Source organism: Pantoea sp. EABMAA-21 (assembly GCF_030053335.1).
GTDB classification, from domain to species: Bacteria; Pseudomonadota; Gammaproteobacteria; order Enterobacterales; family Enterobacteriaceae; genus Pantoea; species Pantoea communis.
Genome location: NZ_JASGBX010000011.1, coordinates 56,270 through 113,940, shown reverse-complemented (window position 1 = coordinate 113,940; position 57,671 = coordinate 56,270). Strand labels below are relative to the sequence as shown.

The window sequence follows — 57,671 nt, the reverse complement described above, 5'->3', positions numbered from 1 at the left end:
CTGCGTAAAAATTGCTGACGTTTCGGCGCTCGCGCTTTTTTCTTTACGGGTCCATTCTCAGTAGCATTGATTTTCACGTTAACTGACCGCATGTTAGAAAGATTGCGTCGCGCCATTGCGCGCCACCCCCACTCCATGAAGAAAGGACTGCGCTTATGACCAATCCGTTACTCACCCCTTACACGCTACCGCCGTTTTCCGCGATTAAACCTGAGCACGTGGTTCCCGCTGTGACTGAAGCGCTGAACAACTGCCGCGCTGAAGTTGAACGCGTTGTAGCACAGGGTGCACCTTACACTTGGGACAATTTAGTGCAGCCACTGGCAGAAGTGGATGACCGTCTGAGCCGTATTTTCTCGCCGGTGAGCCACCTGAATTCGGTGAAGAACAGCCCGGAACTGCGTGAAGCTTATGAGCAGACGCTGCCGCTGCTGTCAGAATACAGCACCTGGGTGGGACAGAACGAAGGCCTGTATCAGGCTTATCGCGATCTGAAACAGGGCGACAGCTATGCCGCGCTGGATATCGCGCAGAAGAAAGCGGTGGATAACGCACTGCGTGATTTCGAACTCTCCGGTATCGGTCTCGATAAAGAGAAGCAGAAGCGCTACGGCGAAATTGCCGCGCGCCTGTCTGAGCTGGGTTCGACCTACAGCAACAACGTGCTCGACGCCACCATGGGCTGGAGCAAGTTGATCACCGATGAAGCCGATCTGGCGGGCATGCCAGAAAGCGCGCTGGCTGCGGCCAAAGCGCAGGCCGAAGCTAAAGAACAAGAAGGCTGGCTGCTGACGCTGGATATCCCAAGCTATCTGCCAGTCATGACCTATTGCGATAACGCCGCGCTGCGTGAAGAGATGTACCGCGCCTATTCAACGCGTGCTTCTGAGCAGGGTCCCAACGCCGGTAAATGGGATAACGGCCCGATCATGGCCGAAGAGCTGGCGCTGCGTCACGAGCTGGCACAGCTGCTGGGCTTTGACTCCTTCGCGCACAAATCACTGGCGACCAAGATGGCTGAGAACCCGGCTCAGGTGATCGACTTCCTGACCGACCTCGCCAAACGTGCGCGTCCGCAGGGTGAGAAAGAGTTAGCTCAGCTGCGCGCCTTCGCCAAAAAAGAGTATGGCGTTGACGAGATGAATCCGTGGGATCTCACCTATTACGGCGAGAAGCAGAAACAGCATCTCTACACCATCAGCGATGAGCAACTGCGTCCGTACTTCCCGGAAGAGCGTGCGGTGAGCGGCCTGTTTGAAGTGGTGAAACGCATTTACGGCATCACCGCCAAAGAGCGTAAAGACGTGGATGTGTACCATCCAGATGTGCGCTTCTTCGACCTGTTTGATGAAAGCGGCGAGCTGCGCGGCAGTTTCTATCTTGACCTGTATGCGCGTGAACACAAGCGTGGCGGGGCGTGGATGGACGATTGCGTCGGCCAGATGCGTAAAGCCGATGGCAGCCTGCAGAAGCCGGTGGCGTACCTCACCTGTAACTTCAACCGTCCGGTACAGGGCAAGCCCGCGCTGTTTACCCACGATGAAGTCACCACCTTGTTTCACGAGTTTGGTCACGGCCTGCACCACATGCTGACGCGCATCGAAGCGCCGGGCGTGTCGGGTATCAGCGGTGTGCCGTGGGATGCGGTCGAGCTGCCAAGCCAGTTTATGGAAAACTGGTGCTGGGAGCCGGACGCGCTGGCGTTTATCTCCGGCCACTACGAGACCGGCGAACCGCTGCCGAAAGACCTGCTGGATAAGATGCTGGCAGCGAAGAACTATCAGGCGGCGCTGTTTATCCTGCGTCAGCTGGAGTTCGGCCTGTTCGATTTCCGTATGCATACCGAGTTCAATCCGGAAAAAGGTGCGCAAATCCTCGAAACCCTGCGTGAAGTGAAGAAACAGGTTGCCGTGGTGCCAAGCCCGGAGTGGGGCCGCTTCCCGCATGCGTTTAGCCACGTCTTCGCCGGCGGTTATGCCGCAGGTTACTACAGCTATCTGTGGGCCGACGTGCTGGCGGCGGATGCCTATTCGCGCTTCGAAGAAGAGGGCATCTTCAACCGTGAAACCGGCCAGTCGTTCCTCGATAACATCCTGACGCGCGGCGGTTCCGAAGAGCCAATGGAGCTGTTCAAACGCTTCCGTGGCCGTGAACCACAGCTGGACGCGATGCTGGAACACTACGGAATTCAGGGATAAGCCTGCTTGTGAAAATCGGTTTAATCGATGAATCAGGCGCCGGAGACGGCGCCTTATTACATCTGGCGCAGCGCTGGGGCTTACAGCATGACGATCAGGCTGTAATGGCCCTGGTGCTGACGCCGGAGCGCCTTGAGCTGCGCAAACAGGATGAGCCTAAACTGGGTGGCATCTTTGTGGATTTTGTCACCGGAGCTATGGCGCATCGCCGCAAGTTTGGCGGTGGGCGCGGCGAGGCGGTGGCGAAAGCGGTGGGCATCAAAGGTGGCTATTTGCCGGACGTGATCGACGCCACGGCAGGATTGGGGCGCGATGCCTTTGTGCTGGCGGCGCTGGGTTGCCGGGTGCGCATGCTGGAACGCCATCCGGTGGTTGCGGCTCTGCTCGATGATGGCTTACGTCGTGGCTATGAAGATGCGGAGATTGGCGGCTGGCTGCGTGAACGTCTGACGCTGCTGCATGTGGTGAGTCAGCAGGCGTTGAGTGATATCACGCCCGCGCCAGATGTGGTGTATCTCGATCCGATGTATCCCCATCGTCAAAAGAGCGCGATGGTGAAGAAGGAGATGCGGGTGTTTCAGTCGCTGGTGGGACCCGATGAGGATGCCGATGCGCTGCTGGAACCCGCTCGTCGTCTGGCGAAGAAGCGCATTGTGGTGAAACGCCCGGATTACGCGCCGCCGTTAGCGGGCGTTGCAACCCAATCGGCCGTGGTCACCAAAAGCCATCGCTTTGATATTTATCCGCCATTGGTATGATTCTGCATAATGGCGTTACGGCGTGATTTATCGCGCGGGCTTTAAAGACGCGCGATGTATTACGCCGCTACCAAAAAAACAGGGCCATTACTGGCCCTGTTTTTATTCGTCTTCTTCGTCACGCAGCGGCACAATCAGCATATCGATATGCACGGTGTTGATCAGCTGGCGCGCTGATGACATCAGCTTGCTCCAGAAATCCTGATGGTGGCCACAGACCACTAAATCCACATCGTATTTCTTAATCGCATCCACCAGCACCTGGCCGAGATCGCCGCTGCCGCTCAGGGTTTCACTGATCGGGTAACCGGCATTGGTGGAAAGCTCTTTCAACGCAGTGTGCGTCTCTTCAGAAATGCGTTTCTGCATGTCGCCCAGATTGACATCAATCAGCCCGGTGTAGAGGTCTGAGTAATTCACATCAACGTGGATCAGCGAGATTTTTGCATCGTAAGGACGGGCCAGCGAAACGGCTTTATCAACCAGTAACTGGCTTTCCGGGGAAAGGTCTACTGCAATCAGGATGTGTTTATAAGCCATGATAAAACTCCTTCTCAAGATTCTGGGGCTACCTGAATTCCCGCCGCTCGGCGAGCGAAATCCTTTGCGCGAAACAGCGATGAAGCGCCACCAACCACAATTTATGCCCTGCAGGCGTTCTGTTGTTATGTCCTGAGTATAGCCAGAGTTGTTAACAAATGCTGCAATCCACGGCTCGCTTGTGAGGAAGATCAAGCGCTATCGCGATTTTCACTCGCGGTGAACGAAAATCATCGCTGGAAAAAAATTGAACAGATCTCCTACACTGAAAATGAGTGCCACTGCCGTCTGGGTAACGCGCTCGGGTTCGCATAACAACAATGCAATTCGATTCATCTGTGGCTGGTTAATTTCCCGTGGGGCGTCTACAGCATTTCCCCGCTGCCTTCGACGTCATTGCGGCTCCAGCTGGGAGGGGAACATGATCAGCACTATCGCGCTTTTTTGGGCTCTGTGTGTGGTTTGTCTGGTGAATATGGCGCGCTACTTCTCTTCTTTGCGCTCGCTATTGGCTGTGCTGCGCGGTTGCGATCCGCTGCTGTATCAATATGTGGATGGGGCGGGTTTCTTCACGTCTCATGGTCAGCCGAGCAAGCAGGTGCGGCTGGTGCGTTATATCTGGGATAAACGCTATCGCGATCATCACGACGACGAATTTATTCGCCGCTGCGAACGCGTGCGCAGGCAGTTTGTCCTGACCAGCGGGCTCTGTTTTTTGGTGGTGGTGAGTCTGGTTGGCCTGGCGATCTGGCATTAAATAGCGGCAATAAAAAAGGGCGACCTGTGTTGAACAGTCGCCCTCTTGTTTGCCGCTAGCGGCTTAGATAATTTTCAGCGCTATCCAGTAGAGCGAACCTGAAAGCACAATACACACCGGCAGGGTGAACACCCACGCCATGGCGATGTTTTTGATCGTACGGCTCTGTAATCCACCGCCATCCACCAGCATGGTACCGGCAACGGATGATGACAGAATATGCGTGGTGGAAACCGGCATTCCGGTATAGCTCGCGATACCAATCGACACAGCCGCAGTGACCTGCGCTGACATGCCTTGCGCATAAGTCATGCCTTTCTTACCGATTTTCTCACCGATGGTGGTCGCCACGCGACGCCAGCCAATCATGGTGCCAATGCCCAGCGCTAACGCCACCGCCATGATGATCCAGATCGGCGCGTACTCGACGGTGCCCAGCAAATCGCCCTTCAACTTGTTAAGGAAGCGCTTATCGTCCGGGGTGGTCTCTGGCAGTTTCGCGGCTTTATCGGCCGTGTCCGAGACGCACATCAACAGGCGACGCATCTGGCTGCGCTGATCCACCGTCAGTTGGTCATAGCTGTTCAGATTGGTCAGCAACACTTGTGCACGATTGATAGCCTGCAGCGCACGACTGCTGTCGCAATGGAACTCATGCGGCCCGCCCACAGACTCTTCCGGCGTTGGCACCGCAGGCGGCGCCATCTGGACGATATGGGTGAGTGAATCGCTGTGCTGCTGATAATACTGTTCCAGATGATTCACCGCATCGCGAGTACGGGTGATGTCATAACCTGAGGCATTCATGTTGACCACGAAACCCGCAGGCGCAACACCGATTAGCACTAACATAATCAGGCCAATGCCTTTCTGACCATCGTTCGCACCGTGGGAGTAGCTCACGCCAATCGCCGAAACGATCAAGGCAATACGCGTCCAGAACGGTGGCTTCTTCTTGCCATCGATCTTTTCACGGTCAGCCGGTGTCATGTGGATGCGCGAACGTTTAGGGGTTCCGCTCCAGTAACGACGCAGGATGAAAATCAGCGAGCCCGCAATCACCAGGCCGACAATCGGCGACAGGATCAGTGACAGGAAGATATTAATGACTTTCGGCAGGTTGAGGGCATCAACCACCGAGGTGCCGGTCATCAGCGCATTGGTGAGACCAATACCGATAATGGCGCCAATCAGGGTGTGAGAACTGGACGCAGGCAAACCCAGATACCAGGTACCTAAGTTCCAGATAATCGCCGCCAGCAGCATGGAGAACACCATGGCCAGGCCGTGCGCGGAACCCACATTCAGCAGTAAATCAGTTGGCAGCATATGCACGATGGCATAAGCCACGCTCAAGCCGCCCAGCAAAACGCCTAAGAAGTTGAAAACACCCGCCATCACAACCGCCAATTGCGCCCGCATCGCGCGGGTATAGATGACGGTAGCGACTGCGTTAGCAGTGTCGTGGAAACCGTTGATTGCCTCATAGAACAATACAAACAGCAGAGCGATAACCAAAAACAGGCCGGTACTGAGGTCAAGACCAGCGAACAGATGTAGCATAAACGTTACGCCATTTTTTGGAGGACATGAACGCGGCGCATTATCGGCGACAACCCGCATGATGTGAAAGGAAAATATAGTCCTTTTTTGTCTTTAAATTGCCACAAACCCCATCAGACAAGGTAAAAAGACTGAAAAATAAGCGAGTTACAATATGACACATTTACGGCATTTTTTTGACGCTGGCGCGAAATGCCGCAGATCTCTACAATCACCGCCTTTCAATTATGTGGATTAGACGCTGTGGACAAGTTTGACGTTATCGTAATAGGTGCAGGCGCTGCCGGCATGTTCTGTGCGGCGCAGGCAGGGCAGTTGGGTCGTCGGGTGCTGTTGCTGGATAACGGCAAAAAGGCGGGACGTAAAATCCTGATGTCCGGTGGTGGCCGCTGTAACTTCACCAATATGTACACCGAACCGGCCGCCTATCTCTCGCACAACCCGCATTTCAGTAAGTCGGCATTGGCGCGTTACACCCAGTGGGACTTCATCGATCTGGTGAATCGCCACAAGATTGCGTATCACGAGAAAACCCTCGGCCAGTTGTTCTGCGATGAGTCGGCGCAGCAGATCGTGGATTTGCTGTTAAAAGAGTGCGAAGACGGGCAGGTTACGTTGCGCTTGCGCAGTGAAGTGCTGAGCGTGACGCGTGATGAAAATGGCTACAGGCTGCAACTGAATGGCTCCGAGGTGCAGGCTGAGAAATTGGTGATCGCCAGCGGTGGCTTATCGATGCCGGGTCTGGGCGCGACACCATTCGGGTATAAAGTGGCCGAGCAGTTTGGTTTGAAAGTGTTCCCGACGCGCGCAGCCCTGGTGCCGTTTACGCTGCATAAGCCACTGCTTGAGCAGCTGAATTCCTTATCGGGTGTGTCATTGCCCACCACCATCACCGCGCAGGATGGCACGCTGTTTAAAGAAGCGATGCTGTTTACCCATCGCGGTTTGTCGGGTCCGGCGGTATTGCAAATCTCCAGCTACTGGCAGCCGGGTGAGTTTGTCACCATTAACCTGTCGCCGGAAACCTCGCTGGAAGAATTCATCAACGTGCAGCGCGAGGCGCATCCGAATCTCAGCCTGAAAAACAGCCTGGCGAAAATCCTGCCGAAGCGTCTGGTGGAAGTGTTGCAGGAGCTGAAGCAGATCCCGGATGTGACGCTGAAGCAGCTCAATAGCAAGCAGCAGGCCGAGTTGGTCATCACGTTGCATCAGTGGCGCGTGCAGCCGAATGGCACCGAAGGTTATCGCACTGCCGAAGTGACGATGGGCGGCGTCGATACCACGCAACTCTCCTCCAAAACCATGGAAGCGCGCGATGTGCCCGGTTTGTACTTTATTGGTGAAGTGATGGACGTCACCGGCTGGCTCGGCGGATACAACTTCCAGTGGGCGTGGAGTTCAGCCTGGGCATGTGCGCAGGCGCTGTGAGTTATCACGTCGCCATCAAAGGCGACGCCAGTGTACGAGGTTCAGCTTTATGCTGAGGTTGCAGCGCTAATGCCTGGCTCTGCGTAACGGCGTCACTGCAGGTGTCAGGTTTTTCGGCTGGTCGTGCAGCAATACTTGCCCCAGCAGGCTATCGCTGTTGACCACGCCATACTTCAGATGCGTTGCGATATATTTGCGGTCAAAGCTGGTGAGCTTATACACCGGTGGCAACACCTCCGGTAAAGCGTCCACCATCAGCATGCGGCTCAGCTTCACCGGACGCCAGCCGCTCAGCGTTTGATACAATAACGCACCGGCTTCCGCTTTGCGTAAGTAGAAGTTGTAGTGATTCTCTTCCCGCAGCGCCTGCTGCTGAGCGATATACACCACCAGATAATCCGGCGTCTTGATGCCCTGCAGAATTGTGTCGTAGTTCGGCAGCGCCAATAATTGCTGGAAGAAGGCTTCAGAGCCTAACTCCACAATCGGACGGAAGCAGTGCAGCCAGCGGCCGATAAAGGCATTGTTTTTCGGCGCGGCGAGAAACCAGGATTCCATAACTGGATAAGCGCGATCGCGGGTGGATTCCTCGCGATAAAAAGCCACCAGGTCATAACGCTCATCCGCATTCACCGCTAACAGCTCATCGAGGCTGCGATTGAGGATAATGGTGGCATCCATCCAGATTCCGCCATAACGATGCAGCAGCTCCAGGCGAATCACATCGCTTTTGTGCGAAGCCCGCATCCCCGCGTGGACAAACTTCAGGCCTGGTAAATAGTCATGCAGATTGAGATTGTTGATTACCGTCAACGCATAGCCAGGGTTTTCACGGGCAATCTTATCGACAAAAATCTGGACTTCAGCCGGGAGCTTTTCACTTTCCCAGTACATCCAAACCTGACGCGGAATGGGCGCAGGCGGATTAGCACGACCCTGCAGGTTAATATCCTGTTCGGCTGCGGCGTGATAGGCGGGAAGGCGTTTGCGTGTGGTCAGCTTTTTTTCCGCCAGCAACGCCAGCGAAATCAAATGCATTTTAAGTTTATGGTTGGACATGATCATTCCTGTAACCCTGTCGGCCGCTATCCCAGCTTCTGCCGCTTTAGGGCGAAAAACTGGCCCTGTGACAGCGGGCACGATGAAGCGCAATGGCGCGAAAAGTGGCTCAAAATTAACAAACAGCGCCGAGCTGCTCAATAAATAAACTCTGAAAACGTTACTTTCAGAGAATACGCAGGCGCATTCACTTGCCGTACCGTTGCCGTGGGTGTTTAAGGGCTGTTAACCGATGAATCTGTTAAGATCGCCGCGTTTTTTCCAACAGGCCCATGATTCCATGTTCAAACTTAAATTCCTTCTGCCCGTGCTTATCGTCATCAGCGCGGCTGTTTGGTGGCTGATGCCGCACTATAGCGATGAAGATAAAGGCTATTACATCGCCATGTTCTGCACCTTGACCCATGACGGGCGCGACAACTCACCCCTGGCGATGCAACAGATTATTGAAGGCAGCAACTCGGACTATGCGCTGCAGAAAATTCATTTCCAGTCAGGTCTGGCAGAACATCTGCAAAGCGTGTGGCAGGATTTGTCAGCGGAGCAGCAACAGCAGGCGCGGCAGGAGAGTCTGTCCTGCCGCAAGGTGATGTCTGAAAAGTTATTACCGGGTAGAGCAGTGCAGTGATTAATGCACGGGCAGCGCTAATACCGCGTCGGTGGTTTTGATCTCGGCAAACACATCAGCAACGCCTGTCAATGCGCTCTGCTGCAGCACCTTGTGATCGACTACCTTGTTATCCCAGGTCGCCAGATCGCGCGTGGCGGTGGCATCTTCCGGGATAATGACCGAGTAGCCAAGCGGTACGGCATCACGTGCGGTGGACGACACGCACATATGGGTCATTAGACCGGTGACAATTAACTGCTTGATGCCCAGACTGTCGAGTTGTTGTTTCAAATCGGTTCCCACGAAAGAACTCGGTGTGGCTTTGGTAATGACACGATCATTTTTGCCCGGCTGCAAATCCTTGTGGAATTCAGCGAAGCGGCTGCCTTTGGCGAACAGCGGGCCATCTGCCGCGCCTTCATGGCGCACGAAGAACACCGGCATGCCATGCTTGTGTGCAAATTCAACCAGGCGCTTGCTGTTTTGCAGTGCTTTCATACCGTCTGGAATGGGCATTTTGCCGCCAGCGAAGTATTCGTTCTGAATATCAATCACGATGACCGCGGTTTGATTGGCCGTCAGCTGGGGGGTGGCGGTGGCACCGCTCATGGTACGAATGGTCGGTGCATTTTCAGCTTTGTGTTCTTCGGCAATAGCGCTGCCTGAAATTGCCATCGCTAATGCTAAGGTGCCTGGAGCAAAAAGGTTTTTCATCACTAATCATCTCTTTGATTGAGAAGTCAGGGTGACTTCCGATGCACAGCAGTATGGCGATTGTGCCGAAAGTGAAGGAGTACTGCGCATGACAAATAACGTTCACTTTGCGCCAAAAATGGCGCACCTGGATGCGCCCATTAAGGTCGGTATTGTGGTGTTTGACGACATCATCCCGTTTCATCTTTCCGTTCCCTGTGCGGTGTTTGAGAAGGCGGAACGCGAAGATGGCCGAGCTTGCTACCAATTAATGATCTGTGCCACCCACGCCGGTCCGCTTCGCACCAACAGCGGTTTTTCGATTGTCGCGGAGCATGAACTGGCTATGCTGGCCGAAGCGGATATGGTGGTGGTGCCCAGCTGGAGCGATCCTGCCGTTGCGCCACCGCCCGCGTTGTTGCAGGCGTTACAGCAGGCTGCCCAGCGTGGGGCTCAGATTGTTGGCTTGTGTCTTGGCGCCTTTGTGCTCGGAGCCGCTGGCTTGCTGCATCAGCAGCGCGCCACGACACACTGGCGTTGGATGAGTGATTTTGAACGGCTTTACCCCGATGTGACGATTGACCGTGACGTGTTGTATATCGACGAAGGGCAGATTGTGACCTCGGCGGGCACTGCAGCGAGTATCGATCGCTGCCTGCATCTGGTGCGTGAACAGTGTGGAGTGGATGTGGCCAACAGTGTGGCGCGCATGCTGGTGGTACCGCCGCATCGGCAGGGCGGCCAGGCACAATATATTGAGCAGCCGGTCTATCACTCGGCGGGCAACGATCGATTTATGTCGGCGCTCAGTTGGGCCACCGAAAATTTGCAGCAGGCCCTCACGCTGGATCAGTTGGCGGAGAGAGCGTTGATGAGTCGTCGCAGTTTTACGCGCCGTTTTAACCAAACCACCGGCAGCTGTTTCAGTGATTGGTTAGTGAATCAGCGTCTGGCATTGGCGCAGCGATTTTTGGAAAAAACCGACCAGCCGATTGAGCTGATCGCAGAAAAAGCCGGATTCTCTTCGCCATTAATGTTAAGGCGACATTTTAAAAAGAATTTGAATACGTCTCCGTTACAATACCGGAAAACATTTCGTGGTCGGGTGTGAATTAATGGTTTGTAAATCAACCTATTGATAAGAATGCATTGAAAATAGGAGGGGTAAAATTATTCCCGGATCATTTTGACAGGCTATCTGATGAGAAGAATATTTCAGCGTGGCCAATGAGGGCTATTCTTAACAACGGATGGCGAACCATCCGTTGTTATGCAAATCCTGCAAAGAAAAATAGTGACGCGAATTATTAACGCATCACACAATCAATACGTGAGGGAAATTGACCTGAGCGCAGCGCTGGCGTTCTCACTTCTTTCATTTTCTCACTGCTGTTAAATCCATGCTTACGGCAAATCACGCATGGATCAGTGCTCTCTTTCGATTGCTGCTCGGCTTCGCTCCCCAGCTGACGCTTACGGCAGTAGAGTGGGGTGCAACCCATCACTTGCTTAAAGGAGCGAGTGAACGATTGCTGGCTTTCAAAATGGTATTTTACGGCCAGACTGATGATCGGTGCGTTGCTGTATTTCAGCTCGCTGACACAGCATGCCAGTTTCTTTTTACGGATATACCGTGCCAGCGTTTCATTATGATAGCGGGCAAATAATTTCTGCAAATACCATTTAGAATAACCCGATTTCACTGCGATATCATCAATGCTTAAGCGCTGATCCAGATTGTCCATAATCCATTTGGTCACCGAATCAATAACCCCTTCGTTGTATTTTTGCGGCATCTTTTTGATCCTCCATTAACTGGACATAGTGTAAAATAATTAATCTTTCCATACATCCGATTAACGTAAAGTTTTATAAGGAATTGGCTGTTTTATTATTTGTCATCAAGGCTGGTCTTGCTTTTAGTGAAATTAAGGCCGCTTTTGTTGAATCGATGTTGAATATTTAGCGTAATCACGCCCGTTATTTTTAACTCAAATTTTCCATCACTTTGCCGAGCTTAACAGTATGAGAAAACGTGGCGCTGGCACACCTCATCAATACGCACTGGCGATTAACGTGCCAGACTGATGGTTTTTTCATAGCTCAGGAGCAGTGCGCATGGCTTTTCGTTTCCCTCTAAAACAGTCACTTGCCGTGATTTTGACGGCGATGGCTGCGCTACCCACCACCTCCGCGTTAGCGGCCAATGTGTATGGCGAGCAGTTGGAAGGTTTTCAGTATCCCTATCCACTTGAACACTTTAATTTCTCCTCACAGCAGCAACCGCTGAGCATGGGGTACATGGATGTCAAACCCGCGCAGCAGGCTAATGGTCAAACGGTGGTATTACTGCACGGTAAGAATTTTTGTGGTGCAACCTGGGAAGACACCATCAAAGCGCTTAGCCAGGAGGGATATCGGGTGATTGCGCCGGACCAGATTGGCTTTTGCAGCTCGACGAAACCCGCCAATTACCAATACAGCTTCCAGCAACTGGCGCTGAATACCCATCAACTGTTAGCGCATCTTGGCGTTGCTAAGGCGGTGATTATCGGGCATTCAACCGGTGGCATGCTGGCGACGCGCTATGCGCTGATGTATCCACAGCAGACACAGAAGCTGGTGCTGGTGAACCCGATTGGACTGGAGGATTGGAAAGCCAAAGGCGCACCGTGGCGCTCGGTGGATCAGTGGTATCAGCGCGAACTGAAGCTCAGTGCGGCGGGTATTAAAAAGTATGAGCAGACGACTTACTACAGCGGTCAGTGGAAGCCGGAGTACGACAAGTGGGTGGATATGCTGGCAGGTCTCAACAGCGGGCCAGGCCACAAGAAGGTGGCGTGGAACTCTGCGCTCATTTACGACATGATTTTCACCCAGCCGGTCTATTACGAATTCAAAGACCTGAAAGTGCCGACAACGCTAATGATCGGAACCGCCGATACCACCGCGATTGGCAGCGATATTGCTCCCGCTGCGATCAACGCGCAGTTAGGTCATTACAATGTGTTGGGCAAACAGGTGACAAAGATGATTCCGGAGGCACATTTAATTGAGTTCCCAGGTATGGGACATGCGCCGCAGATGGAAGAGCCGCAGAAGTTTAATCAGACGCTGATTAGCGATCTGGCGCGTCCATTGTAAGATGCGGTGGCAAATGGGCGTGCTTATGCACGCCCTGGCATTACTGTGCCTGCTTTTTTTTGCCGTTTTTGGCTTCGTACATACGCGCATCGCTGCCTTCCAGCAGCTGTTCCAGCGACAGCGGATGGTCGGGATCAAACTCCACAATGCCTGATGAGAAGTGCAGTGCGTAGCGGCGGTCGAGATCCTGAGTTTGCTTTTGCAGGAAACGATCAAAGCGCGCCAAAACGCCCTCGGCATCGGCCTGCTGTAAGCCGTTAAACAGCACCACAAACTCATCACCGCCCAGGCGGGCAAAGATATCAGCGTGGCGGAAACTCACTTTCATCGCATCCGCAAAATCCATCAATGCACGATCCCCCTCGCGGTGGCCGAGCGTATCATTGATAGCTTTGAAACGGTCGAGGTCGAGGAAGGTCAAACTGGCCGGGAGTTGCCTGACTTCGCACTCATTCAGCGCGAGCTGTCCCAGCGTCATAAATCCGCGACGGTTGGTGATTTGTGTCAGTTCATCCGAGGTCGCTGTCTGGAACGCCACCAACTCTGCTTCGGCCATCGCGGCCAAATCGCGCAGCGTATTCATGTCATCCGCATTAAATTCGCGCGCATGGTGGTCGACGATACAGAGCGTGCCCACTTTGGCACCCGCTGGCGTACGCAGCGGACAACCCGCGTAAAAGCGCACGGGATTCTCTGAGGTTTTCACTAACGGATTATCGTGGAAACGCTCATCTTCAAGGGCGTTTTCGACCACCATCACATCGTCTTGCAGGACCGCGTGGCCACAGAACGACGTATTACGGGGTGCGGTCGCCGCGCTTTGGCCAGCGATAGATTTGAACCACTGGTGGTCCTCCTCCAGCAGGCTAACCAGCGCAACCGGCACGCCGAACAAACGACGAGCAAGGCGGGTTAAACGATCAAAACGCTCTTCTGCAGGCGTGTGCAGAATGTTGAGCGCACGTAACTGGGCCAGACGACGTGACTCGTCCGCAGGCAGTGCAGGTGCTTTCATCGCGTTACTCTTTCTTTTAAATTATTCGGGTACAACTTGACTGGTGCTTTGCTGCCATAACGGCATAAAGCGCTTAGCAACGGTTGCGATATCCATTGCTAAGCGTAACGATTTTCAGAGCACTTTTTGCTCGGCAAGATCAAGGGCAAAATAGCTGAAAATCAGGTCAGCACCGGCACGTTTAATCGCACCGAGGCTTTCCAGAACCACATTACGTTCGTCGATGGCACCCGCCTGCGCGGCGAATTTGATCATCGCGTATTCACCACTCACCTGGTACGCAGCCAGCGGCAGAGTAGTGCGTTCGCGGATATCACGCAGAATATCGAGGTAAGCACCCGCCGGTTTTACCATCAGTGAATCAGCCCCTTCGGCTTCATCAATCAGGGACTCGCGAATCGCTTCACGGCGGTTCATCGGATTCATCTGATAAGTTTTACGATCGCCTTTTAATGCCGTTCCTGCTGCTTCCCGGAACGGACCGTAGAATGAAGAAGCGAACTTGGTGGAGTAAGACATGATGGCCGTATCGGTGAAGCCTGCGGCATCCAGCGCCTGACGAATGGCTTTCACCTGGCCATCCATTGCCGCTGAAGGGGCGATAAAATCCGCACCGGCTTGCGCGGCGACCACGGCTTGTTTGCCGAGGTTAATTAATGTCTGGTCGTTATCCACGCCGTGATCGCACAGCACGCCACAGTGGCCGTGGCTGGTGTATTCACAGAAGCAGGTATCGGACATCACGATCATTTCTGGCACGGTGTCTTTGCAGATACGCGACATACGCGCCACCAGGCCATTCTCATTCCATGCATCGCTGCCGGTTGCGTCCGTGTGATGCGAGATACCGAAGGTCATCACAGAGCGAATACCGGCTTTGGCGATACGCTCAATCTCATAGGCGAGACGTTTCTCAGGAATACGCATCACACCCGGCATGGCGTTAATCGGCACGTAATCGTCCACGCCTTCTTCAACGAAGATTGGCAGGGCCAGATCGCTCAGACGAAGGTGGGATTCCTGGAACATTTCACGCATTGATGCGCTTTTGCGCAGTCTTCTTGGACGTTGGAGAAGATTGAATTCAGACATGTTCGTACAACTTTTGCTGGTGAAAAAAGTGACAATAGTTTACCCCTTTTCGCCAGCGGGGATGAAGGATTGTGTGCGGAAACGAAAACTCCCGCCGGGCGGCGGGAGTGGGGAAGATTACTCGTTGATGTCCGGGTGCTGCTGCACCAGGTTTTTACGTTTCGCCTCGAGCTTAGCGATCTCTTCATCAATATCTTCGATTTTCTGCTCAATGTTGTCGTGATGCTCCTGCAGGATTTCACGCGCTTCTTCAATATCCGACGCCGCCGGTGTGGCACCGCGCAGCGGCTTGTTGGCGGTCTCTTTCATATAGATACCCGTGATCAAACCAATCACCGCGACCACCATCAGATAATAAGCCGGCATATACAGATTGTTGGTTGTTTCAACCAACCACGCGGCGAAGGTCGGGGTTAAACCGGCAATCAGTACCGAGATATTGAAGGCACTGGCCAGCGCACTGTAACGAATGTGCGTTGGGAACATCGCCGGCAGCGACGAAGCCATCACGCCGGTAAAGGCGTTAAGGATCACCGCCAGCAGCAGCAGACCCGCAAAAATCAGCCCCAGCACGCCGCTGTTAATCAACATAAAGGCCGGAATCGAGAAGGCGAACAGCGCGATACTGCCGATGATGATAAACGGGCGACGGCCAAAGCGGTCACTCAGCATGCCCATCACCGGCTGCACAAACAGCATACCCATCATGATGGCGATAATGATCAGCACGCCGTGATCTTCCGAGTAGTGCAGGTTATGCGACAGGTAGCTCGGCATGTAGGTCAGCAACATGTAGTAGGTCACGTTGGTGGCAATCACCAGACCGATACAGGCCAGCAGACTTTTCCAGTGCTTGGTGGCAATCTCTTTGAAGGATACTTTCGGGCCGTCACGCAGACCTTCACGATCGCCTTGTTCCAGCTTATCAACGTGCTGCTGGAACGCCGGTGTCTCTTCCAGCGCGTGACGCAGATACAGACCGATGATCCCTAACGGTAGCGCGAGGAAGAACGGCAGACGCCAGCCCCACTCCAGGAATTTCGCTTCACCGATGACGGTGGAAATCAGCACCACGACGCCCGCACCCAGCACGAAGCCGGCTATGGAGCCGAAGTCGAGCCAGCTGCCCATAAAGCCACGCTTACGGTCCGGCGAATATTCCGCGACAAAGATCGAGGCACCGGTATATTCACCGCCCACCGAGAAGCCCTGCGCCATTTTCGCCAGCAGCAGCAGAATCGGTGCCCAGATGCCGATGGTGGCATAAGAGGGGATCAGGCCGATACAGAAGGTACTGATCGACATGATGACAATGGTGATTGAGAGGATTTTCTGACGACCGTATTTGTCGCCGAGCATACCGAAGAATAGTCCACCCAGTGGGCGAATCAGGAAGGGAACCGAGAAGGTACCCAGTGCAGCAATCATCTGCACGCTTGGCGACGCATCCGGGAAGAACACCTTACCCAGCGCATACGCCACAAAGCCATAAACACCGAAATCAAACCACTCCATCGCGTTGCCCAGAGACGCAGCGGTAATGGCTTTACGTAAACGGGCGTCATCGATAATCGTGACGTCATCCAGCCCGATAGGTTTTACACGCTTCCTACGTAGTTTCATGTTGTAACCCTGTATTGGAATTCGAAAAATCCTCAACGCTGCAGACTACATTTTGTGGCCAGTCCACGGCGTTGAGAAGATTTAAGCATAGCCGTGAAAGAGGACTTTATCCGGCGTAGCAACGGTAATAATTAGGGGCGAAATGATTACGTCCCGCGACAGAGTATACCGATTTTGTGTGATATTTGTCATGTTTCAGCCAGCAACTGGCTATTTTTTGGCTAAAACTCTGGCGGAATGAGGGGGGAAACGCAGCTTATAAAATCCTGGTTATCGCGCGTCAGGCCGCGTAATGCGTGCGTTTCAGCCAGGAATGCATCAAAAAGGTGGCAAAGGGTGTCATTTATTTTTTTTCTGAAAAAAACGCGGAGAAAATTTTGATGATTATCAGCGATATCAACTGCGCATCGCTGATTGATTAATCCATTGTTCTGACAAGTGGCGGCTTGATTGCTATACCTGATTGTTGCGCAAATAAATAAGAAATTCTTATCATTAAGCGAAGCGGTAAGCTTTGCTTGCCAGCCTGTCATCATTCGGTAATACTCTGCCGCCTGGCTCAGGTGGAGTGTTCATGTCGAGAAAAAACGCCCGATTGTTTGAGAATCCCTGGCTGTCGCAAATTGACAGTGTAGAAAGGAATCTTATCAATTATGCGCCTGATGCACGGCGAACGTTCACCGATCCTGTGGCACCGATTGGCTGGATTGACTGCGGTGAACGTGCCGATGCCCAATTGGCATTACTGGCCCAACAACCTGATGAACTGCTGAAACGCCTGAAAACCTGGCGGCAGGCGGGATTGCTCACCAGCCAGGCGGCCGAGAGTTTGCGGCAACTGCAACGCCTGACGCAAACCAGCATCGCGCGTAATCAACCCATTACCCAGCTTGATGAGTATCAGCAGTTGGTAGGACAGCTGACGCCGACCTTAGAACGTATTAACCAGCGCCTGAATGGCCAGCGCCCGCCAGTCACGCTGGCGGATGACACACTGGAAGTGGCGCTGCGTATCGCCGAAAAACGCCGTCGCTCAGAGTAGCGATCGCAGTGGTGCGCCGCTTATCCATCCCTGAATATCTTCCACTGCCTGCGTGAAGTAGGTGCGGTAATTGCTGTCGGCGACATAGCCAAGGTGCGGCGTGGCCAGCACATTGGGCAGATGGCGCAACGGGTGGTCAGCAGGTAGCGGTTCCTGTTCGAACACATCGATTCCGGCCCCAGCCAATTGACCGGATTGCAGCGCGGCAATCATCGCTTGCTGGTCGACAAGTGCGGCGCGTGAGGTGTTGATCAACAGCGCGCCTGGCTTCATCTGCGCCAGTGCAGCGTGGTCGATCACGTGTCGCGAGCGCTCGCTGAGCACCAGGTGCACCGAGACAAAATCGCTCGCTTGCATCAAGGCGTGCAGCGAAGGCATCCGTTCTGCGCCACATTCGGTCGCGCGTGAGTCGGTGAGATTTTGACTCCATGCGCAAACGCGCATCCCAAAGGCCTGCGCCACTTTGGCCATCTCGCCACCGATTTTACCCAGCCCCACTAAGCCCAACGTTTTGCCCTGCAAACCGAGCCCCAGCGTTTGCTGCCACGGCCCGTTATTGCGCATTGCCTGATTTTCTAACCTGATGTGGCGTGCCAGCCCAATCAGCAAACCCCAGGTGAGCTCCATCGGTGCAGCGCTGCTGCTGGCGGTGCCGCACACGGCGATATAGCGCTCGGCACAGGCGTGCAGATCAATCGAGGCATTACGCATGCCGGAGGTGACCACCAGTTTCAGGTTAGGCAAGCGACCAATCAGTTCGGCCGTGAGCGGTGTGCGCTCGCGCATAACAACGAGGATATCGGCGTGTTCGATATGGCGCACCCGCTCATCTTCATTGTCAAAATGCTGGGTTAGTGCGGTGGTGTGTACGGTTGGTTGCAGCGATGCCCAATCGGCCAGCGACAGGGCAACGTTTTGGTAATCATTAAGAATGACGCAATTCAGGCTCATGGGATTCCTCAACGAGAAGTGGCTGACGCCCTTGCTCATTGAGCCAGGCGCGAAGCCGGTCATTATCCATCGGACGGGCATAATAGTAGCCCTGAATGTAGACAACGCCACGTTGCTTCAGGTAGTCGAACTGCAACGAGGTCTCCACACCTTCACCGAGCACATCCAGCTTGAGTTTGTGGCACAGATTTATGATGGCATCCAGCACCGGCGTTTCTACCTCAAGACCTTCAATGGCGTTAATAAAGCCGCGATCGATTTTCAGGTAATCCAGCGGGAAGGTCAGCAGATAAGAGAGTGAGCAGTGGCCGGTACCAAAGTCATCAATCGCCACTTTCATGCCGTGTGACTGCAGGTAGCGGAGTTTACGCGCCACCAGTTCGCCGTCATCAATCAGGCTGCGCTCAGTGAGCTCCAGCGTCACCACCATCTGCTTGTCTTTAATGCGGCGGGCAAAGCGCTGAATGTCCTGCACGAAATCGGCATGTTGCAAGTGTTCTGCTGCCACGTTCAGGCCAATATGGAAACCGGGCTCAACCTGCCAGCCCTGAATATCTTCCGCCATCAGATCCAGCAAATGCTGGGTCAGCTGCACAATGATCCCTTCAGATTCGGCGTGGCTGATAAAGATATCCGGACGGATCATCTCACCATTCGGCAATTGCCAGCGCAACAGGGCTTCCGCGCCTTTGCAGCGCTCGATTTCCGTGCTGTAAACCGGCTGGTAATGGACCGAGAATTGACGGCTTCGCATCGCGCGGCGGATTTCATCGGCCCACGAAATGCGGCGGCGCAGCCAGTTGGCGGTCAATACCATCAGCAGGATAGAAAAAATCGCCGCCATCGGCAGGAAGATAAACAGCGCCTGACGCCAGGCTTTCAGCAACTCGGAGGCAGGCACGGTGACATTCACGCTAATGGGGTAGCGGCCGGATTCGGCCTGATAAGGCTCACTTTTCAGATACAGTTCGGGTTCGATATCGGCCGGGCCGCTGGTAATGGGTGCACCGCCGCTAAAGCGCATGCTCATCTGATAGCCACGCGATTCGCCAATCGCGTGCATAAAGTCCATCAGATACTGACCATCAATCACCGCCCAGAAGCCGGTGCTATCTGGCAGTTGACGCACAAACACCACGGCGGGCCGATTGGGCACGCCGTAAGTGCCACGAATGGAGAGGCTCCACCAGGCTTTACCCGTGATCGGCGGTGGTTGCATCATCATCTGGGTCAGGGTGCCATGCACCAAACCAAACGCTGATGAGCAGCTGATGTTCTCGCCACTCAGCAGACCGACGGAACGGAAATAGGCGTTGAGGGTGCCAGCGCGCTGCAGTTGATCCTCGATCTTCGCACAAGGCTGATAATGGTACTGACGCAGCTGGGTGATCATATCCCAGGCGTTATCACTCATTTTTTCGGCTTGAGTGAGTAAGGAGTCAGCGGTGGAGATCTGCTGCTGGCTCACCGTGTGCCGCGCTTCAATGGCCGTACAAAGGATGCCCAGTACCAGTGGTAATAACCCGGCACAGACAATTAACAGCCAGCCAAAATCGCGATTTTTTCTTTGCGGTGGCACCTGACTTTCCTCGGTCATTTTAAGCAGCAGATGAGGGCTAAGCTGCGGCGTCAGCAGCATAACACTTCCAGGGGCCGTGCATATTAGCGTTTTGATTTTGCTCTGGGCTGACTCAGGTCAAATATCGGCGTCGCTTTGCGTTAATTGACAATGTTTTGCCGTTATTGGCATTTCCCAGCGGGAAAAGCGCTGTGCCACGATGATGGGAAAGCATATTGACCTGAAATGAGGAGCGAAAATGAGCACTGAAACCCTGGATGTGGCTTCCCTGCGCCAACGCATCAGCGAAGGCGAATGGCAGGCGCGTGTGAAGCTGGCGCAGGCCTATCACCTGGCGGCCAGGCTGCGCTGGACCGACCATATCTACACCCACTTTTCTCTGCGTGTGCCGGGCGATCAGCCCCTTTTTCTGATTAACGCTTTCGGTCAAACCTTCGATGAAATCTCGGCGGAGACGCTGGTGAAAATTGATATTGACGGAAACATCATTGATGACCCGACGGGGCTGGGGATTAACCACGCGGGATTTGTGATTCACAGCGCAATTCACCGTGCACGTCCGGATGCGCATGCCGTGCTGCATACGCATACGGCGGCGGGCATTGGTGTCTCTGCGCAGCGCAACGGGTTGCTGATGATTTCGCAGCACAGCACGCGCTTCCACCATCGTCTTGGCTATCACGATTACGAAGGCATTGCGCTGGATCTTGATGAGCAGCAACGCATTGTGGCCGATCTCGGCGATCTTAATGCGCTAATCCTGCGCAATCACGGCCTGCTGACCTGCGGCGGCAGTATTGAAGAAGCGTTCTATAACCTTTACTACCTGGAGCGTGCTTGCCAGGCGCAACTAGCGGCTCAGTCGGGCGGTGCGGATTTGATCATCCTGCCTGATGAGGTATCCGAGAAAGCGGCGCAAGCCTTCGACAACAGCATCCGTAACCACAAATATCAGCTGCACTGGGATGCCTACATCCGCCAGCTCAACCGCAACGCACTCTGAGAATCCCTTATGAAATGGCTGAAACCGGTAGTGTCGACGCTGTTGCTGTGCGCGGCGTTTAGTAGTCAGGCGGCACCTGATTTGAGCAAAGTCACTCTGGTGCTGGGCGATCAGGCGCGCAATTTGCGTTCGCTGATTGAGGCCGCCGATGTCATGAAAGATGCGCCCTATCAATATCGCTGGGCGAATTTCCAGGGGGCGGCACCGCTGTTTGAAGCACAGCGTGCGGGGGCGGTCGATACCTCCTACGCCGGAGATTTGCCGGTATTGATGGCGGCGTCCGGTGGCGTACCGTTGAAGATCATCGCCACCAACGTCGGCGATGCCGGTTCGAACGGATTGATCGTTCCGGCGGATTCGCCAATCCACAGCGTAAAAGATCTGGCCGGAAAAGAAGTGGTGGTTTCATCGGCGCGCGGCAGCATTTCGCAGCATCTGTTGTATGAAGCGCTGGAAGAAGCGCAGGTCAAACGCGATACGGTGCCGGTGCGGTTTGTTTTGCCAACCGATGCCAGTGCAGCGTTTAATTCCGGGCAGATTGCCGCCTGGGCCACGTTTGATCCCTATCTGGGGATTGCTGAACAGCACGGTGCACGCCTGCTGCGCGATGGCAAAGGGTTAACCACGGCACTGTCGTTTGTCACTGCCACGCAGAGTTCGCTGGACGATCCCGCTAAGCGGGCGGCGATTGTCGATTTCACCCATCGTTTAGCCAAAGCCCGCGAATGGGCACTGGAGCACCCGCAGCAGTACAACGCAGTCTATGCCCAGTTAACACGTCTCTCGCCGGAAGATGCGCAGAAGATTACGCCGCGCATTTCACACGGCGTTCGGGGTGTAACGGCAGAAGATGTGGCGAAAGTGCAGAAGGTGTCAAATCTGTTTAGCGAGCTGAAGATTTTGCCGAACAAAGTCGATGTGCAGGCGATTACCGATAACAGCGTGTTTACAGAATAATCGCCAATCCGGCGCGATAATCGCGCCGTTACACTTATGTGCACATCAACCTGCGCGAAGCCTCTCGCCGCGACGCTGATGTGCACATGCTGTAGCGGCGCAAACCCCTGGCTATTAACGCGGACGCGATCCCGGCCGCCCATTGCCTAACATTATCGCCAGTCGGCTGCCACCCGGCGTGGTCTCCATCAATATCTTAGTGACGCTGGTCAGTGGTACTGACAGCAGCATGCCCACCGGCCCCAACAGCCAGCCCCAGAATATCAGCGACAGAAACACCACCAGCGTCGAGAGCCCCAATCCGCGCCCCATCAGCTTTGGCTCCAGCATATTGCCAAACACCATATGAATCGCACTGAACAGCGCGACCACGAACAGCGCATCGTAGACGCCATTTAACACCAGAGCCTGAATAAACGGCGGGATGCCGGCGATGATGGGGCCGATATTGGGCACGAAGTTGAGGATAAACGCCACCACGCCCCAGAACAGCGCGAATTTCACGCCGATCAATTCCAGCACCAGCCATACCGCGAGCCCGGTGATGACGCTGACCAGGGTCTTTAGCGCCAGGTAGTGGGTCACGCCTTTGAATGCGCGGTGTAACCCCGCAATGCGGATTTGCGGATTGATCATCGCGTTGCGCATTTTGTAGGGCAGATGGCGCACTTCGAACAGCATAAACACCACGGTGAGGATCAGCAGCAGCACGTTGGTCATGGCACCGGAAAACTGTTTCAGCAGCGTGGTGGCCAGATCCATCATCACATTCGGGTCGAGCCGGGCAGCTAAGGCTTCCGTTGAGACATTGATATGAAAGCGAGCGGCAAAGTGCTGCACCACGCCGAGCTTTTGTTCCAGCATGCTGCGGATTTGCGGATAGGTGTCGCTGAAGTCACTGGCCGAACTGGCCATCACGCCAACCAACAACAGGATGACGATAAATATCACGCTGATCACCGCAGTGATGGCCAGACCACGTGGCACGCCTCGACGCATCAGCAGGGTGACCAGTGGATTCAGCACAATCGCCAGAAAGCTGGCGAGCAGGAAGGGCACCAGAATTTCTGACGCAGCACGGATGCCCGCCAGAATAATCACCAGCATCGCCATTTTGACCAGCATGTTCTGGCCAATTTTTTCCTGGGGCAGGTTGTTCATTTACTCTCCTGAGTCATCAATGGCTCAGGAGAGTGTAGTTGAACGAAAGTAAGTGATTGTTTATTTAGGAATAAGCGAAACGTCAGTGTGTTATTTCCCCTGACGTTGCATTAGCGCTGTGGCGCCCAGCATCAGGGTGAGGCTGGCAAGCAGTGTCACGGTGGCCATCGCCATCCCTTGCCCCACGGAACCTTGCTCGAACTGACGCCAGATAAAAATCGCCACGGTTTGCGTCCCGGCGGGTGCCAGCAGCAGCGAGGTCACCAGTTCGCGTGATGCCACGGCAAACACCATCATCATCGCGGCCAGCAGACTCGGTGCGACCAGCGGCAGGACGATCAGGCGCAGCGCCTGTAAGCGTGACGCGCCGTGCACGCGCGCCGCCGGTTCCAGCGTGGGGGCCAGTTGGCGTAGCGCACTGCTGACATAGCGTACCGGCCACGGCAGGAGCAGGCAGCTGTAGGAAAGCAGCAGAATAAACATTGTGTTGTAAGGGGAAACCGGCCAGAAGCCGCGGTTCCACAGCAGAATCAACCCGACGCCGACCACCACGCCGGGCATGGCGGCAGGCAGCAGCGCCAGGCCATCCATCATCGCCAGCAGGCGCGTTTTTCCTTCTGACATGCACCAGGCAATCAGGAAACCGAGCAGCCCAGTAAGCAGTGCTGCGCCCAGCGCCAGCCCAATGCTGGTGGAGAAGGCCGCTAACGCATCCCCTTGCTGACTAAATAGCGCGCCGAAGTGGCGCAGCGTCAGGTTATCCAGATGCAGGCCGCCGGAAAGGGTATTCAGTAATCCACTCAGCGTCATTGCGCCCAGCGGCAGTACCACGGCGAGTAAAACGGTGAGGATAAACGGCAGCAACATCAGCGGCAGCCAGCGCCCGCCCTCGGCAAGCTCCTGCACCACCGGTTTGCCGTTAACGGCCGTGACATCGCTGCTGCCGGTCAGTTTGCGTTGCAGGAACCAGGCGGTGAGCGCCACCAGGCTCAGCATCAACGAGAGCGATGCCGCGCCCGGTAAATCGATTGGCCAGTCCGCCAGTTTGGTTTCGATACCGACCGTCATCAACGTCAGATGCGCCTGAGTGCCGAGCGCCGCAGGCACGCCGTACTCTTCAATCGCCAGCGTGAATGCCAGCAGCACGCCACCGGCTAACGCTGGCAGTGTCAGCGGCAATGTGATCTGGGCAAAAGCGCGCCAGGCTGATGCGCCGTGCACGCGAGCCACCCAGGCGAGGCGTTGACCGCTCGCCATCAATGAACGCGATACCGCAAAGTAGACCACCGGGAAGATATTCAGCGTCATCACCAGCGTCATGCCGGTGCTGCTAAACAGCAGGCTATCAAGGTTGAAGCCAGTGAGTTGTTGCAGATAGCCGTTGCGTTGCAGTGCCAGCGTCCATGACAGCGCCACGATATAGGGCGGGGTGAGGAAGGGGATCAGAAACAGCAGATCCCACATTGCCGCCCCCGGCAGACGGAACAGGCCGCGCAGTGCGCCGAGCGGTAAGCCCAGCAGCAAACTGCACAGCGCCACGCCGCCGCCGATTTTCAGCGTGCCCAGCCACATCGGAACCAGCTGGGGATCTTCAAACAGCGCCGGTAACGCGCTGAAAGCCCCACTCCAGTTCCCCTCGCCAAGCTGTGGAAACAGCGCCTGCAGCACGATAAACAGCAGCGGCAGTGCCACCAGCAGCATCAGCGCCAGCAGAATCAATCCATTCAGGGCACGCGACATCATTTACTGTCCGAACAGAGCGCCAAAGTGCTTCAGCACCGCCGAGCGCTCGCTGCTGCCATCGCTATTGGCGGGCAGCAATTTGATCTCGGTGAACAGCGGACGCTGCGCTTTGATATCGGTACGCGCCGGCATCAGCCAGGCCTTCGCGACCTGCTCCTGGCCTTCATCCGACAGCACATAATCGACGAACTTCTTCGCATCATCGGCATGTTGGCTGCTTTTCAGAATCATCATCGGACGCGGAGCCACCACGGTGCCGTTTTCCGGGAAGATCACTTTGACGCTTTCACCCTGCGCAATGTTGTTATAGGTGACGTAATCCACTGCACCAAACACCGCCGCTTTCGCACCCTGCAATACTGGCGTCACCGCCTGGGCATTCGGGCCGCTCATCACCATGCCGTTGGCTTTTAACTGGTCAAACAGCTGCCAGGCTTTTTCACCTTCGCTATTTTGCAGGCCAATCAGCAGATCGAGTGAAGCACCAGAGAGTGCCGGATCGGGGGTGGTGACTTTGTCTTTAAACGCGGATGCAGTCAGATCCTGCCAGGTTTTTGGCTCTGGCGTGCCGCTCTTGGTGTTCCACACGATGCCGAGCGCGGAAATGCCCTGTGCCACGTAGTTGGCCGTTTTGAACTGATCCGGCACTTTAGCGGCATTGGCGCTTTCGTACGGCAACAGCCAGCCACGATGTTGCAGATCTTCAGCGGTATCCCATGAGGCAGAGATCAGCACATCGGCTTGCGGATTAGCCTGTTCGGCTTCCAGACGCGCCATCACTTTGCCGGTGGTGGCCTGGAAGATATTCACTTTAATACCGGTTTGCTTTTCGAATCCGGTGGCCAGACTTTTTGATAGCGAACCCGGACCGGCGGTGTACACCGTCAGTGCCTGGGCATCGTTGATCATCATAGCGGAGGTCAAAATCATCGCGCTGATGGCTCCTGTTTTAACTGACTTGAGAGATGGCATTGCGGTCCCCTGAGAGGTGAGTAACGGAAACAATCTGGCCCTGTGCCAGGTGAATAATGCGGTCGGCGAGCGTGTTGGCTTCCTCGCGGTCATGCGTGACATAAACAGCGGTAATGCCCGCGCTGCGCAGTAAATCCGCCATGGTGTGCACCAGGGTTTCACGCAGGTCGCGGTCAAGATTGGAGAGCGGTTCGTCGAACAACAAAATCGCCGGTTTAGCGACCAAAGCGCGGGCGAGGGCGACGCGCTGCTGCTGTCCGCCAGAGAGCAACGCCGGTTTGCGATCGCCAAAATCAGCCAGGCCGACCTGCGCCAGCGCCGCATCGGCCTGTTCACGTGCAGCCGCTTTTTTCACACCGCGCATGCGCAGCGGAAACGCCACGTTTTGTGCCACGGTCATATGCGGCCACAGAGCGTAATCCTGGAAAACCATGCCGAGGTTGCGCATCTCCGGCGCATCGCAATGACGCGCGGAGGCAGCGCAGCGATCGCCAATCCACAACTCGCCTGCTGTGGGTTGCAGCAGGCCCGCCAGCAGTTTCAGCAGCGTGCTTTTGCCACAGCCGCTCGGGCCGAGCAGCGCAAGGATTTCGCCTGCGGGAATCGTCAGGGAGAGATCGTGCAGAATCGTCAGGTTATTCACTGACCATCTGAGATTTTTCAGTTCGATAGGCACGGCATGCGTCACTGGCCACCTCCGGCAAAGGAGTGGCACTGCGGCACGCGCGCCTGACAGCAAATCAGGAGCAGCATCAGATTGTGTATCCTCTTTGGGATTTGATGGGCGCGAGTGTAAGTGGGCGATATGACGAAATGATGACCACAAATTAGGGCGATCACCGGATGCAGTACGCAGGAAAAGGCGTATAGTTAGCCTTCTATACAAATATTTAGTCACCCACGAGCGCAATCACTCATGCCTGACCAGCCTGCCGCGGCCCCTGAACACGGCCGACTTCGCCTGAATCTTCTGATCCTCTCCATTGTGAAGTTCAACTTCGCCAGCTATCTCACGATTGGCCTGCCGTTGGCGGTGCTGCCGGGCTTTGTCCATGACGGATTGGGCTACAGCGCCTTTTGGGCTGGGGTCGTGATCAGCCTGCAGTACATCGCCACGCTATTAAGCCGTCCGCATGCGGGTCGCTATGCAGACATGTGGGGGCCAAAGAAAGTGGTGGTGCTGGGGCTGGTGGGTTGCCTGATCAGCGGCATCTGTATTTTGCTCTCGGCACTGACTGAAGGGCAGGGCGTGCTCAGTCTGATTTTGCTGTGTCTGGGGCGCGTGATACTGGGCGTGGGGCAAAGTTTCTCGGGCACCGGCACGTCACTGTGGGGTGTGGCGCGCGTTGGGTCGCTGCATATTGGCCGGGTGATTTCCTGGAACGGTATTGTCACCTACGGCGCGATGGCGATCGGTGCGCCGCTCGGTGTGGTGATTTTCCGCAGCGGCGGTTTACTGCTGCTTTCGGGCATTATTATCACCATCTGCGTGCTGGCGATTGCGCTGGCGCTGCCGCGTGCGCCAGTGAAAGGCAGCAAAGCCAAACCGCTACCGTTCCGCGATGTGCTGGGAAAAATCTACGGCTTCGGCCTGATTCTGGCGATGGGATCGGCAGGTTTTGGCGTGATCGCTACCTTTATCACCCTGTTCTATCAGGATAAGGGCTGGGATGGTGCCGCCTTTGCCTTAACGATGTTCAGCGCCGCCTTTGTCGGTACGCGTCTGCTGTTCCCCAACGCGATTAATAAGCTCGGTGGCTTGCGCGTCGCCAGCATCTGTTTTGCCGTTGAAGCGGTCGGACTGTTTCTGGTGGCGGGATCGTTCGATCCGTGGATGGCGAAAATGGGGGCGTTTCTGACCGGTGCAGGTTTCTCGCTGGTGTTCCCGGCGATTGGTGTGGTGGCGGTGAAAGTGGTGCCCCAGCAGAATCAGGGCAGCGCGCTGGCGACCTACACGGCGTTTATGGATTTGTCGCTAGGTATCACCGGACCGATTGCGGGTTTTATCATGAGTTACGCCGGGGTGTCGCTGGTCTATCTGCTCACCGCGCTGCTGGTATGTCTGGCGCTGTTCTGCACGCTACGCATGATGAAGCGGCAGCCACAAGAAGCGGCTGTGGAAATCAAAGAAAATGCCTGACTTCTATGAATAAAGCACCCTCACATCATTCATCCCAATCGCTCAGGCGCATCTAAACAGGGTCTTCAATCGCTCAGGCATCCTCTAAATAGTTTACGTCAGAGCAAGGCGGCAAGTTTGTAAGTCCTCAGGAGCTTACGTCCGTAAGTGACTGGGGCGCACAAACGCGGCCAACGCAGCTATGACGTAAAATATGACGAGGATGGAAAAAAGGGCCTCCGACCGAGGCCAACACTAACAAAGTGTGTCTTGTTATGGACACAGATAAGGGTAGGGGAAACGGCGGCACACACCCTCGGCCGCCGTTATAAATCAGGCTTGCAGCAACTCAATACTCTGGCGAATCTCGCGCTCAATCTCTTTCGCGCCCCACTTCTCCAGCTCCGAGGAGAATGGCTCAAAGGCGTAAATGCCCTTATAGCCGAGCATCTCCAGACGCTTCACTTGCGCCACGCTGTTCAGCACATCGCGGTCGCTCAGCATAATGCGCTCTTCATCCGTCAGTGCCGCCGTTGGGCGGGTATCTTCCACGCCTGAGAGATGCACTAAGCCAATCTGGTTCACCTCAATCTCCTGCGGGAACTCCTGCTCGGCGTTCTCGTAAAGGTGATGATGGAAGGTATCCAACAGCAATTTAAACGGCACGCCCGCCTGCTTAATCAGCTTTTGCGTCTGCACCGCAGAGCGCAGTGAACTCACCGGGAAGCCCAGTGGCTCAACCAGCCCCTGAATACCGTATTCAGCGAAGCGCGGTGCCAGGATCTGCAACGCCTCCAGCGTTTTCTCTGGTGCGATGGCAATACCCTCGTTCAATGGGCACATCACCAGCGCTTTGGCACCAATGGCTTTCGCTTCTTGCAACATCGCTTCGGCTTTGCTCAACAGCGCGTCATCAGGGCGGTTAAACGGATAAAGCGCGTTAATGGTCTCTATCTCGATGTGATACTTATCCGCCAGCGATCGCAGCTGCGATGCGCTCAGACCATCGGTGACCTTGCCGCCCGGCATATCGTTACGCAGTTCCACTTTGCTCAAACCCAGTCGCTGAACTAACTGGAAAAAGGCTTCAAGTGAGAGCGCGGGCGCAATTTTACGGTTGATACAGAAACGGGTTGGATCGATGGCCATGTGTGGCTCCTGTAATAGGATACGGTTCAGATGCTGCAAAGAAAACATTTATTTCATTGTTAGTTAATTATGAAATATCAGATATTGGATCTTCCTCGCAAAAATTTCATATTTCGTTTCGCGTAACATCATGCTGGCGTGATCTCAGTGGAAATTGTGTGGTCACAAAGGGTTATGATTGCGTGTCGGCAAGAGAGGCAGGGCGCCGATCGAGCGAGGTTTGCGGCCTTGCTGCAGGGAAGGCGGGAAAAATGCGATCCATGCCGCTAAAAGGAAATTTTCCAAAAAGAAGTATTTGAAAAATTTATTTCATTGTAATAGCTTCATAGCACGCTTTTCGTATTGCCTGGTCAGGTGGCGTTGCAGTGATAACCGACTGCCTGCAGGGAACTTCACATCAAAGAGGCAACGACATGACTATCGTAGGAAACTTTATCGGCGGCAAGATTACCCACAGCGCCAGCAATGAAACCATCCCGGTATACGATCCAGCCACCGGCAAGGTCGCGCGTGAACTCACGCAGAGCACCGCTGCTGAAGTGGAAAAAGCGATCGAAATCGCCCATGCCGCGTTCCCTGAATGGTCGAAAACAGCGCCGCTGCGTCGTGCCCGTGTGATGTTCAACTTCAAAGCACTGATGGAAAAACACCGTGACGAACTGGCTGCGCTGATCGTGTCTGAGCACGGTAAAGTGTGGTCGGATGCGTTGGGTGAGCTGACGCGCGGTATCGAAGTGATCGAGTTTGCCTGCGGAATCCCGCATCTGATCAAAGGTGAAAACTCACCAAGCGTCGGCACCGGCGTGGATAGCTACTCGCTGATGCAGCCGGTTGGCGTGGTGGCGGGTATCACGCCATTCAACTTCCCGGCGATGGTGCCACTGTGGATGTTCCCTATCGCCCTGGCGTGCGGTAACACCTTTATCCTGAAGCCACCGGCGCTGGATCCATCAGCCTCTGTGCGTATGGCTGAACTGCTGAAAGAAGCGGGACTGCCGGATGGCGTGTTCAACGTGGTGCACTCCTCTAACGAAGATGCTGAGCAGCTGTACAAAGATCCGCGTATTGCGGCAGTGAGCTTCGTCGGTTCTTCCGGCGTGGCCGAGCATATCTACAAAACCGCCAGCGCCCACGGCAAACGTGTGCAGGCGTTTGGTGCGGCGAAAAATCACGCTATCGTGATGCCAGATGCCGATCTGGATGCCACTGTGAATGCCATCATGGGCGGCGCGTTTGGTTCTGCCGGTGAGCGTTGCATGGCGCTGCCTGTGGTTGTTGCAGTGGGCAATGATACTGCTGACAAACTGATTGCGCGTCTGACTCCGCTGATCAAAGCGCTGCGCATCGGCCCCGGTATCCAAAAAGGTGCTGAAGAGAACGAAATGGGCCCGGTGGTTTCTGCCGCGCATCAGAAGAAAGTGCTGGGCTACATTGACAAGGGTGAAGCCGAGGGCGCAAAACTGGTGGTAGATGGTCGTGGTGTAAAAGTCGCAGGCCATGAAGAGGGTTATTACGTGGGCGGCACCCTGTTTGATAACGTTACCCCGGACATGGTGATCTGGCGTGAAGAGATCTTCGGGCCGGTATTGAGCATCATGCGTTCTACTGATTTTGACAGTGCACTGAAGCTGGTCAACAGCCATGAATTCGGTAACGGCAGTGCCATCTTCACCAGCAACGGCCACACCGCGCGTGAGTTTGTGCAGAACGTGGAAGCGGGCATGGTGGGTGTTAACGTGCCGGTGCCAGTGCCAATGGCGTTCCACAGCTTCGGTGGCTGGAAGCGTTCGGTGTTTGGTGCGCTGAACGTGCACGGTCCAGACGGAGTGCGTTTCTACACCCGCATGAAAACCGCCACCGTGCGCTGGCCGAGCGGTCAGCAGACTGTTTCAGAGTTCAGCATGCCAACGCTGGGCTAATCTCGCTTAACTTAGGAGATCGATGATGTCTTTGATTTCGAAAGCGCAGCAGCCAGACAGTAATGGTCGTATCCAGCACGTCACGCCAGAAAGTGCGGGCTGGGAGTACGTCGGCTTTGATGCCTACCTGCTGAAGAAGGGCCAGAGCCTAAAGCTCAGCAGCGGCGATAAAGAACTGTGTCTGGTGTTGGTGGCGGGTTTTGCCTCGGTAAAAACCCGCAACGCGGAGTTCCCGAACCTGGGTAAGCGCCTGTCACCGTTCGAGCGTATTCCACCGTACTCGGTGTATGTGCCGCACGATGATGAAGTAGAAGTCTACGCCGATAGCGATCTCGAGCTGGCGGTGTGTAATGCACCAAGCAAAGGCAATCTGCCTGCACGCCTGATTGCACCGGAAGATGTGGGGGTGGAGCAGCGTGGTAAAGGACGCAACCAGCGTCTGGTGCACAACATTTTGCCGGACAACAAAGAAGCGGACAGCCTGCTGGTGGTGGAAGTGTATACCGACGAGGGTGCGACCAGTTCGTACCCCAGCCATAAGCACGACCAGAAAACCAGTCCGGATGAGACCTATCTGGAAGAGACCTACTATCACCGTTTCGATCCAGAACCAGGCTTCGCCATGCAGCGCGTGTATACCGACGACCGTTCACTCGACGAGTGCATGGCGCCGTATAACCGCGATGTGGTGACTGTTCCGCGTGGCTACCATCCGGTGGCGACCATCGCGGGTTACGATAACTACTATCTGAACGTGATGGCCGGTCCGGTGCGTTTGTGGAAGTTTACCTGGGAGAAAGATCACGCCTGGGTGAACAGCGATAAGTACCCGCGCAGCAAATAAAGTCGCAGGTCGCCATAATGGCGACGCTACCGACTAGCGATACGCTTGTTGTTGGGTGCACAGTGATGTGCATCTGGCAGCACACCGCAAGATATGAATGACAAATGTAAAAAGGGCAGCCAAATGGCTGCCCTTTTTGATGTACAACATCTGGCGAAGTTATTCGCCGGTGCCGGTATTATTGAGCGCTAATGAAACCGCCAGCGTCTGCGCCAGGCAGAGGGAGGCCACCTGCGAACGGAAGCCATCCACCTGCGCTTCGCGCACCACAAAGCACACATCGCTGAAGGCGGCTAGTGGGCTCACCTGGCTGTCGGTAATAGCAATCAGATGTGCGCCGCGCTTGGCACCCAACTCAACCAGCTCAACCGCTTCACGCGCATACGGCGAGTAGCTGATGGCAATTACCACGTCTTTTGGATTCACCATGCTCAACTGCTCGGTGAACATGCCGCCGAGGCCGTCGATCAGGAATGCACGACGCTCCAGATGGCGCAGCGCATACACCAGATAGGACGCAACGCTGAATGAACGACGCAGGCCAATGATGTAGATATTCTCCGCTTCATCCAGCATCTTCACCGCTTTGTTCAGCTGGTCCGGATTGACCTGCATCGCTAACTGCTGCAATGCCTGGCTGTTCACCATAGTAAAGACGTTGAGGATTTCTACCGGGCTTTCAGGCGAGCTGGCGCTGTCATCAGTGGCAGTCTGGCGGAACAGGCGAGCACGCTCGGTGTAGTTCACGGTTTCTTCCATCAGGTGCTGACGGAAAACCTGTTTCATTTCGTTGAAACCGCTGAAACCAAAGGCGTTGGCAAAGCGGATCAGCGTGGAGGGCGGCACATCGGCCTGTTGCGCGATGGAAGCCACGGTATCGAATGCAATGCTGTTGCTGTTATCAAGAATATAACGAGCCACCTGCTTCAGGCGTTTACTCAGCGTCTCATAGCGACGACGGATATCGTCCTGTAACAAGGTTAATTGAGTTGGATTGTTGGTCATGACTTCGGCCCGTCAAAAAATGAAAATATGGCTGGATAATGAGCGCTATAGTACCAGATGGATGGAAAATTTCATTTGTTTGACGCTATCGTGACGCTTATTTCATCGGTTTATGAAATGCCTCACAAAAAGAAGTGATTAGCGGCAGTGCTGATGCCCATAAAAAAAGCGGCCCTTATGAGCCGCTTTGGTACTGCTTTAACGCCAATCAGCCACGCGCGGCGCGCCAGTAACCAATCAGTCGCAGATAGTTGCCTTTCACCGTTTCAATCAGCGCTTTGTCATCCAGCTCGCCGTTGAGCCACTGACGTGACGGTTGACCGAAGATGGTACGGCCGACGGCGAAGCCTTTGACCCACGGTGCCTGCGCTGCAGCGGCGAAACCGGCTTTCAGCGTCTCTTCCGGCGCATCAAGGCCGAGCAGCAGAATGCCGCGGCAGTGGGGATCGTTCTGTTCGATCAACCCGCTGATAGCCTGCCAGCTCTCTGCCGACAGCGGTGGCAGTTTCCACCAGTCCGGCTGAATGCCCAGGCTATAGAAGTGGCTCAGCATGTCGTAATAGTACGATTCATTACGGTCCGGATTGCTCTCCGGCAGAATCAGTTCCAGCAGCAGCTCATGCCCGCTCTTGTTACAGCCGTTCCACACATCAAGTACCAGTTCATCCTGCTCTTTACGCAGCTCGGCGCTGTCGTGCGGATGGTAGAACACCAGGCATTTCACCACGTGCTCTGCTGGCCAGTCGACCAGTTGCGAGCCGATGTTACCGTGCTCCAGACGCAGGGGACGCGAGCTTGGCAGTTCGATCGGACGGCCAATCCACCAGTTTTTACCGGTAATCGCGTTCAGTGCTTTCTGGCCGTAGGTGGTATCCGCCAGAATCCCACTCTTTTCATTTAAGCCTGCTTCATTGGCCGCTTCCTGCGCCGCCTGCAACAGCAGCAGTTTCAACTGTGGGATCTTATCTTCACTGACGCCTGCTTCACGGGCCATATCGGCCAGCTGTTTGCGATGGTCGAACGCGAACACATTGAGTTCTGGCCACTGTTGTTTACGCGTGGTGACGCGGTGCAGATGGTTGAGACGCGCATCCAGATCCGGGCGTTTTACGTCTTTGTCGCGACCGAGGAAATCGTCCAGCTCTTCTTTGGTTGGCATCGCCGGCGCGCAACCATGGCGTGAAACCACCAGCGCACCACAGGCGTTGGCGTAGCGGCAAGCCTGTTCCCAGCTTTCATCATTCAGCCAGCCGCGCAGCAGGCCAGACATAAAGGCATCGCCTGCACCCAGCACGTTCAGGACTTCAACGCGAACGCCGGTTTGCAATTTTGTCTGCTCCCAGCTGTCCGGGATATCACCTTCAAACACCACGCACCCCAGCGGTCCACGTTTACAGACCAGCGTGGCTTTACTTGCCTGGCGCACATTTTTCAGTGCTGTCAGCGTATCCGTACTGCCGCCGGCAATATGGAACTCTTCTTCCGTTCCTACCACCAAATCGAAATAGTGCAGCACTTCCTGCAGTTGTTTCGTGACTTCACCGGATTCAACGAAACGCGTTTCGCCATCGCCCAGTGACGTCAGCCCCCACAGCACCGGACGATAATCGATATCCAGTGCGGTGCGCAGACCATTTCGCTTGGCGATATCCAACGCTTTCAGTACTGCCGCGCGGGTTTGCGGATGTGAAAGATGCGTCCCGGTGACCGCGACAGCGCGAGAAGAGGTGATGAATTCCTCTTTAATGTCATCCGGCACCAGGCCCATATCGGCACAGTTGTCGCGGTAGAAGATCAGTGGGAAGGTATCCTCATCTTTAATACCGAGGATCACCAGACCGGTCAGGCGGTTTTTATCGGTGATCAGCCCATCGGTGTTACAACCCACGCGCTGCAATTCTTCTCGCAGAAAGCGGCCGTTATGTTCATCCCCTACGCGCGCCAGCATGGCTGATTTCAGGCCCTGAATGGCTGTTCCATAGGCCACGTTACCGGAAGAACCGCCCAGATATTTATTAAAGCTGGTCATATCTTCCAGACGTGATCCGATTTGCTGACCGTAGAGGTCGACGGCGATGCGTCCGATACAAATCACATCAAGCCGCTTCTGTTGTGTACTCATACCTGTGGTTTCCTTCTGTGATAAGCAGACACTGGGGCGAAAACGCCCAACATCAAGCGCTATGCTTCCGGGTTCTCAAGGTGCCTGATTGGCTATGGTGGCAGTATGAGGAATAAAAATTCCAAATACAATATGAAATGAAATATCCGTCGCGATTTTGTGACCGAGGTAAAACTCTGCACAATGCGCTATCACGGCATGCTGTTTAGCATCGGTTTCACTGATGCTATGGCTTGTGAGCCAGGTCGCAGGAAAATGGCTGTGAATAAAGGAAGCTACTGAAGTGAAATGAAATTTCGCTATCTTGTTAAAATGCTATTTTGTCATTTCACTTTTTCCCCTGCAACGGCCTTCGCTGGCAACGTTTCATCGCTGAATTTGATCTCCATCGCAAAATGAAATGTTTCTTCTGTAATTACGTTTAATGAAAAAAATATTTGTTTATAATCGCCACACGTTTCACTTATCCGCGGGTGCCGTCACGGCAGCGAAAACCCGAACCGCGTTGTACCTCACGTCAGGTACCAGCATGTAAAGGAAGAAGCATATGGGCACAATCAGACTTACCACGGCACAGGCGCTGGTGAAATTTCTTGATAACCAGTATCTGAACGTTGACGGCGTTGAAACCAAATTTGTGAAAGGCATTTTTGCCATTTTTGGCCACGGTAACGTGCTGGGACTGGGGCAAGCGCTGGAGCAGGACAGCGGCGATCTGGTGGTGCATCAGGGTCGTAATGAACAGGGCATGGCGCATGCGGCGATTGGTTTCGCCAAGCAGTCGCTGCGTCGTCAGATTATTGCCTGTACCTCTTCAGTGGGACCGGGCGCGGCGAACATGATCACCGCAGCTGCCACGGCGACCGCGAACCGCATTCCTTTACTGCTGCTGCCGGGCGATGTATTCGCCACGCGTCAGCCCGATCCCGTTTTGCAGCAGATCGAGCAGAGCCACGATCTCAGCATCAGTACCAATGATGCCTTCCGCGCGGTGAGCAAATACTGGGACCGCGTTAGCCGTCCTGAACAGCTGATGACTGCCTGTATTAATGCCTTGCGTGTGCTGACCGATCCGGCGGAAACCGGTGCCGTGACCATCGCACTGCCGCAAGACGTGCAGGGTGAGGCCTGGGACTTCCCGGAATATTTCTTCCAGAAACGTGTGCACCGTCTGGATCGCCGTCTGCCGACAGCAGCCCAGTTAGAAGATGCGCTGTCGTTGATTGCGCGCAAACACAAGCCGCTGATTATCGTGGGTGGCGGTCTGAAATATTCCGATGCCGGTGCCGCGCTGCTGAAATTCGCGGAACGCTTTAACGTTCCGTTTGCGGAAACACAGGCCGGTAAAGGCACCATTGTTTCTGATCATCCGCTGAATGTGGGTGGCGTCGGCGAAACGGGCTGCCTGGCAGCTAACCTGTTGGCGAAAGAAGCCGACCTGGTGATCGGGATCGGCACGCGCTACACCGATTTCACCACCGCTTCGAAATGGATTTTCCAGAATCCTGAAGTGAGCTACCTCAACATCAACGTCAGCAATTTCGACAGCTACAAGCTCGATGCAGTGCAGCTGTTAGCGGATGCTCGCGAAGGTTTGACCGCACTGGAAAGCGGACTGAAAGGCTTTGAGAACCACTGGGGCGGTCAGGTTGAGCAGGCACAAAGCAAGCTACTGAAAGAGACGCAGCGTGTGTATGCCGCCACTTATAACACCGACGATTTTATTCCCGAAATCGCCGATCACATTGACCGTGAAGCGCTGTTTACTGAGTTTGAGCGCCTGACGCAGTCAGTGCTGACGCAGAGCAGCGTGCTGGGCACCTTAAACGAGCAGCTCCCAAAGGATGCAGTGATTGTCGCGGCAGCGGGCAGTTTGCCGGGCGACCTGCAACGCATGTGGCGCACCAAAGATTACAACTCGTACCACGTTGAATACGGCTATTCCTGTATGGGCTACGAAGTCAATGCCGCGTTGGGCGTGAAGCTGGCCCAGCCGCAGCGTGAAGTCTATGTGATGGTGGGTGATGGCTCGTTCATGATGTTGCACTCCGAGCTGGTCACCTCGATTCAGGAAGGCGCGAAAATCAACGTGGTGCTGCTGGATAACATGACCAACGGCTGTATTAACAACCTACAGATGGAACACGGCATGGACAGCTTCACCACCGAGTTCCGTTTCCGCAACCCGGAAGGCGGCAAGCTGGATGGCGGCTTTATTCCGGTCGATTTCGCGGCGATTGCGGGCGGTTACGGTTGCAAAACCTATCGCATTACCACGCTGGAACAGTTGGAAGCTGCACTGATTGACGCGCAGAAACAGACCGTTTCAGTGCTATTCGACATCAAAGTGCTGCCAAAAACCATGATTCACAAATATTTCAGCTGGTGGCACATTGGTGTGGCTCAGACTTCAACGTCTGAACGCACGCAGGAAGTGGCCGACAAACTTAACGTGCATATCGAACAAGCACGTAAGTACTAACACCCTTTTTAGGCCGGCGATCGCCGGCCTTGATTAACCCTATGTCCCCCAAATAATTCGAGAGTCAGGAAGGCGGCCAACGAGAGCAGCCAACGCACCTGCATCTTGAAATATGAAGGGCATACTTATCCGACTCTACAGGTGTAATTATGACGCTCAAACTCGGTGTAATTGGTACCGGTGCAATTGGTCAGGATCACATTCGTCGCTGCAACAATGTGTTGCAGGGCGCGAAAGTGGTGGCGGTTTCAGATATCAACGTGGAAGGGGCCCGCGCGGCGCTGCAGCGTTTGAATATCGAAGCTGAGGTGTATCAGGATGGTCATCAGGTGATTAACTCGCCGGAGGTGGATGCCATTCTGGTGACATCATGGGATCCGACCCACGAAGAATTCACCCTTGCCGCCATTGCTGCTGGCAAGCCCGTGTTCTGCGAGAAGCCGCTGGCGATGAGCGCCGAAGGCTGCCGTCGCATCGTTGATGCCGAAATCAAACACGGTAAACGCCTGGTGCAGGTGGGCTTTATGCGTCCGTACGATTCAGGCTATCGCGCGTTGAAGAAAGTGATCACTGACGGTGAAATCGGCGAGCCGCTGATGCTGCACTGTGCGCACCGCAACCAGAGCGTGGGGGAAAATTACACCACCGATATGGCAATCACCAACACCCTGATTCACGAGCTGGACGTGCTGCGCTGGTTGACCGAAGACGATTATAAATCGGTGCAGGTGGTGTTCCCGCGTTCCACCTCGAAGAGCCATGCCAAATTGAAAGATCCGCAAATCGTGCTGTTCGAAACCCAGAAGGGCATTCGTATTGATGTCGAGATCTTCGTGAACTGCGCATACGGCTACGACATTCAGTGTGAAGTGGTGGGCGAAGAGGGCATTGCCAAACTGCCTGAGCCTTCATCTATTCAGATGCGTAAAAACGCGCGTCTCGGCAATGCGTTGCTCACTGACTGGAAAGACCGTTTTATCGAGGCTTACGACGTTGAGCTGCAAGCTTTCATCAATGACGCCACAGCGGGCAAGTTGACCGGGCCTTCCGCCTGGGATGGTTTTGCTGCCTCCGTTGCGGCGGATGCCTGCCATAAAGCCCAGAACAGCGGCGCTATCGAGCCGGTGACCATGCCAGCGCGTCCAGACTTTTACGCCAAATAACTGAGCCTGTGCGCTAACACTTCTCTCTCAGAATCAGGGAATTGAAATGAACAAAGACAATGTAAAACTGGCGATTGCGCCAATCGGCTGGACCAACGATGACATGCCAGAACTGGGCAGCGAAAACACCTTCCAGCAGACCGTCAGTGAAATGGCGCTGGCAGGCTTTACCGGCAGTGAAGTCGGCAGCAAATATCCGAAAGATCCGGCAGTGCTGAAACCGATGCTGGAAATTCGCGGTATTCAGATCTGCAATGCCTGGTTCAGCACCTTCTTCGCCAACGGCGACAAGGCGAAAACCATCGACGAGTTCACCCAGCACATGAACTTCCTGCACGCCATGGGCGCGCGCGTGATTGGTTGCTCTGAGCAGAGTAAAAGCATTCAGGGCACCACACTGGCAGTGCTGGAGCAGAAGCCGATCTTCACCGATGAAGAGTGGCGTCTGACAGCGGAAGGCTACAACGAGTTGGCTGAGATCGCGGCGAAGAAGGGCATGCGCGTAACGCTGCACCATCACATGGGGACCGGCATTCAGACCCCAGCGGAAATCGATCGCTTTATGGAATCAACCAATCAGAATGTCGGCCTGCTGTATGACACTGGCCACATCTACTACTCCGAAGGCTCACAGCAGGCGATGCTGGATGTGCTGACCAAATATCTGCCACGTATTTTCCACGTGCACCTGAAAGATGTGCGTGACAGCGTGGTGGCTGAAGTGCGTGAAAAATCACTGTCGTTCCTCGATGGCGTGAAGAAAGGCACCTTCACCGTGCCGGGCGACGGCGTGATTGATTTCAAACCGGTGTTCAAAATCCTCGACGATTACGGTTACAAAGGCTGGATGGTGGTGGAAGCGGAGCAGGATCCGGCGCTGGCCAATCCGTTCGAATATGCGGTGAAAGCGCGTAAATATATTCGCGAGAATACCGGCTTATAAGTTCAATGATGCGCGATTTATCGCGCTCTTATGACCATCAGACACAATAAAAAAGGCCGTTATCCCTTACAGGATAACGGCCTTTCTATTTGGCCTGGATTATGAAGCCAGCGACAGCGCCGGTTTCTGACCGTTGACCGCCAGCCACTCACGAATGCGTGCCTGCTCGGCTTCTGTCAGCCACATACCTTGTTTGGTACGACGCCAGATTGCGTCATCCAGTTCGCGCACCCATTCATTTTTCACCAGGTAGCGCAATTCAGCTTCATAAAACTCGTGACCGAAGTTCTCGCCCAGATCCGCCAGACTGCTTGCGCCTGCCAGCAGTTCTTCGGTGCGGCTACCGTAGGTACGGGCAAAGTGGCGCGCCATGCCTTCGCTGATAAACGGATAACGACGACGCAGACCTGCGGCGTAATCTTCACGGGTGCCAGAGAAATCACCGCCTGGCAGTACTGCTGATTTAGTCCAGGCTGGGCCGGCGTTGGGATAGTACTTCGCCAGTTTTTCCAGCGCGTGCTCTGCCAGCTTACGATAGGTGGTGAGCTTACCGCCAAACACCGATAGCAGCGGCGCCTGGCCATTGTCGTCATGCACATCCAGCGTGTAATCACGGGTGATGGCCTGCGGTGAATCCGATTCGTCATCACACAGCGGACGCACACCAGAATAAGTCCAGACGATGTCATCTTTGCTCAGCTGCTGTTTGAAGTGTCCGTTAAACACTTTCAGCAGATAGCTGATTTCGTTGTCATCGATCTTCACGTCTTTCGGATCGCCTTTGTACTCCACATCCGTCGTACCGATGATAGAGAACTCGTCCATCCACGGAATCACAAACACGATACGGTTATCTTCGTTCTGCAGGATATAAGCCTGCTTTTCACGGTGTACGCGCGGCACCACAATGTGGCTGCCTTTGATCAGGCGAATACCGTACGGCGATTTCAGCTTCAGGCCATCATCAAAGAATTCTTTTACCCAAGGTCCAGCGGCATTGACCAGGCCTTTGGCACGCCACGTGAAGGTTTTGCCGGTATCAATATCTTCCGCTTCCACCATCCACAGGCCACTCTCACGCCATGCACGGGTCACGCGGGTGCGGGTGCGCACTTCGCCGCCCTGTTTCACCACTTCCTGCGCGTTGAGCACGACCATACGCGCATCATCCACCCAGCAGTCAGAATATTCGAATCCGCGCGTGATCTCAGGCTTAAGGGCCGATTCCGCGCCAAAACGCAGGCCTTTACTGCCCGGTAAAGTGGTGCGTTTACCCAGACGGTCGTACATAAACAGGCCAAGGCGAATCATCCACGCCGGACGCAGATGCGGGCGATGTGGCAAGCGGAAGCGCATTGGGAAGGCAATGTGCGGTGCCATTTTCAGCAGCACTTCACGTTCAGCCAGCGCTTCGCCCACCAGACGGAATTCGTAATGTTCCAGGTAGCGCAGGCCACCGTGGATTAATTTAGAGCTGTTGGAGGAGGTTGCACAGGCCAAATCCCGCGCCTCCAGCATCAGCACTGACAGTCCGCGTCCTGCAGCGTCCACTGCAATGCCGGCTCCGTTAATGCCGCCGCCGATCACGATCAGGTCTTTGGTTTCCACGTCATCTCCTCCGATGTTCGGAATAGTTCTAAAATGTTCGTTTTCGAGCGTAATAATAATCGGAAACCAACATTGATGCCAGCGCTTAACTCAATAAAAACATTTTTGCGTGATATAGCTAACATTCCTGCAGGAAAAAAAATCCATAGCCATAACTTTTGTCAGGTTATCGCGACGGATTCTCAGGTTAAACTAGGCGCTAATTGTGACGACCTTATGAGAGACACCATGGAAAACTTCGAATGTATTTCGGTTCAGCAGGCTAACGAGCACCTGGCACAAGGCGCGCAGCTGGTGGACATTCGCGACCCACAAAGCTATGCCATGGGCCACGCGACAGGCTCGTTACATCTGTCGAACGACAATCTGGCGGACTTTATCGCGCAGGCGAATCATGAGCTGCCGGTGCTGGTGATGTGCTATCACGGCAACAGCAGCAAAGGTGCAGCACAGTTCCTGTTAGGGCAGGGTTTCAGCGCTGCCTATAGCATTGATGGTGGTTTCGACGCCTGGCGCGCCGTGTTCCCCTCGCAGGTAGATACTGGCAGCGTCTGAGACGATCACACAAAGGAAGGAGAACCCGCACGATGCGCATCACAAAGTTCAACAACCCACGTATGGCGCAGGCGTTTGTGGATTACATGGCAACGCGCGGCGTCACGCTGCGAATTGAGCGCGAAAGCCACTATGTCATTATGCTGGATGATGAAGGCAGACTGGAGATGGTTGAAAACGAACTTGCCCAGTTCGTACGCGACCCTAATCATCCGCGCTATCAGGCCGCCAGCTGGCACACAGGCAGTACCGAAAGTGGCTTGCGCTATGAACGCAGCAATATCTGGGCAAATATTCGTGAACGCGCAGGTCCGCTCACCATGACGATCATGATCGCCTGCGTGGCGGTGTTTATCATGATGCAGATTGTTGGCGATGATGTGGCGCTGGATTGGCTGGCGTGGCCTGCTGACTCCTCACAGTATTTCCAGGTGTGGCGCTGGTTTAGCCATGCGTTGTTGCACTTCTCACTGCTGCACATCCTGTTCAATCTGATGTGGTGGTGGTATCTCGGTGGCGCAGTGGAAAAGCGTATTGGCAGCGGTAAGCTGTTTGTGATTATGCTCATTTCCGCGCTGTTGAGCGGCTGGATGCAGGCCAAATTCAGCGGTGTGCTGTTCGGCGGACTATCGGGCGTGGTGTATGCGCTGATGGGTTATTGCTGGCTGCGTGGCGAGCGCGATCCCGAAAGTGGCATTTATCTGGAGCGTGGTCTGATGGGCTTCGCTATTGTATGGCTGATTATTGGCTGGTACGGCGCTTTTGGGCTGTCGATTGCTAACGCTGCACATGTCACCGGCTTGCTGGTCGGCCTGGCCATGGCGTTTGTCGATACGCGCAATGTGGCTCGTCGGTAGCAGGTATAAAAAGAAAACGGCTCTGAGCCGAGGAGAGAGATGTGAAGCAGACGCAACGTCATGACGCCATTATCGATTTGGTGCGACGCCAGGGATATGTCAGTACGGAAGAGCTGGTGGATCACTTTGAGGTGAGCCCGCAAACCATTCGGCGTGACCTGAACGATTTGGCCGATCAGAATAAAATTCAGCGTCATCACGGCGGCGCGGCGCTGCCTTCCAGCTCTGAAAACACCGCATGGCAGGACCGCAAAATGATGTGGTCAGCGGAAAAAGCGCGCATCGCCGAGCGTGTGGCGAGCCAGATCCCGGATGGTGCCACGTTGTTTATCGATATCGGCACTACGCCGGAAGCGGTGGCGCATGCGTTGCTGAATCACAACAATCTGCGCGTGGTGACCAACAACCTCAATGTGGCGATTTTGCTGATGGCGAAGCCGGATTTCCGCGTCATCATCGCTGGCGGCGAAGTGCGTACGCGGGATGGCGGCATCATGGGTGAAGCGACGCTGGATTTCATCTCCCAGTTTCGCCTCGATTACGGCATTCTCGGCATCAGCGGCATCGATATGGATGGCTCACTGCTGGAGTTCGATTACCACGAAGTCCGCACCAAACGCGCGATAATCGAAAACTCACGCTGCGTGATGTTGGTGGTGGACCATTCGAAATTTGGCCGTAATGCGATGGTGAACCTGGGGAATATGAGCCTGATTGACTACATGTATACCGATCAGACGCCGCCTGCCAGCGTGCTGAAGGTGATTGAGCAACACGAAGTCCATCTCGAACTCTGCTAATCCATCCTGTCGGGGCGGTTGCTATGCCGCCCGCAGAATGGCATCAGGTTGCGCGCCACGCGTAAATCCACTTTTTTTCCCTCCATCCGCATTTCCCTGTCGCTTTTTTCTTCGCCCCCGGCTTTACTTATCCTTTCTGGTTATGCGCTCGCCCGTCTTTACCGTTAACGGACTCGAAGGGATTGATATGTCGCAGCAAAAATTTAATAAAACACGTTTCGACGCCGCACTTACCCGCCAATGGCAGCACCTTGGACTCACCTCCGCCCAGCAAATGACACCGCATCAGTGGTGGCAGGCATTAAGCCGTGTGCTGACCGAGATGCTCGCCACGCAGCCGCCCGCCACACCGCGCGCAGGCCAACGCCATGTGAACTATCTGTCGATGGAGTTTCTTATCGGCCGCCTGACCGGCAACAACTTGCTGAATCTGGGTTGGTACGACGAGGTGAAGGAAGCGCTGGCCGCGCATCAGGTAGAACTCAGTGAGTTGCTGGAGGAAGAGGTGGATCCGGCGCTTGGCAACGGTGGATTGGGGCGCCTGGCCGCGTGTTACATGGACTCGATGGCCACTGTCGGGCAGGCCGCGATGGGACATGGCCTTAATTATCAGTACGGTTTGTTCCGCCAGACCTTTGACGATGGCCAGCAAAAAGAGGCGCCAGACGACTGGCAGCGCAACAGTTATCCGTGGTTTCGCCATAACGCCGCACAGGATGTGCAGGTTGGCATCGGCGGCAAAGTGAAGAAAAACAGCGATGGCTCGCTACAGTGGCGACCTAAATTTCAGCTTAAAGGTGAAGCCTGGGATTTGCCGGTTGTCGGCTACCGTAATGGTGTGACGCTGCCGTTACGTTTGTGGCAAGCCAGCAGCGTGCATCCGTTCGATCTCACCCTGTTCAATGATGGCAAGTTCCTGCAGGCCGAACAGCCCGGCATTGATGCTGACAAACTCACCAAGGTGCTGTATCCCAACGATAATCACGCAGAAGGTAAACGCCTGCGCCTGATGCAGCAATATTTCCAGTGCGCGTGTGCGGTGGGCGATATTCTGCGCCGCCACCATCTTGCCGGGCGCTCGATCCACACCTTGCCCGATTTTGAAGTCATCCAGCTCAACGACACGCATCCCACTATCGCCATCCCGGAGATGCTGCGTATCCTGCTGGATGAGCATCAGTTGAGTTGGGATGAAGCCTGGCACATCACCAGCCGCGTTTTCGCCTATACCAATCACACCTTGATGCCGGAAGCGCTGGAGCGTTGGGATGAGTCGCTGGTGCGCGATCTGCTGCCGCGCCATATGCTGATCATCCGCGAAATTAACCAGCGTCTGAAAAAAATCGTCAAGAAGCAGTGGCCCGGCGATAGCGCGACATGGCAAAAGCTGGCGGTGGTGGCTGATGGACAGGTGCGTATGGCGAACCTGTGTGTGGTGAGCTGTTTCGCCGTGAATGGCGTGGCTGCGCTGCACTCTGAGCTGGTGGTGAAGGATCTGTTCCCGGAATACCACCTTCTGTGGCCAAACAAATTCCATAATGTGACCAATGGCATCACGCCGCGCCGCTGGTTGAAGCAGTGCAATCCGCTGCTGTCGAACCTGATTGATGAAACGTTGCAGGTGGAGTGGGCCAACGATCTGGATGCGCTGGAGTGGCTGGCGCCCTATGCGCGTAAAAAAGCTTTCCGTCAGCAGTTCCGCACCATCAAGCAGCAGAACAAGCTGCGCCTGACCGTATACATCAAACGCGTGACCGGCATTGATGTGAATCCTGATGCGCTGTTCGATGTGCAGATTAAGCGGCTACACGAGTACAAACGTCAGCACCTCAGCCTGCTGCATATGCTGCACTGCTATCGTCAGCTGCGGGACAATCCTGATAACCCCGACTTTGTGCCGCGCGTATTCCTGTTCGGTGCCAAGGCCGCGCCGGGCTACTACCTTGCCAAGAACATCATCTACGCCATTAACAAAGTGGCCGAGGTGATCAATAACGACCCGAAAGTCGGCGATCGGTTAAAAGTCGTGTTTATCCCTGACTATCGCATTACCGCCGCCGAGTTGATGATTCCGGCAGCCGATCTCTCGGAGCAAATCTCGACTGCCGGTTATGAAGCGTCCGGCACCGGGAATATGAAGCTGGCGCTGAACGGCGCGCTGACCATTGGCACGCTGGATGGTGCGAACGTCGAAATCGCCGAAGCGGTGGGCGAGAAGAACATCTTTATCTTCGGCAATACCGTGGATGAGGTTAAGGCGCTCAAAGCCAACGGTTACAGCCCGAAAAAACTGCGCAAGCAAAATAAGTATCTGGATGGATTGTTGAAAGATCTGGAGAAGGGCAAGTTCAGCGAAGGTGATAAGCAGGCATTCGATATGCTGCTCACCAGCCTGACCAAAGGTGGCGATCCCTGGCTGGTGCTGGCCGATTTCGAGGCGTATCTCGACGCGCAGCAACAGGTTGAAGCCTTGTGGAAGAACCCGGAAGCCTGGACTAAAGCGGCGATTCTCAACACCGCGCGCACTGGGCGATTCAGTTCCGATCGTTCGATTCGCGATTACCAGCAACGCATCTGGCAGGCCGCGCGCTGATTTCCAGCTCGCTATTGATGGCCGCTCGACATGGTTTCGATAAGGTTTTCGTCGGATACGTATTGATACGCACTGCACCCAAGGAGACGTGATGACGTTCAGCAAACTGGATCAGGCCGCGCAGGAAGCGGGTATTGCGGTAGATTTTACCAATGCGAACGGTGAGCGGGTGCGCATTAGCGACGACACCAAACGTGCACTGCTGGCGGTGATGAATACGCCGGAAGGTAAAACGCCACCACTGCCACCGGTGCTGGTTTTCACTCCGCGCCGTCCGCGTCAGTGTTGCCCGCAGGGCAAAGGCGAATTTAGCTGGCAGCTTGAGACCGAACGGGGCAAAACTTACAGCGGCACGCTTCAGGCAGGCGAGACCTTCACATTGCCGCCGCGTCTGCCACAGGGGTATCACCGTTTGACCTTACAGCAAGGACGTCAGCAGTGGCACTCGCGCATTATTATCGCGCCACGTCGCTGCTATTTATCCGAACCGCTAGCGCAAGGCGACAAACGCTGGGGAGCGCTGGTGCAGCTTTATACGCTGCGATCCGATCGCAATTGGGGGATCGGTGATTTTGGCGATCTTGCGCAAATGCTGGAGCAGATCGCCGCTCACGGAGGCGATTTTGTTGGCCTCAACCCGCTACACGCGCTTTATCCTGCGCAGCCTGACCACGCCAGCCCTTATAGCCCCACCTCGCGTCGCTGGCTGAATATGCTGTATATCGACGTTAATCAGGTGGCGGCATTCGCTCAAAGCGCTGAAGCACAGCGCTGGTGGAAACTCGCCAAAACGCGCAAGGCTGTGCAAGCCGCGCGCGCCACTGACTATGTCGATTATCGAGCGGTGGCTGAGTTGAAAATCACCGCGCTACGCCTGTCCTGGCAGCATTATCAGCCTGAGCAGGAATTCCTGCAATTTGTCGCCGAGGGCGGCGAGCATCTGCGCTATCAGGCGGCGTTTGACGGCATTCTGGCAGAACGCAGCGCTCAGCAGGAGAAGGAGTGGGGGTGGGCATCGTGGCCGGAAACCTGGCGCAATGCCCATCAGCCAGAAGTTCAGCAGTGGTGTGCTGCACATGAGGACGAGATTCAATTCTGGTGTTGGTTGCAGTGGCTGGCGCAGCAGCAATTTGCCGCCTGCTGGCAGCGTAGCCAGCAGCTCGGCATGACGGTGGGATTGTACCGGGATTTGGCGGTCGGTGTGGCGCAGCACAGCGCAGAAACCTGGCAGGACCCGCAGTTGTATAAGCTGGGTGCTTCGGTGGGGGCACCGCCGGATCGCCTGGGGCCATTGGGGCAAAACTGGGCGTTGCCGCCGCTTGATCCGCATGAGATGCGCGCGCGCGGCTATCAGCCTTTTATCGATTTATTGCGCGCCAATATGCGTGATTGTGGCGCGCTGCGTATCGATCACGTGATGGCGTTATTGCGGCTGTGGTGGATTCCGTATGGCGAGACAGCAGACAAAGGCGCCTATGTGTCATATCCGGTGGACGATTTGATGGCGATTCTGGCGCTGGAAAGTCAGCGCCATTGCTGCATGGTGATCGGCGAGGATCTGGGCATTGTGCCGCCGATCATCGTTCGCATGATGCGCAGCCACGGCATTTTCTCGTGGAAAGTGCTGTTCTTCGAACAGGAGCGCGATGGCCGCTACCGCCAGCCTGCGGCTTATCCTCGACAGTCGATTGCCAGTGCCAGTACTCATGATTTGCCCACGTTGAGCGGATTCTGGCAGGCGGAAGATTTGGCATTGGGTGAAAAGCTTGGCATGTATCGCGATAGCGTGCTGCACTCCCTGCAACAACAGCGCACAGCACAAAAGCAGGCTTTGCTGGACGCCTTACAGCAGGCGGGGGCCATGCCAGCTCGCAGTCGTCAACCTGCGTTGAAGCAACCGCTGACGCCGGCGATCAATGTGGCGATGCACCGTTACCTGGCCCGCACGGAGAGCGCATTACTGGGATTGCAGCCGGAAGATTGGCTCGGCATGACAATGCCGGTCAACGTGCCTGGCACAGTGGATGAGTATCCCAACTGGCAGCGCAAGTTATGTGTCACGCTGGAAGAGATGTTTGCCGACAAAGCCGTGAAGCAAGTTCTGAAAGCGGTGAATGACGGACGCAAAGCGAGGTAGAAATCTGCGGCAGCGCGGGTGCGCTGCCGCAAGAAAATCAATAGTAAGAGTGCTCGCCGCGCTGGTGTTCAGTGAGGTCACGCACACCTTTCAGCTCAGGGAACGCTGCCAGCAACTCTTTCTCGATGCCATCTTTCAGCGTGACGTCGATCATTGAACAGCCGTTACAGCCGCCGCCAAACTGCAGAATCGCGTAACCGTCATCGGTGATTTCCATCAGGGATACACGACCACCGTGACCCGCCAGCTGTGGGTTGATCTGCGCTTGCAGCAGATACTCCACGCGCTCAACCATTGGCGCATCATCAGACACTTTACGCATCTTGGCGTTTGGCGCTTTCAGCGTCAGCTGGGAACCGAGGTTATCGGTGACAAAATCGATCTCAGCATCTTCCAGATAAGGCGCGCTCAACTCATCAACATAGGCTGACAGCTTTTCGAACTTCATTTCAGTATCAGTGGCTTCTACTGCATCGGGTGGGCAGTAAGAAACACCGCATTCCGCGGTTGGCGTACCCGGATTAATGACGAATACGCGAATTTGTGTGCCATCTTCTTGTTTTGACAGCAATTTTGAGAAGTGCTCTTGCGCAGCATCAGTAATAACGATCATGGCGATTGCTCAATAGTTGACTAAATTACTTGGTTATAATACGCCCAACGCCGCCGCTCTACAAGGTACGGCACAGGCAGCCAATATGCACGCTGGCCGCGCCTTGCGCCAGCAAAATGCGGCTGATTTCTGCCACCGTGCTTCCGGTGGTAACCACATCGTCGATGAGCAGGATATGGCGTCCGCGCACTGGCATTTCAAGGGAAAAGGCCCCGCGCAGATTCTTTTTCCGCGCCGAAGCGCGCAACGCATGCTGGACCAAGCCCCGCCGTCTGCGGCGCACCCCCGCACGATATTCACAACCTAGCCAGTGTGCCAGCGGTTTTGCCAGCAGCTCAGCCTGATTATAGCCACGCTGCCAGGCACGACGCCGATGTAACGGCACACTCAACACCAAATCAATGCGCGGCGTAAGGTTATCGCGGCGACTATTTAACAATTTTAACAAAAGGAGTCGTGCCAGCATCACTCTGAGTGCGGTTGCCCGAGAAAATTTCAGCTGGATGACCCAATCGCTCAGCGGCGGCAGGTAATCACTCACGCAAGTCAGGCTGTGCCACGGCGGTGGACAACGCAGACAGCGGCCGCACAATCGGGTGCCGCTGGCCGGCAGTGCACAGCAGGGGCAGATCGCGGGCAGCGCCGGGATTTGTTGCGCACAGCGGCTGCATAGCCCGTGTCTGGCAATCTGTAATGGCAGGCGGCATAGCCAACACAGGGCAGGGATTGATAGCATAGCGGCCTCTTTTCACTTTTCGGGAGTGTAACCGATGAGTTCGCTTTACTGGCACACCACAGGCACAGGCGATCGCGATCTTGTGCTGCTGCACGGCTGGGGATTGAATGCCGAAGTGTGGCAGAACATTGTTCCACGACTCAGCCCGCATTTTCGTCTGCACCTGGTGGATCTGCCCGGCTTTGGCCGCAGCCAGGGATTTGGTGCACTGACCTTAGCCGACATGGCTCAACAGCTGCTTCCGCAACTTCCTGAGCGTGCAGTGTTGCTCGGTTGGTCGCTGGGGGGACTGGTTGCCAGCCAGATTGCACTGATGCAGCCTGAACGTGTCACCGCGCTGATTAGCGTGGCGTCGTCGCCCTGTTTTACCGCGCACGAGGATTGGCCGGGCATCAAGCCTGAGACGCTGGAAAGCTTCCAGCAGCAGCTGAGCAATGATTTCCAGCGCACCGTAGAACGTTTCCTGGCCTTGCAAACCATGGGTACGGAAAATGCGCGCCAGGATGCACGTCAGCTCAAAGACGTGGTGCTATCGCAGCCAATGCCTTCGGTCGCAGTGCTGGAAGGTGGACTGGAGATATTGCGCGAAGTGGATCTGCGCGCGCAGCTGCCGCAGTTGGCAATGCCCTTGATGCGTTTGTATGGATCGCTGGATGGATTAGTACCACGTCGAATTGCAAAGCAGTTGGATGAAGCGTTACCGCGTTCACCTTCAATTGTGATGGAAAAATCGGCGCATGCGCCATTTGTCTCGCATCCTGACACATTTTGCCAGCATATTATCGAGTTCATCCAAGCGGTTACCCGTTAAATCTGTTGCGGCAGTGGAAATTCTTTCACCAGCGGTAATACTTTTGACGTGAGCTGAGCTGCTTCGCGGTGTGTTCTTTTGCTATCTCGCCTGTTGTGCTTCGCGGCCGCTGACATCCCAATAATGCAAAAAATGGATGAGGGTAATGCTATGAAGATGATGAAATGGGCTGTGGCTTCTCTGGTGATGAGTGCGGTGTCGTTTTCAGCGTTCGCCGCAAAGGAAGTGACTAAAGAAGAAGTGCAGAAAATGAATCTGGAGAAAATCGGTACGGTGACCACTACGGCGGAGACCACCTCACCGATGGATGCGAAGCGCGAACTCTCCAAAGCGGCCGATGAGAAAGGCGGCAAATACTTTCTGGTGATTGCGGGCCGCGAACATGGCAAGTTCAGCGCCACGGCGGATGTTTACAAATAATCAGCCACGCAACCACATAAATTGCCACGCAGCCAGCGTCATTGGCTGGCTGCCATCGATTTTCTCGCCACTGATCACATCCTGATAATGTCGCGCCTGCGGCAGATGCGTGGTCACTTCCCGGCTGCTGAGATTAAACACGCACAATAAGCCCTCTTCACTGCCTGACGGATGTCGCCGCAACATCAGCAGGGTATTTTCACTCTCCAGCAGCGTCATCGCATTATCCGGATGGAACGCGCTCTGGCGGGTGCGCAGCTGGATCAATGCGCTGAGTCGTTCATACACCTGCTGACGCAATGGGTCAGCGCCGCTGATCCACTGTTCCATTTCACGCAAACTGTATTTCTGGCGATTGATGGCGCGGTTGTGTCCTGCCGCGCGCACGCCTTCATTGTCGTTGCGCGATCCCAGAATGCTTTGGATATAGATCGCCGGCACGCCCGGAAAGGCGAGCAGAATGGCGTGTGCCAGCAGGAATCGGCGCAGACGCGTGTCATCGTCATCATTCTGCTGGTTGAGAGCATCGAAATAGGTGACGTTAATTTCGTAAGGGCTGGTGGTGCCATCGGGATTGTTTTTATAAGACACCAGCGCCCCTTCCAGCGCCAAATCTCGCACCAGTGCTACGATCTCCACTTCAGACAAAATACCGCGCGCAGGATTGAGGCCAATGCCATCGTGCGAGGCAAGGAAGTTGAAGAACGTGGTGGTGCCGTTACCGGTGCCCAGCGTGCTGGCCCATTGACGCAGCGCGCGTGCGGATCCTGAATGAATGGCATGGAGCACCAGCGGCGGCAGTGAAAACTGATACACCATCTGCGCTTCATCGTGCCCGTTACCAAAATAGCTGATGTTGTCTTTATGCGGCACATTAGTTTCGGTGACGATCACTGTGCCCGGTGCCACTTCGTTGGAAATGGCGCGAAACAGCTTCACCAGCTGGTGGGTTTTCGGCAGGTGAATGCAATTTGTACCCGGCGTCTTCCACATATACCCCACCGCATCGAGACGAACATAATCGGCGCCCTTGTTCAGGTAATCCAGCAATACGCCCACCATGCGAATCAGCACGTCAGGATTGGCAAAGTTAAGGTCGATTTGGTCGGCGCTAAAGGTGGTCCAGATAAAGCGCGTTTCACCATCAGCCATCTCAAACGGCGTCAGTAATGGCGAGGTACGAGGGCGCGTCACGGCGCTGAGATCGGTGGCCGGTGGCATGCTGATAAAGAAGTCATCCCAGCCAGGATCCTGCGCCAAAAAGTGGCGGAACCATTGGCTGTGCGCCGACATATGATTACAGACAAAATCGAACATCAACCGGGTTTCACTGTGCAGCGCCGCAATATGCTGCCACTCGCCACAGAGAGGATTCACCTGGTGATAATCAATCACGGAGAAGCCATCGTCGGAAGAATAGGGAAAGAACGGCAGCAAATGCACCAGGTTGAAAGTGGATTGCAGATGCTGCTGATAGAAGTGCGAGAAGCTGGCGAGCGTGGGCTGATCGGGTTCACGGAACTGATCGGCGTAGCTGATCAGCACCACATCCTTCTCGTCCCAGTGGGCTTTGCGCGGCAGTTTAGCGGTATCGTGCGCTGCACGAATGTGGGAAAGCAGACGCTCACGTGCGGCGACGGGGAAGCGGCCTTCGTAAATCTCATCAAGTAGGGCGTTGATTATGTCCATCAGATCGTTGGGCCACGCGGAAGGTCATTTTTTCACACGGATTTTTTCAGCGTAGACGGATGAGGGGATTTATCAAATGTGTACGCGCGGAGCGAAGCTGTCTCCGCGCGTTATTCAGGGCTGGGCGTTAGCGTTTTTTGCCAAATGCTGCTGCCAGCGCATCACCCATCGCGCTATTGCCAGCTGGCGAATTAGCCGGCTTGCCGCGTGCTTTGTTATTGGCCGCGGGACGTGCATTCCCTTTGCCGCTGCTGCGATTATTGCCGCCGCGCGCATTGCTCTCGCCGGGCTGTTCGTCAAGACGCATGGTGAGGGCGATGCGCTTACGCTGCATATCCACTTCCATCACCTTCACTTTGACGATATCGCCCGCTTTCACCACCTGATGGGGATCTTCGACGAACTTGTCTGACAGTGAAGAGATGTGCACCAGACCATCCTGATGCACGCCGATATCCACGAAAGCACCAAAGTTGGTGACGTTGGTGACCGCGCCTTCCAGAATCATGCCCGGCAGTAGATCGTTCAGCGTTTCCACGCCTTCGGCAAACTGCGCGGTTTTGAACTCCGGACGCGGATCGCGCCCCGGTTTTTCCAGCTCTTTCATGATGTCGGTGACGGTTGGCAGACCAAAACGCTCGTCGGTGAAGTCGCGCGCGTTGAGATCACGCAACCCACCCGGATTGCCCATCAGCTCGCTCAGCGCCTGTTCAGTCGCGGCCAGAATACGTTCGACCAGCGGGTAAGCTTCCGGGTGCACGGTGGAGGCATCCAGCGGGTTATCGCCGTGATTGATGCGCAGGAAGCCGGCGCACTGCTCGTAAGCTTTTGGCCCAAGACGGCTGACTTTCAGCAACTGCTGGCGATTCTGGAAGCGGCCGTTCTCATCACGCCAGGTGACAATGTTCTGCGCCATCATGCGGGTTAAGCCTGCCACGCGCGTCAGCAAGGCGACTGAAGCGGTATTCAGATCCACGCCGACGGCGTTTACGCAGTCTTCCACCACCGCATCCAGCTTCTTCGCCAGCTGGCTTTGGCTCACATCATGCTGATACTGGCCGACACCGATGGATTTCGGATCGATTTTCACCAGCTCGGCCAGCGGATCCTGCAAGCGACGCGCTATGGAGACGGCGCCGCGAATGGAAACATCCAGATCCGGGAATTCCAGCGCGGCCAGTTCCGATGCGGAGTAGACCGATGCACCAGCCTCACTGACAATCACTTTCTGCGCGTTGATCTGCAAGAACTGCTTCTGCACGTCGAGGAAGAAACGCTCGGTTTCACGTGAAGCGGTACCGTTACCAATCGCCACCAACTCCACCTGGTGTTGGATGCACAGTGCTGCCACAACCGATGCGGCTTTCGCCACCTGCCCGGTGTGCGGATAGATGGTGTCATGTGCCACCAGTTTGCCGGTGGCATCCACCACGGCGACTTTCACGCCGGTACGCAGGCCCGGATCGAGGCCCATGGTGGCGCGCATGCCTGCCGGAGCCGCCATCAACAAATCGTGCAGGTTGCGGGCGAATACGTTAATCGCTTCATCTTCTGCGCGTTCGCGAATGGTGCCCATCAGTTCGGTTTCGAGATGCAGCAGCACTTTGATGCGCCAGGTCCAGCTCACCACCGCTTTACGCCAGCTGTCTGCCGGAGCATTGTTCAGACGCAGTTGCAGGTGATCGGCGATCAGCGTTTCACCGTGGCTTTCGCGCGGCGCTTCTTCGAATTGTGGATCGGCGTTCAGAGAGAGTTGCAGCACGCCTTCATTGCGACCACGGAACATCGCTAGCGCACGGTGAGAAGGAACGGTACTGAGAGGTTCGTGGTGATCGAAGTAGTCGCGGAATTTCGCGCCTTCTTCCTCTTTACCTTCCACCACACGCGCTACCAGATGCGCGTTTTTCCACAGATAATCACGCACTTTTGCCAGCAGCGTGGCGTCTTCGGCAAAACGTTCCATCAGGATATAACGTGCGCCATCCAGCGCTGCGCGCACATCGGCGACGCCTTTATCCGCATTCACATAGCTTGCAGCCAATGACTCGGGTTCCTGAGAAGGATCGCTCCATAGCGTTTCAGCCAGTGGCTCCAGGCCCGCTTCGATGGCGATCTGCCCACGCGTGCGACGTTTCTGCTTATAAGGCAGATACAGATCTTCCAATTCAGTTTTGTTCAGCGTGCCATTGATGGCCGTGGCGAGTTCTGGGGTGAGTTTGCCCTGCTCGTCGATGGATTTCAGAATTGACTGGCGGCGATCTTCCAGCTCACGCAGATAGCCAAGGCGGCTCTCCAGCTGACGCAACTGGGTATCATCCAGCCCACCGGTCACTTCCTTACGATAACGTGCGATAAACGGCACGGTGTTCCCTTCATCCAGCAAGCTTACAGCGGCGTCAACCTGGTCGGCGCGAGCCTTCAGCTCACTTGCGATAATCTGGCTCAGTGAATCTTTCATCATCATTAACAATGCTTACACAGGGTTGGAAAACAGGGGACAGTTATACGGATTGGGGCGGCAAATTGCCAGCCGGGGACAGGTGAATCCGTCTTTTTCTGAATGCAGCGCGCACATCGCTGTGCACACCTTGCTGAGAGCAAAGTAGTCGCTTATTGTTGGCCTCTTTGCAGTAACGATACCTTGTTATCACGAGTAGACGTCATGAAAACCCAACTGATTACCCGCGAAGGCTATAACAAATTACGTGCCGAACACGACTATTTGTGGAACGAGAAGCGTCCGGAAATCACCAAAATTGTCTCCTGGGCGGCCAGCCTTGGTGATCGTTCAGAAAACGCCGATTACACCTACAACAAGCGCCTGTTGCGGCAGATAGACCGCCGTGTGCGCTATCTGCGCAAATGCCTCGCCGATCTGAAAATTGTCGATTATGCGCCGCAACAGGAAGGAAAGGTGTTCTTTGGTGCCTGGGTTGAGGTGGAAAATGAACAGGGTGATGCAAAGAGATTCCGCATTGTGGGGCCGGATGAAATCTATGGCGATGCGGTTAAGGATTACATCTCCATTGATTCACCGATGGCCCGTGCGCTGATCAAAAAAGAGGTGGATGACGAAGTCGTGGTGAATACGCCGGAAGGACAGAAAGTCTGGTTTGTTAACTGCATCGAGTATGTGAAGAACCCAGAGTAAAAAAGAGGCGGAGAATAATGGCTTGGGTAAAAAAGCCTTGGGTGCAACTTATTCTCCGGTGGCGAAATGGGCTGGCGTAAAAGGGGAAGCGCCGCAGCATTGCCGCGCCTGAAAGATTTGGATTATTTGCCTGGCGTTGTCGCGGTGGTGGTCGATGTGCTGCTGGTGCCTTTGTCACCGCCGCCCATGGTAGCCAGTGCCACCCCTAACAGTGCACCCACGGCACCCACACCCATCGCGTCTGAATTGCCTTTGGCGGTAGTGGAGGCCTCGGCTCCCGCCGCTTCACCCGCGCTGGTGGCCGCATGAGCCTGAGAAAGGCTGACCAGCACCAGTACACTCAGCAAGACCGCAGTTTTTTTCATTTTTTTCTCTCCAAAGATGCGCAATATCAGCAGGAACCCTTGCAGTTTCTGAGATCGTTGTGCAGGAAGAAAGTGCTGATTACTGTCTGATTAATCAGACTTTATTTAACACTGGCATTATCTGGCGCGAGATGCGTATTGTTCCGAGAGCAGATGAGCACTGAAAACGAAAAGAGCCAGATATTATGCTGCGAATGATCGCCCATCGAATGATTCTGGCCTGTCGACTTAAGCCAAATGGCCCCAAATGCTGTGATAACGAGCGGTCTTCGGCCCTGTGATCCATTTTCGAAAAGAAAACCGCGTAAATTTTCGGATTAGCGCTAAGCGGCTGGAAAGCCCCGATAAAAAGCGGGAGACAACGCGCATTTCAGGGCTTAAATTAAATATAAGCTGCTGTTTAATATGCTTTGTAACAATTTCGGTTAGAATATAAACCATTAATAACTGTCACATGCAGGCATCTTTTTTACACAATATTGACTCAGGCAATGGCGCCTTTGGGAGTTGAACAATGCAAGAGAACTACAAAATTCTGGTCGTCGATGATGATATGCGTTTGCGCGCACTGCTCGAACGCTATCTCACCGAGCAGGGCTTTCAGGTGCGCAGTGTCGCCAACGCCGAGCAGATGGATCGTCTGCTAACTCGTGAATCATTCCATTTAATGGTGCTGGATCTGATGTTGCCAGGCGAAGATGGCTTGTCCATTTGCCGCCGTTTGCGCAGCCAGAGCAACCCGATGCCGATCATTATGGTGACGGCAAAAGGCGAAGAAGTGGATCGTATCGTTGGGCTGGAAATCGGCGCTGATGATTACATTCCGAAGCCGTTTAACCCACGTGAACTGCTGGCCCGTATTCGTGCCGTGCTGCGCCGTCAGGCCAATGAATTGCCAGGTGCGCCTTCACAGGAAGAAGCGGTTATCGCCTTCGGTAAGTTCAAATTGAACCTCGGCACGCGTGAAATGTTCCGTGAAGATGAGCCAATGCCGCTGACCAGCGGTGAGTTTGCAGTGCTGAAAGCACTGGTGAGCCATCCGCGCGAACCGTTATCACGCGATAAGCTGATGAACCTGGCGCGTGGTCGTGAATACAGTGCAATGGAACGTTCTATCGACGTGCAGATTTCCCGTCTGCGCCGCATGGTAGAAGAAGATCCGGCGCATCCACGCTACATCCAGACCGTTTGGGGTCTTGGCTACGTCTTCGTTCCGGACGGCAGTAAAGCATGAGGCGATTGCGCTTCTCTCCTCGCAGTTCGTTTGCCCGCACCCTGTTATTGATCGTTACCTTGCTGTTCGTCAGCCTGGTAACGACCTATCTGGTGGTGTTGAATTTCGCCATTCTTCCAAGTTTGCAGCAGTTCAATAAAGTCCTCGCTTACGAAGTGCGTATGTTGATGACCGATCGACTGCAGTTGGAAGATGGCACGCAACTGGAAGTGCCACCTGCCTTCCGGCGTGAAATTTATCGTGAACTGGGTATTTCGTTGTACACCAACGCAGCGGCAGAAGAGAGTGGCCTGCGCTGGGCACAGCATTACGAATTCCTTAGCGAGCAGATGGCGCAACAGCTGGGTGGCCCGACCGATGTCCGTGTCGAGGTTAACAAGAATTCCCCCGTGGTCTGGCTGAAAACCTGGTTGTCGCCAGACATCTGGGTGCGTGTGCCGTTGACTGAAATCCATCAGGGCGATTTCT

The 57,671-nt window shown here is 54.9% G+C and carries 50 protein-coding genes (1 of these 50 cut by a window edge); 26 read left to right on the top strand and 24 right to left on the bottom strand.

Going from position 1 to position 57,671, the window contains the following annotated elements:
* The first annotated feature begins 155 nt into the window (after positions 1 to 155).
* Both prlC and rsmJ read left to right on the top strand, forming a co-directional pair.
* Positions 156 to 2,198 (top strand): oligopeptidase A, encoded by a 2,043-nt coding sequence (gene prlC, locus QMZ65_RS16760; protein ID WP_097119401.1) that lies wholly within the window; start codon positions 156 to 158, stop codon positions 2,196 to 2,198.
* Positions 2,199 to 2,206: 8 nt separating this feature from the next.
* Positions 2,207 to 2,956 carry a 16S rRNA (guanine(1516)-N(2))-methyltransferase RsmJ gene (rsmJ, locus tag QMZ65_RS16755; protein WP_283216388.1) on the top strand — a complete coding sequence of 250 codons (750 nt, stop codon included), beginning with the start codon at positions 2,207 to 2,209 and terminating at the stop codon, positions 2,954 to 2,956.
* 102 nt (positions 2,957 to 3,058) lie between these two features.
* Here the strand turns inward: rsmJ and uspA are convergent, their stop codons facing one another.
* Entirely contained in the window at positions 3,059 to 3,496 is a 438-nt protein-coding gene (gene uspA / locus QMZ65_RS16750; RefSeq protein ID WP_034819767.1) for a universal stress protein UspA, read from the bottom strand.
* Positions 3,497 to 3,917: 421 nt separating this feature from the next.
* Here uspA and uspB point away from each other — a divergent pair, with 421 nt between their 5' ends.
* A complete protein-coding gene (gene uspB / locus QMZ65_RS16745) occupies positions 3,918 to 4,253 on the top strand; it encodes a universal stress protein UspB (protein ID WP_034819764.1) in 336 nt (111 codons plus the stop codon).
* Between the two features lie 63 nt (positions 4,254 to 4,316).
* Here the strand turns inward: uspB and pitA are convergent, their stop codons facing one another.
* On the bottom strand, positions 4,317 to 5,816 hold the full coding sequence (gene pitA / locus QMZ65_RS16740) for an inorganic phosphate transporter PitA (protein ID WP_097119400.1): 1,500 nt from the start codon (positions 5,814 to 5,816) through the stop codon (positions 4,317 to 4,319).
* A gap of 243 nt (positions 5,817 to 6,059) precedes the next feature.
* Between pitA and QMZ65_RS16735 the strand changes: the two genes are divergently transcribed.
* Positions 6,060 to 7,244, top strand: coding sequence for a BaiN/RdsA family NAD(P)/FAD-dependent oxidoreductase (locus tag QMZ65_RS16735; protein ID WP_283216387.1), 1,185 nt, complete (start codon positions 6,060 to 6,062; stop codon positions 7,242 to 7,244).
* A gap of 66 nt (positions 7,245 to 7,310) precedes the next feature.
* Here the strand turns inward: QMZ65_RS16735 and QMZ65_RS16730 are convergent, their stop codons facing one another.
* Positions 7,311 to 8,303, bottom strand: a complete 993-nt coding sequence (locus QMZ65_RS16730) for a glycosyltransferase family 32 protein (protein ID WP_097119399.1) — start codon at positions 8,301 to 8,303, stop codon at positions 7,311 to 7,313.
* A 280-nt stretch (positions 8,304 to 8,583) separates the two neighbouring features.
* Between QMZ65_RS16730 and QMZ65_RS16725 the strand changes: the two genes are divergently transcribed.
* Positions 8,584 to 8,931 carry a hypothetical protein gene (locus QMZ65_RS16725; RefSeq protein ID WP_283216386.1) on the top strand — a complete coding sequence of 116 codons (348 nt, stop codon included), beginning with the start codon at positions 8,584 to 8,586 and terminating at the stop codon, positions 8,929 to 8,931.
* Here QMZ65_RS16725 and QMZ65_RS16720 read toward each other — a convergent pair whose 3' ends face one another.
* Entirely contained in the window at positions 8,932 to 9,627 is a 696-nt protein-coding gene (locus QMZ65_RS16720; protein WP_283216385.1) for a cysteine hydrolase family protein, read from the bottom strand.
* 88 nt (positions 9,628 to 9,715) lie between these two features.
* On the opposite strand from QMZ65_RS16720, the gene QMZ65_RS16715 reads away from it, so the two are divergent.
* Positions 9,716 to 10,717, top strand: coding sequence for a GlxA family transcriptional regulator (locus tag QMZ65_RS16715; RefSeq protein WP_283216384.1), 1,002 nt, complete (start codon positions 9,716 to 9,718; stop codon positions 10,715 to 10,717).
* Between the two features lie 196 nt (positions 10,718 to 10,913).
* On the opposite strand, the gene QMZ65_RS16710 is transcribed toward QMZ65_RS16715, so the two are convergent.
* Positions 10,914 to 11,402, bottom strand: coding sequence for a helix-turn-helix domain-containing protein (locus tag QMZ65_RS16710; protein WP_097119397.1), 489 nt, complete (start codon positions 11,400 to 11,402; stop codon positions 10,914 to 10,916).
* A 322-nt stretch (positions 11,403 to 11,724) separates the two neighbouring features.
* Between QMZ65_RS16710 and QMZ65_RS16705 the strand changes: the two genes are divergently transcribed.
* Positions 11,725 to 12,750, top strand: a complete 1,026-nt coding sequence (locus tag QMZ65_RS16705) for an alpha/beta fold hydrolase (RefSeq protein WP_283216383.1) — start codon at positions 11,725 to 11,727, stop codon at positions 12,748 to 12,750.
* Between the two features lie 40 nt (positions 12,751 to 12,790).
* Here QMZ65_RS16705 and QMZ65_RS16700 read toward each other — a convergent pair whose 3' ends face one another.
* The 4 genes from QMZ65_RS16700 to QMZ65_RS16685 all read right to left on the bottom strand — a co-directional run bounded on the left by QMZ65_RS16700 (position 12,791) and on the right by QMZ65_RS16685 (position 17,016).
* Positions 12,791 to 13,765: a GGDEF domain-containing protein gene (locus tag QMZ65_RS16700; protein ID WP_034819748.1), complete on the bottom strand. Its 975-nt coding sequence runs from the start codon at positions 13,763 to 13,765 to the stop codon at positions 12,791 to 12,793.
* A 114-nt stretch (positions 13,766 to 13,879) separates the two neighbouring features.
* Positions 13,880 to 14,857 carry a porphobilinogen synthase gene (gene hemB, locus QMZ65_RS16695; RefSeq protein ID WP_034819746.1) on the bottom strand — a complete coding sequence of 326 codons (978 nt, stop codon included), beginning with the start codon at positions 14,855 to 14,857 and terminating at the stop codon, positions 13,880 to 13,882.
* 117 nt (positions 14,858 to 14,974) lie between these two features.
* The gene (gene proP, locus QMZ65_RS16690; protein WP_034819744.1) at positions 14,975 to 16,480 is read right to left on the bottom strand and encodes a glycine betaine/L-proline transporter ProP; all 1,506 of its coding nucleotides are present in this window, start codon (positions 16,478 to 16,480) and stop codon (positions 14,975 to 14,977) included.
* A 221-nt stretch (positions 16,481 to 16,701) separates the two neighbouring features.
* On the bottom strand, positions 16,702 to 17,016 hold the full coding sequence (locus QMZ65_RS16685; RefSeq protein WP_283216382.1) for a hypothetical protein: 315 nt from the start codon (positions 17,014 to 17,016) through the stop codon (positions 16,702 to 16,704).
* 38 nt (positions 17,017 to 17,054) lie between these two features.
* Between QMZ65_RS16685 and QMZ65_RS16680 the strand changes: the two genes are divergently transcribed.
* Positions 17,055 to 17,522 (top strand): hypothetical protein, encoded by a 468-nt coding sequence (locus QMZ65_RS16680; RefSeq protein ID WP_034819738.1) that lies wholly within the window; start codon positions 17,055 to 17,057, stop codon positions 17,520 to 17,522.
* On the opposite strand, the gene QMZ65_RS16675 is transcribed toward QMZ65_RS16680, so the two are convergent.
* Entirely contained in the window at positions 17,514 to 18,473 is a 960-nt protein-coding gene (locus QMZ65_RS16675; protein ID WP_283216381.1) for a D-2-hydroxyacid dehydrogenase family protein, read from the bottom strand. The two genes, QMZ65_RS16680 and QMZ65_RS16675, sit on opposite strands and share 9 nt — an antisense overlap.
* The gene (locus QMZ65_RS16670) at positions 18,448 to 20,052 is read right to left on the bottom strand and encodes an EAL domain-containing protein (RefSeq protein ID WP_211729251.1); all 1,605 of its coding nucleotides are present in this window, start codon (positions 20,050 to 20,052) and stop codon (positions 18,448 to 18,450) included. The genes QMZ65_RS16675 and QMZ65_RS16670 overlap by 26 nt, the downstream gene beginning before the upstream one ends.
* Before the next feature lie 238 nt (positions 20,053 to 20,290).
* Here QMZ65_RS16670 and QMZ65_RS16665 point away from each other — a divergent pair, with 238 nt between their 5' ends.
* Positions 20,291 to 21,055, top strand: a complete 765-nt coding sequence (locus tag QMZ65_RS16665; RefSeq protein WP_283216380.1) for a class II aldolase/adducin family protein — start codon at positions 20,291 to 20,293, stop codon at positions 21,053 to 21,055.
* Positions 21,056 to 21,064: 9 nt separating this feature from the next.
* The gene (locus tag QMZ65_RS16660) at positions 21,065 to 22,012 is read left to right on the top strand and encodes an ABC transporter substrate-binding protein (RefSeq protein ID WP_283216379.1); all 948 of its coding nucleotides are present in this window, start codon (positions 21,065 to 21,067) and stop codon (positions 22,010 to 22,012) included.
* 114 nt (positions 22,013 to 22,126) lie between these two features.
* Here QMZ65_RS16660 and QMZ65_RS16655 read toward each other — a convergent pair whose 3' ends face one another.
* From QMZ65_RS16655 to QMZ65_RS16640, 4 genes are all read right to left on the bottom strand, one after another.
* A complete protein-coding gene (locus QMZ65_RS16655; protein ID WP_097119391.1) occupies positions 22,127 to 23,173 on the bottom strand; it encodes an AI-2E family transporter in 1,047 nt (348 codons plus the stop codon).
* 90 nt (positions 23,174 to 23,263) lie between these two features.
* Positions 23,264 to 24,916, bottom strand: a complete 1,653-nt coding sequence (locus QMZ65_RS16650) for an ABC transporter permease (RefSeq protein WP_283216378.1) — start codon at positions 24,914 to 24,916, stop codon at positions 23,264 to 23,266.
* The gene (locus QMZ65_RS16645; protein ID WP_283216377.1) at positions 24,917 to 25,888 is read right to left on the bottom strand and encodes an ABC transporter substrate-binding protein; all 972 of its coding nucleotides are present in this window, start codon (positions 25,886 to 25,888) and stop codon (positions 24,917 to 24,919) included. It lies immediately after the preceding gene.
* Positions 25,866 to 26,576: an ABC transporter ATP-binding protein gene (locus tag QMZ65_RS16640; RefSeq protein ID WP_045814084.1), complete on the bottom strand. Its 711-nt coding sequence runs from the start codon at positions 26,574 to 26,576 to the stop codon at positions 25,866 to 25,868. Before QMZ65_RS16640 ends, QMZ65_RS16645 begins: the two co-directional genes overlap by 23 nt.
* Before the next feature lie 228 nt (positions 26,577 to 26,804).
* Between QMZ65_RS16640 and QMZ65_RS16635 the strand changes: the two genes are divergently transcribed.
* Positions 26,805 to 28,028 (top strand): MFS transporter, encoded by a 1,224-nt coding sequence (locus QMZ65_RS16635; RefSeq protein ID WP_283216376.1) that lies wholly within the window; start codon positions 26,805 to 26,807, stop codon positions 28,026 to 28,028.
* A gap of 312 nt (positions 28,029 to 28,340) precedes the next feature.
* Here the strand turns inward: QMZ65_RS16635 and QMZ65_RS16630 are convergent, their stop codons facing one another.
* Positions 28,341 to 29,156: a TIM barrel protein gene (locus QMZ65_RS16630; RefSeq protein WP_058960626.1), complete on the bottom strand. Its 816-nt coding sequence runs from the start codon at positions 29,154 to 29,156 to the stop codon at positions 28,341 to 28,343.
* 413 nt (positions 29,157 to 29,569) lie between these two features.
* Between QMZ65_RS16630 and QMZ65_RS16625 the strand changes: the two genes are divergently transcribed.
* Positions 29,570 to 31,075, top strand: coding sequence for a CoA-acylating methylmalonate-semialdehyde dehydrogenase (locus QMZ65_RS16625; protein WP_038644250.1), 1,506 nt, complete (start codon positions 29,570 to 29,572; stop codon positions 31,073 to 31,075).
* Positions 31,076 to 31,100: 25 nt separating this feature from the next.
* Complete coding sequence (gene iolB / locus QMZ65_RS16620; protein WP_038644251.1) at positions 31,101 to 31,919, top strand: 5-deoxy-glucuronate isomerase; 819 nt, start codon at positions 31,101 to 31,103, stop codon at positions 31,917 to 31,919.
* A gap of 159 nt (positions 31,920 to 32,078) precedes the next feature.
* Here iolB and QMZ65_RS16615 read toward each other — a convergent pair whose 3' ends face one another.
* Together QMZ65_RS16615 and QMZ65_RS16610 are read right to left on the bottom strand one after the other, a co-directional pair.
* A complete protein-coding gene (locus QMZ65_RS16615; RefSeq protein ID WP_034819711.1) occupies positions 32,079 to 32,924 on the bottom strand; it encodes a MurR/RpiR family transcriptional regulator in 846 nt (281 codons plus the stop codon).
* Positions 32,925 to 33,132: 208 nt separating this feature from the next.
* A complete protein-coding gene (locus QMZ65_RS16610; protein WP_034819708.1) occupies positions 33,133 to 35,046 on the bottom strand; it encodes a bifunctional 5-dehydro-2-deoxygluconokinase/5-dehydro-2-deoxyphosphogluconate aldolase in 1,914 nt (637 codons plus the stop codon).
* A 547-nt stretch (positions 35,047 to 35,593) separates the two neighbouring features.
* On the opposite strand from QMZ65_RS16610, the gene iolD reads away from it, so the two are divergent.
* The 3 genes from iolD to iolE all read left to right on the top strand — a co-directional run bounded on the left by iolD (position 35,594) and on the right by iolE (position 39,634).
* Positions 35,594 to 37,528, top strand: a complete 1,935-nt coding sequence (iolD, locus tag QMZ65_RS16605; protein ID WP_283216375.1) for a 3D-(3,5/4)-trihydroxycyclohexane-1,2-dione acylhydrolase (decyclizing) — start codon at positions 35,594 to 35,596, stop codon at positions 37,526 to 37,528.
* 149 nt (positions 37,529 to 37,677) lie between these two features.
* Positions 37,678 to 38,691 (top strand): bifunctional inositol 2-dehydrogenase/D-chiro-inositol 1-dehydrogenase, encoded by a 1,014-nt coding sequence (gene iolG, locus QMZ65_RS16600; protein ID WP_038644253.1) that lies wholly within the window; start codon positions 37,678 to 37,680, stop codon positions 38,689 to 38,691.
* A 46-nt stretch (positions 38,692 to 38,737) separates the two neighbouring features.
* On the top strand, positions 38,738 to 39,634 hold the full coding sequence (gene iolE / locus QMZ65_RS16595; RefSeq protein WP_034819699.1) for a myo-inosose-2 dehydratase: 897 nt from the start codon (positions 38,738 to 38,740) through the stop codon (positions 39,632 to 39,634).
* Positions 39,635 to 39,733: 99 nt separating this feature from the next.
* On the opposite strand, the gene glpD is transcribed toward iolE, so the two are convergent.
* Entirely contained in the window at positions 39,734 to 41,242 is a 1,509-nt protein-coding gene (glpD, locus tag QMZ65_RS16590) for a glycerol-3-phosphate dehydrogenase (protein WP_058960571.1), read from the bottom strand.
* Positions 41,243 to 41,470: 228 nt separating this feature from the next.
* On the opposite strand from glpD, the gene glpE reads away from it, so the two are divergent.
* The 5 genes from glpE to malQ all read left to right on the top strand — a co-directional run bounded on the left by glpE (position 41,471) and on the right by malQ (position 48,184).
* Positions 41,471 to 41,797, top strand: a complete 327-nt coding sequence (glpE, locus tag QMZ65_RS16585) for a thiosulfate sulfurtransferase GlpE (protein WP_283216374.1) — start codon at positions 41,471 to 41,473, stop codon at positions 41,795 to 41,797.
* A gap of 32 nt (positions 41,798 to 41,829) precedes the next feature.
* Positions 41,830 to 42,654, top strand: a complete 825-nt coding sequence (glpG, locus tag QMZ65_RS16580) for a rhomboid family intramembrane serine protease GlpG (RefSeq protein WP_283216373.1) — start codon at positions 41,830 to 41,832, stop codon at positions 42,652 to 42,654.
* A 41-nt stretch (positions 42,655 to 42,695) separates the two neighbouring features.
* Entirely contained in the window at positions 42,696 to 43,454 is a 759-nt protein-coding gene (locus QMZ65_RS16575) for a DeoR/GlpR family transcriptional regulator (protein ID WP_034819687.1), read from the top strand.
* Between the two features lie 187 nt (positions 43,455 to 43,641).
* Complete coding sequence (malP, locus tag QMZ65_RS16570) at positions 43,642 to 46,047, top strand: maltodextrin phosphorylase (RefSeq protein WP_211729227.1); 2,406 nt, start codon at positions 43,642 to 43,644, stop codon at positions 46,045 to 46,047.
* A 91-nt stretch (positions 46,048 to 46,138) separates the two neighbouring features.
* Positions 46,139 to 48,184, top strand: a complete 2,046-nt coding sequence (malQ, locus tag QMZ65_RS16565) for a 4-alpha-glucanotransferase (RefSeq protein ID WP_211729228.1) — start codon at positions 46,139 to 46,141, stop codon at positions 48,182 to 48,184.
* Between the two features lie 37 nt (positions 48,185 to 48,221).
* On the opposite strand, the gene nfuA is transcribed toward malQ, so the two are convergent.
* Both nfuA and gntX read right to left on the bottom strand, forming a co-directional pair.
* Positions 48,222 to 48,797, bottom strand: a complete 576-nt coding sequence (nfuA, locus tag QMZ65_RS16560) for a Fe-S biogenesis protein NfuA (RefSeq protein WP_034819678.1) — start codon at positions 48,795 to 48,797, stop codon at positions 48,222 to 48,224.
* Between the two features lie 58 nt (positions 48,798 to 48,855).
* Positions 48,856 to 49,533 carry a DNA utilization protein GntX gene (gene gntX / locus QMZ65_RS16555; RefSeq protein WP_097119383.1) on the bottom strand — a complete coding sequence of 226 codons (678 nt, stop codon included), beginning with the start codon at positions 49,531 to 49,533 and terminating at the stop codon, positions 48,856 to 48,858.
* A 34-nt stretch (positions 49,534 to 49,567) separates the two neighbouring features.
* Between gntX and bioH the strand changes: the two genes are divergently transcribed.
* Both bioH and QMZ65_RS16545 read left to right on the top strand, forming a co-directional pair.
* A complete protein-coding gene (gene bioH / locus QMZ65_RS16550) occupies positions 49,568 to 50,344 on the top strand; it encodes a pimeloyl-ACP methyl ester esterase BioH (protein WP_283216372.1) in 777 nt (258 codons plus the stop codon).
* A gap of 150 nt (positions 50,345 to 50,494) precedes the next feature.
* Positions 50,495 to 50,764 (top strand): YdgH/BhsA/McbA family protein, encoded by a 270-nt coding sequence (locus tag QMZ65_RS16545; protein ID WP_034820058.1) that lies wholly within the window; start codon positions 50,495 to 50,497, stop codon positions 50,762 to 50,764.
* Here the strand turns inward: QMZ65_RS16545 and QMZ65_RS16540 are convergent, their stop codons facing one another.
* The gene (locus QMZ65_RS16540) at positions 50,765 to 52,453 is read right to left on the bottom strand and encodes an alpha-amylase family glycosyl hydrolase (RefSeq protein ID WP_283216371.1); all 1,689 of its coding nucleotides are present in this window, start codon (positions 52,451 to 52,453) and stop codon (positions 50,765 to 50,767) included.
* A gap of 127 nt (positions 52,454 to 52,580) precedes the next feature.
* Positions 52,581 to 54,911: a Tex family protein gene (locus QMZ65_RS16535; protein ID WP_283216413.1), complete on the bottom strand. Its 2,331-nt coding sequence runs from the start codon at positions 54,909 to 54,911 to the stop codon at positions 52,581 to 52,583.
* A 204-nt stretch (positions 54,912 to 55,115) separates the two neighbouring features.
* On the opposite strand from QMZ65_RS16535, the gene greB reads away from it, so the two are divergent.
* On the top strand, positions 55,116 to 55,604 hold the full coding sequence (gene greB / locus QMZ65_RS16530) for a transcription elongation factor GreB (RefSeq protein WP_160833810.1): 489 nt from the start codon (positions 55,116 to 55,118) through the stop codon (positions 55,602 to 55,604).
* Between the two features lie 122 nt (positions 55,605 to 55,726).
* On the opposite strand, the gene yjbE is transcribed toward greB, so the two are convergent.
* Entirely contained in the window at positions 55,727 to 55,969 is a 243-nt protein-coding gene (yjbE, locus tag QMZ65_RS16525; protein ID WP_097119379.1) for an exopolysaccharide production protein YjbE, read from the bottom strand.
* Positions 55,970 to 56,483: 514 nt separating this feature from the next.
* Here yjbE and ompR point away from each other — a divergent pair.
* Positions 56,484 to 57,203 carry an osmolarity response regulator transcription factor OmpR gene (ompR, locus tag QMZ65_RS16520; protein ID WP_001157751.1) on the top strand — a complete coding sequence of 240 codons (720 nt, stop codon included), beginning with the start codon at positions 56,484 to 56,486 and terminating at the stop codon, positions 57,201 to 57,203.
* On the top strand, positions 57,200 to 57,671 hold the start of the coding sequence (gene envZ / locus QMZ65_RS16515) for a two-component system sensor histidine kinase EnvZ (protein WP_058960579.1). It continues 887 nt past the right edge of the window; the window shows 472 of its 1,359 coding nt (coding positions 1-472); its start codon is at positions 57,200 to 57,202; its stop codon lies beyond the right edge, outside the window. The genes ompR and envZ overlap by 4 nt, the downstream gene beginning before the upstream one ends.

Bases quoted from the DNA above. Each gene is read 5' to 3' on its own strand.
- prlC (WP_097119401.1), top strand. From the start codon at position 156: ATGACCAATCCGTTACTCACCCCTTACACGCTACCGCCGTTTTCCGCG.
- uspA (WP_034819767.1), bottom strand. From the start codon at position 3,496: ATGGCTTATAAACACATCCTGATTGCAGTAGACCTTTCCCCGGAAAGC.
- uspB (WP_034819764.1), top strand. From the start codon at position 3,918: ATGATCAGCACTATCGCGCTTTTTTGGGCTCTGTGTGTGGTTTGTCTG.
- pitA (WP_097119400.1), bottom strand. From the start codon at position 5,816: ATGCTACATCTGTTCGCTGGTCTTGACCTCAGTACCGGCCTGTTTTTG.
- QMZ65_RS16730 (WP_097119399.1), bottom strand. From the start codon at position 8,303: ATGTCCAACCATAAACTTAAAATGCATTTGATTTCGCTGGCGTTGCTG.
- QMZ65_RS16725 (WP_283216386.1), top strand. From the start codon at position 8,584: ATGTTCAAACTTAAATTCCTTCTGCCCGTGCTTATCGTCATCAGCGCG.
- QMZ65_RS16720 (WP_283216385.1), bottom strand. From the start codon at position 9,627: ATGAAAAACCTTTTTGCTCCAGGCACCTTAGCATTAGCGATGGCAATT.
- QMZ65_RS16715 (WP_283216384.1), top strand. From the start codon at position 9,716: ATGACAAATAACGTTCACTTTGCGCCAAAAATGGCGCACCTGGATGCG.
- QMZ65_RS16710 (WP_097119397.1), bottom strand. From the start codon at position 11,402: ATGCCGCAAAAATACAACGAAGGGGTTATTGATTCGGTGACCAAATGG.
- QMZ65_RS16705 (WP_283216383.1), top strand. From the start codon at position 11,725: ATGGCTTTTCGTTTCCCTCTAAAACAGTCACTTGCCGTGATTTTGACG.
- QMZ65_RS16700 (WP_034819748.1), bottom strand. From the start codon at position 13,765: ATGAAAGCACCTGCACTGCCTGCGGACGAGTCACGTCGTCTGGCCCAG.
- hemB (WP_034819746.1), bottom strand. From the start codon at position 14,857: ATGTCTGAATTCAATCTTCTCCAACGTCCAAGAAGACTGCGCAAAAGC.
- proP (WP_034819744.1), bottom strand. From the start codon at position 16,480: ATGAAACTACGTAGGAAGCGTGTAAAACCTATCGGGCTGGATGACGTC.
- QMZ65_RS16685 (WP_283216382.1), bottom strand. From the start codon at position 17,016: ATGATGACAGGCTGGCAAGCAAAGCTTACCGCTTCGCTTAATGATAAG.
- QMZ65_RS16680 (WP_034819738.1), top strand. From the start codon at position 17,055: ATGTCGAGAAAAAACGCCCGATTGTTTGAGAATCCCTGGCTGTCGCAA.
- QMZ65_RS16675 (WP_283216381.1), bottom strand. From the start codon at position 18,473: ATGAGCCTGAATTGCGTCATTCTTAATGATTACCAAAACGTTGCCCTG.
- QMZ65_RS16665 (WP_283216380.1), top strand. From the start codon at position 20,291: ATGAGCACTGAAACCCTGGATGTGGCTTCCCTGCGCCAACGCATCAGC.
- QMZ65_RS16660 (WP_283216379.1), top strand. From the start codon at position 21,065: ATGAAATGGCTGAAACCGGTAGTGTCGACGCTGTTGCTGTGCGCGGCG.
- QMZ65_RS16655 (WP_097119391.1), bottom strand. From the start codon at position 23,173: ATGAACAACCTGCCCCAGGAAAAAATTGGCCAGAACATGCTGGTCAAA.
- QMZ65_RS16650 (WP_283216378.1), bottom strand. From the start codon at position 24,916: ATGATGTCGCGTGCCCTGAATGGATTGATTCTGCTGGCGCTGATGCTG.
- QMZ65_RS16645 (WP_283216377.1), bottom strand. From the start codon at position 25,888: ATGCCATCTCTCAAGTCAGTTAAAACAGGAGCCATCAGCGCGATGATT.
- QMZ65_RS16635 (WP_283216376.1), top strand. From the start codon at position 26,805: ATGCCTGACCAGCCTGCCGCGGCCCCTGAACACGGCCGACTTCGCCTG.
- QMZ65_RS16630 (WP_058960626.1), bottom strand. From the start codon at position 29,156: ATGGCCATCGATCCAACCCGTTTCTGTATCAACCGTAAAATTGCGCCC.
- QMZ65_RS16625 (WP_038644250.1), top strand. From the start codon at position 29,570: ATGACTATCGTAGGAAACTTTATCGGCGGCAAGATTACCCACAGCGCC.
- iolB (WP_038644251.1), top strand. From the start codon at position 31,101: ATGTCTTTGATTTCGAAAGCGCAGCAGCCAGACAGTAATGGTCGTATC.
- QMZ65_RS16615 (WP_034819711.1), bottom strand. From the start codon at position 32,924: ATGACCAACAATCCAACTCAATTAACCTTGTTACAGGACGATATCCGT.
- QMZ65_RS16610 (WP_034819708.1), bottom strand. From the start codon at position 35,046: ATGAGTACACAACAGAAGCGGCTTGATGTGATTTGTATCGGACGCATC.
- iolD (WP_283216375.1), top strand. From the start codon at position 35,594: ATGGGCACAATCAGACTTACCACGGCACAGGCGCTGGTGAAATTTCTT.
- iolG (WP_038644253.1), top strand. From the start codon at position 37,678: ATGACGCTCAAACTCGGTGTAATTGGTACCGGTGCAATTGGTCAGGAT.
- iolE (WP_034819699.1), top strand. From the start codon at position 38,738: ATGAACAAAGACAATGTAAAACTGGCGATTGCGCCAATCGGCTGGACC.
- glpE (WP_283216374.1), top strand. From the start codon at position 41,471: ATGGAAAACTTCGAATGTATTTCGGTTCAGCAGGCTAACGAGCACCTG.
- glpG (WP_283216373.1), top strand. From the start codon at position 41,830: ATGCGCATCACAAAGTTCAACAACCCACGTATGGCGCAGGCGTTTGTG.
- malP (WP_211729227.1), top strand. From the start codon at position 43,642: ATGTCGCAGCAAAAATTTAATAAAACACGTTTCGACGCCGCACTTACC.
- malQ (WP_211729228.1), top strand. From the start codon at position 46,139: ATGACGTTCAGCAAACTGGATCAGGCCGCGCAGGAAGCGGGTATTGCG.
- nfuA (WP_034819678.1), bottom strand. From the start codon at position 48,797: ATGATCGTTATTACTGATGCTGCGCAAGAGCACTTCTCAAAATTGCTG.
- gntX (WP_097119383.1), bottom strand. From the start codon at position 49,533: ATGCTATCAATCCCTGCCCTGTGTTGGCTATGCCGCCTGCCATTACAG.
- bioH (WP_283216372.1), top strand. From the start codon at position 49,568: ATGAGTTCGCTTTACTGGCACACCACAGGCACAGGCGATCGCGATCTT.
- QMZ65_RS16545 (WP_034820058.1), top strand. From the start codon at position 50,495: ATGAAGATGATGAAATGGGCTGTGGCTTCTCTGGTGATGAGTGCGGTG.
- QMZ65_RS16540 (WP_283216371.1), bottom strand. From the start codon at position 52,453: ATGGACATAATCAACGCCCTACTTGATGAGATTTACGAAGGCCGCTTC.
- QMZ65_RS16535 (WP_283216413.1), bottom strand. From the start codon at position 54,911: ATGAAAGATTCACTGAGCCAGATTATCGCAAGTGAGCTGAAGGCTCGC.
- greB (WP_160833810.1), top strand. From the start codon at position 55,116: ATGAAAACCCAACTGATTACCCGCGAAGGCTATAACAAATTACGTGCC.
- yjbE (WP_097119379.1), bottom strand. From the start codon at position 55,969: ATGAAAAAAACTGCGGTCTTGCTGAGTGTACTGGTGCTGGTCAGCCTT.
- ompR (WP_001157751.1), top strand. From the start codon at position 56,484: ATGCAAGAGAACTACAAAATTCTGGTCGTCGATGATGATATGCGTTTG.